At 68.8% G+C, this 55984-nt stretch carries 53 protein-coding genes and 1 pseudogene (2 of these 54 only partly in view); 25 read left to right on the top strand and 29 right to left on the bottom strand.

Annotated elements, in window-relative coordinates; translation table 11 throughout:
* Positions 1–655, top strand: the 3' portion of a protein-coding gene (locus tag ASF45_RS24075; protein WP_056669986.1) for an ion channel. The gene continues 8 nt to the left of window position 1, outside the view; only the last 655 of its 663 coding nucleotides appear in the window; its start codon lies off the left edge, out of view; it ends in the stop codon at positions 653–655.
* 3 nt (positions 656–658) lie between these two features.
* Here the strand turns inward: ASF45_RS24075 and trxC are convergent, their stop codons facing one another.
* Complete coding sequence (gene trxC / locus ASF45_RS24070; RefSeq protein WP_056669111.1) at positions 659–1105, bottom strand: thioredoxin TrxC; 447 nt, start codon at positions 1103–1105, stop codon at positions 659–661.
* An 85-nt stretch (positions 1106–1190) separates the two neighbouring features.
* Positions 1191–1781 carry a nuclear transport factor 2 family protein gene (locus tag ASF45_RS24065; protein ID WP_082551247.1) on the bottom strand — a complete coding sequence of 197 codons (591 nt, stop codon included), beginning with the start codon at positions 1779–1781 and terminating at the stop codon, positions 1191–1193.
* Between the two features lie 469 nt (positions 1782–2250).
* Between ASF45_RS24065 and ASF45_RS24060 the strand changes: the two genes are divergently transcribed.
* Entirely contained in the window at positions 2251–3123 is an 873-nt protein-coding gene (locus ASF45_RS24060; protein WP_063887774.1) for a helix-turn-helix domain-containing protein, read from the top strand.
* Positions 3124–3217: 94 nt separating this feature from the next.
* Here ASF45_RS24060 and ASF45_RS24055 read toward each other — a convergent pair whose 3' ends face one another.
* Positions 3218–3874, bottom strand: a complete 657-nt coding sequence (locus ASF45_RS24055) for a hydrolase (protein WP_056669105.1) — start codon at positions 3872–3874, stop codon at positions 3218–3220.
* Positions 3875–4465: 591 nt separating this feature from the next.
* Here ASF45_RS24055 and ASF45_RS34780 point away from each other — a divergent pair.
* On the top strand, positions 4466–5206 hold the full coding sequence (locus ASF45_RS34780; RefSeq protein ID WP_082551246.1) for an SDR family NAD(P)-dependent oxidoreductase: 741 nt from the start codon (positions 4466–4468) through the stop codon (positions 5204–5206).
* Between the two features lie 231 nt (positions 5207–5437).
* Here ASF45_RS34780 and ASF45_RS24050 read toward each other — a convergent pair whose 3' ends face one another.
* From ASF45_RS24050 to ASF45_RS23970, 17 genes and pseudogenes are all read right to left on the bottom strand, one after another.
* Positions 5438–6418, bottom strand: a complete 981-nt coding sequence (locus tag ASF45_RS24050) for a tripartite tricarboxylate transporter substrate binding protein (protein WP_056669102.1) — start codon at positions 6416–6418, stop codon at positions 5438–5440.
* A gap of 108 nt (positions 6419–6526) precedes the next feature.
* Entirely contained in the window at positions 6527–7570 is a 1044-nt protein-coding gene (locus ASF45_RS24045) for an NADP-dependent oxidoreductase (RefSeq protein ID WP_056669980.1), read from the bottom strand.
* Positions 7571–7615: 45 nt separating this feature from the next.
* Complete coding sequence (locus ASF45_RS24040) at positions 7616–8629, bottom strand: LacI family DNA-binding transcriptional regulator (RefSeq protein WP_056669099.1); 1014 nt, start codon at positions 8627–8629, stop codon at positions 7616–7618.
* The gene (locus ASF45_RS24035) at positions 8626–9597 is read right to left on the bottom strand and encodes a D-glycerate dehydrogenase (protein ID WP_056669096.1); all 972 of its coding nucleotides are present in this window, start codon (positions 9595–9597) and stop codon (positions 8626–8628) included. Before ASF45_RS24035 ends, ASF45_RS24040 begins: the two co-directional genes overlap by 4 nt.
* Complete coding sequence (locus ASF45_RS24030; protein WP_056669092.1) at positions 9594–10547, bottom strand: sugar kinase; 954 nt, start codon at positions 10545–10547, stop codon at positions 9594–9596. Before ASF45_RS24030 ends, ASF45_RS24035 begins: the two co-directional genes overlap by 4 nt.
* Entirely contained in the window at positions 10544–11257 is a 714-nt protein-coding gene (locus ASF45_RS24025; protein ID WP_056669977.1) for an amino acid ABC transporter ATP-binding protein, read from the bottom strand. The genes ASF45_RS24030 and ASF45_RS24025 overlap by 4 nt, the downstream gene beginning before the upstream one ends.
* A gap of 357 nt (positions 11258–11614) precedes the next feature.
* The gene (locus tag ASF45_RS24020; RefSeq protein WP_056669089.1) at positions 11615–12391 is read right to left on the bottom strand and encodes a transporter substrate-binding domain-containing protein; all 777 of its coding nucleotides are present in this window, start codon (positions 12389–12391) and stop codon (positions 11615–11617) included.
* Positions 12392–12419: 28 nt separating this feature from the next.
* Entirely contained in the window at positions 12420–13073 is a 654-nt protein-coding gene (locus ASF45_RS24015; RefSeq protein WP_056669086.1) for an amino acid ABC transporter permease, read from the bottom strand.
* 91 nt (positions 13074–13164) lie between these two features.
* Positions 13165–13836, bottom strand: a complete 672-nt coding sequence (locus ASF45_RS24010; protein WP_056669083.1) for an amino acid ABC transporter permease — start codon at positions 13834–13836, stop codon at positions 13165–13167.
* A gap of 43 nt (positions 13837–13879) precedes the next feature.
* The gene (locus ASF45_RS24005) at positions 13880–15064 is read right to left on the bottom strand and encodes a GGDEF domain-containing protein (protein ID WP_056669080.1); all 1185 of its coding nucleotides are present in this window, start codon (positions 15062–15064) and stop codon (positions 13880–13882) included.
* A 4-nt stretch (positions 15065–15068) separates the two neighbouring features.
* On the bottom strand, positions 15069–16841 hold the full coding sequence (locus ASF45_RS36970) for a methyl-accepting chemotaxis protein (RefSeq protein ID WP_304440571.1): 1773 nt from the start codon (positions 16839–16841) through the stop codon (positions 15069–15071).
* 367 nt (positions 16842–17208) lie between these two features.
* Positions 17209–17916, bottom strand: coding sequence for an SOS response-associated peptidase (locus ASF45_RS23995; RefSeq protein ID WP_056669076.1), 708 nt, complete (start codon positions 17914–17916; stop codon positions 17209–17211).
* 42 nt (positions 17917–17958) lie between these two features.
* A pseudogene (locus tag ASF45_RS23990) lies at positions 17959–18927 on the bottom strand (Bug family tripartite tricarboxylate transporter substrate binding protein).
* 26 nt (positions 18928–18953) lie between these two features.
* A complete protein-coding gene (locus ASF45_RS23985) occupies positions 18954–19937 on the bottom strand; it encodes a tripartite tricarboxylate transporter substrate binding protein (protein ID WP_056669074.1) in 984 nt (327 codons plus the stop codon).
* 42 nt (positions 19938–19979) lie between these two features.
* Entirely contained in the window at positions 19980–21020 is a 1041-nt protein-coding gene (locus ASF45_RS23980; protein ID WP_056669071.1) for a hydroxyacid dehydrogenase, read from the bottom strand.
* Positions 21017–21694, bottom strand: coding sequence for an RraA family protein (locus tag ASF45_RS23975; RefSeq protein ID WP_056669068.1), 678 nt, complete (start codon positions 21692–21694; stop codon positions 21017–21019). Before ASF45_RS23975 ends, ASF45_RS23980 begins: the two co-directional genes overlap by 4 nt.
* Positions 21691–22908, bottom strand: coding sequence for an alpha-hydroxy acid oxidase (locus tag ASF45_RS23970; RefSeq protein WP_056669066.1), 1218 nt, complete (start codon positions 22906–22908; stop codon positions 21691–21693). The genes ASF45_RS23975 and ASF45_RS23970 overlap by 4 nt, the downstream gene beginning before the upstream one ends.
* Positions 22909–22992: 84 nt before the next feature.
* On the opposite strand from ASF45_RS23970, the gene ASF45_RS23965 reads away from it, so the two are divergent.
* The 8 genes from ASF45_RS23965 to ASF45_RS23930 all read left to right on the top strand — a co-directional run bounded on the left by ASF45_RS23965 (position 22993) and on the right by ASF45_RS23930 (position 33519).
* Positions 22993–23895, top strand: a complete 903-nt coding sequence (locus ASF45_RS23965) for a LysR family transcriptional regulator (RefSeq protein WP_056669063.1) — start codon at positions 22993–22995, stop codon at positions 23893–23895.
* Between the two features lie 129 nt (positions 23896–24024).
* Entirely contained in the window at positions 24025–25197 is a 1173-nt protein-coding gene (locus tag ASF45_RS23960; RefSeq protein WP_056669974.1) for an ROK family protein, read from the top strand.
* Positions 25194–26717, top strand: a complete 1524-nt coding sequence (locus tag ASF45_RS23955) for a sugar ABC transporter ATP-binding protein (RefSeq protein WP_056669060.1) — start codon at positions 25194–25196, stop codon at positions 26715–26717. Before ASF45_RS23960 ends, ASF45_RS23955 begins: the two co-directional genes overlap by 4 nt.
* On the top strand, positions 26704–27684 hold the full coding sequence (locus ASF45_RS23950) for an ABC transporter permease (protein WP_056669057.1): 981 nt from the start codon (positions 26704–26706) through the stop codon (positions 27682–27684). Before ASF45_RS23955 ends, ASF45_RS23950 begins: the two co-directional genes overlap by 14 nt.
* 35 nt (positions 27685–27719) lie before the next feature.
* A complete protein-coding gene (locus ASF45_RS23945; RefSeq protein WP_056669054.1) occupies positions 27720–28673 on the top strand; it encodes a substrate-binding domain-containing protein in 954 nt (317 codons plus the stop codon).
* A 1-nt stretch (position 28674) separates the two neighbouring features.
* Entirely contained in the window at positions 28675–29730 is a 1056-nt protein-coding gene (locus tag ASF45_RS23940; protein ID WP_056669051.1) for a sugar phosphate isomerase/epimerase, read from the top strand.
* Positions 29727–30872: a Gfo/Idh/MocA family protein gene (locus ASF45_RS23935; RefSeq protein ID WP_235581019.1), complete on the top strand. Its 1146-nt coding sequence runs from the start codon at positions 29727–29729 to the stop codon at positions 30870–30872. The genes ASF45_RS23940 and ASF45_RS23935 overlap by 4 nt, the downstream gene beginning before the upstream one ends.
* 64 nt (positions 30873–30936) lie before the next feature.
* A complete protein-coding gene (locus ASF45_RS23930) occupies positions 30937–33519 on the top strand; it encodes a GAF domain-containing hybrid sensor histidine kinase/response regulator (RefSeq protein ID WP_082551245.1) in 2583 nt (860 codons plus the stop codon).
* 3 nt (positions 33520–33522) lie between these two features.
* Here ASF45_RS23930 and ASF45_RS23925 read toward each other — a convergent pair whose 3' ends face one another.
* A complete protein-coding gene (locus tag ASF45_RS23925; RefSeq protein ID WP_063887773.1) occupies positions 33523–34110 on the bottom strand; it encodes a CBS domain-containing protein in 588 nt (195 codons plus the stop codon).
* A gap of 235 nt (positions 34111–34345) precedes the next feature.
* Between ASF45_RS23925 and ASF45_RS23920 the strand changes: the two genes are divergently transcribed.
* On the top strand, positions 34346–35788 hold the full coding sequence (locus ASF45_RS23920; RefSeq protein WP_056669042.1) for an alpha/beta hydrolase: 1443 nt from the start codon (positions 34346–34348) through the stop codon (positions 35786–35788).
* Between the two features lie 3 nt (positions 35789–35791).
* On the opposite strand, the gene arfB is transcribed toward ASF45_RS23920, so the two are convergent.
* Together arfB and ASF45_RS23910 are read right to left on the bottom strand one after the other, a co-directional pair.
* Positions 35792–36199: an alternative ribosome rescue aminoacyl-tRNA hydrolase ArfB gene (gene arfB / locus ASF45_RS23915; protein WP_056669041.1), complete on the bottom strand. Its 408-nt coding sequence runs from the start codon at positions 36197–36199 to the stop codon at positions 35792–35794.
* A complete protein-coding gene (locus tag ASF45_RS23910) occupies positions 36196–39048 on the bottom strand; it encodes an aconitate hydratase (RefSeq protein WP_056669038.1) in 2853 nt (950 codons plus the stop codon). The genes arfB and ASF45_RS23910 overlap by 4 nt, the downstream gene beginning before the upstream one ends.
* A 227-nt stretch (positions 39049–39275) precedes the next feature.
* On the opposite strand from ASF45_RS23910, the gene ASF45_RS23905 reads away from it, so the two are divergent.
* The 8 genes from ASF45_RS23905 to ASF45_RS23870 all read left to right on the top strand — a co-directional run bounded on the left by ASF45_RS23905 (position 39276) and on the right by ASF45_RS23870 (position 47089).
* Positions 39276–39812, top strand: a complete 537-nt coding sequence (locus ASF45_RS23905; RefSeq protein ID WP_082551244.1) for a GspH/FimT family pseudopilin — start codon at positions 39276–39278, stop codon at positions 39810–39812.
* On the top strand, positions 39803–40453 hold the full coding sequence (gene pilV / locus ASF45_RS23900; protein ID WP_056669032.1) for a type IV pilus modification protein PilV: 651 nt from the start codon (positions 39803–39805) through the stop codon (positions 40451–40453). The genes ASF45_RS23905 and pilV overlap by 10 nt, the downstream gene beginning before the upstream one ends.
* Positions 40450–41247, top strand: coding sequence for a PilW family protein (locus ASF45_RS23895; RefSeq protein WP_063887772.1), 798 nt, complete (start codon positions 40450–40452; stop codon positions 41245–41247). The genes pilV and ASF45_RS23895 overlap by 4 nt, the downstream gene beginning before the upstream one ends.
* The gene (locus tag ASF45_RS23890; protein WP_063887771.1) at positions 41244–42002 is read left to right on the top strand and encodes a PilX N-terminal domain-containing pilus assembly protein; all 759 of its coding nucleotides are present in this window, start codon (positions 41244–41246) and stop codon (positions 42000–42002) included. The genes ASF45_RS23895 and ASF45_RS23890 overlap by 4 nt, the downstream gene beginning before the upstream one ends.
* A gap of 11 nt (positions 42003–42013) precedes the next feature.
* Positions 42014–45478, top strand: coding sequence for a pilus assembly protein (locus tag ASF45_RS23885; protein WP_056669023.1), 3465 nt, complete (start codon positions 42014–42016; stop codon positions 45476–45478).
* Positions 45475–45918: a type IV pilin protein gene (locus ASF45_RS23880; protein ID WP_056669019.1), complete on the top strand. Its 444-nt coding sequence runs from the start codon at positions 45475–45477 to the stop codon at positions 45916–45918. The genes ASF45_RS23885 and ASF45_RS23880 overlap by 4 nt, the downstream gene beginning before the upstream one ends.
* A 65-nt stretch (positions 45919–45983) precedes the next feature.
* Positions 45984–46757, top strand: coding sequence for a DUF429 domain-containing protein (locus ASF45_RS23875; RefSeq protein WP_235581018.1), 774 nt, complete (start codon positions 45984–45986; stop codon positions 46755–46757).
* Positions 46758–46846: 89 nt separating this feature from the next.
* Positions 46847–47089, top strand: a complete 243-nt coding sequence (locus ASF45_RS23870) for a hypothetical protein (protein ID WP_056669016.1) — start codon at positions 46847–46849, stop codon at positions 47087–47089.
* A gap of 24 nt (positions 47090–47113) precedes the next feature.
* Here ASF45_RS23870 and ASF45_RS23865 read toward each other — a convergent pair whose 3' ends face one another.
* From ASF45_RS23865 to ASF45_RS23855, 3 genes are all read right to left on the bottom strand, one after another.
* Positions 47114–47941 carry a MinD/ParA family protein gene (locus ASF45_RS23865; RefSeq protein ID WP_056669013.1) on the bottom strand — a complete coding sequence of 276 codons (828 nt, stop codon included), beginning with the start codon at positions 47939–47941 and terminating at the stop codon, positions 47114–47116.
* 10 nt (positions 47942–47951) lie between these two features.
* On the bottom strand, positions 47952–48722 hold the full coding sequence (locus ASF45_RS23860) for a GGDEF domain-containing protein (protein ID WP_156473166.1): 771 nt from the start codon (positions 48720–48722) through the stop codon (positions 47952–47954).
* Positions 48723–48828: 106 nt separating this feature from the next.
* Positions 48829–50538, bottom strand: coding sequence for a SulP family inorganic anion transporter (locus tag ASF45_RS23855; RefSeq protein ID WP_056669963.1), 1710 nt, complete (start codon positions 50536–50538; stop codon positions 48829–48831).
* A gap of 62 nt (positions 50539–50600) precedes the next feature.
* On the opposite strand from ASF45_RS23855, the gene ASF45_RS23850 reads away from it, so the two are divergent.
* Complete coding sequence (locus ASF45_RS23850; RefSeq protein WP_082551243.1) at positions 50601–51092, top strand: thermonuclease family protein; 492 nt, start codon at positions 50601–50603, stop codon at positions 51090–51092.
* Positions 51093–51096: 4 nt separating this feature from the next.
* Here the strand turns inward: ASF45_RS23850 and ASF45_RS23845 are convergent, their stop codons facing one another.
* The 3 genes from ASF45_RS23845 to gpmA all read right to left on the bottom strand — a co-directional run bounded on the left by ASF45_RS23845 (position 51097) and on the right by gpmA (position 54210).
* Positions 51097–51846 carry a HesA/MoeB/ThiF family protein gene (locus ASF45_RS23845; RefSeq protein ID WP_056669010.1) on the bottom strand — a complete coding sequence of 250 codons (750 nt, stop codon included), beginning with the start codon at positions 51844–51846 and terminating at the stop codon, positions 51097–51099.
* Between the two features lie 67 nt (positions 51847–51913).
* A complete protein-coding gene (locus ASF45_RS23840) occupies positions 51914–53350 on the bottom strand; it encodes a S41 family peptidase (protein WP_056669007.1) in 1437 nt (478 codons plus the stop codon).
* Positions 53351–53463: 113 nt separating this feature from the next.
* Positions 53464–54210, bottom strand: a complete 747-nt coding sequence (gene gpmA / locus ASF45_RS23835; RefSeq protein WP_056669004.1) for a 2,3-diphosphoglycerate-dependent phosphoglycerate mutase — start codon at positions 54208–54210, stop codon at positions 53464–53466.
* Between the two features lie 124 nt (positions 54211–54334).
* Here gpmA and ASF45_RS23830 point away from each other — a divergent pair, with 124 nt between their 5' ends.
* The 4 genes from ASF45_RS23830 to ASF45_RS23815 all read left to right on the top strand — a co-directional run.
* On the top strand, positions 54335–54745 hold the full coding sequence (locus ASF45_RS23830) for a rhodanese-like domain-containing protein (protein WP_056669001.1): 411 nt from the start codon (positions 54335–54337) through the stop codon (positions 54743–54745).
* Entirely contained in the window at positions 54745–55005 is a 261-nt protein-coding gene (grxC, locus tag ASF45_RS23825) for a glutaredoxin 3 (protein ID WP_056668998.1), read from the top strand. Before ASF45_RS23830 ends, grxC begins: the two co-directional genes overlap by 1 nt.
* Before the next feature lie 87 nt (positions 55006–55092).
* Positions 55093–55566 (top strand): protein-export chaperone SecB, encoded by a 474-nt coding sequence (gene secB, locus ASF45_RS23820; RefSeq protein WP_056668994.1) that lies wholly within the window; start codon positions 55093–55095, stop codon positions 55564–55566.
* Positions 55567–55571: 5 nt separating this feature from the next.
* A protein-coding gene (locus ASF45_RS23815; RefSeq protein ID WP_056668992.1) for an NAD(P)H-dependent glycerol-3-phosphate dehydrogenase crosses the window boundary here: on the top strand, positions 55572–55984 show its 5' portion. 580 nt of this gene lie beyond the right edge of the window; 413 of the gene's 993 nt are visible here — the first part of the coding sequence; the start codon lies at positions 55572–55574; its stop codon lies beyond the right edge, outside the window.

Below are 55984 nucleotides of genomic sequence, written 5' to 3'. Positions count from 1 at the left end.
CCTGCGATTCCTTGCCCTGACCCGGCGCCACCCCTCCGCCATCCTGCTGCTCGTGCAGCTGGCCGGCCTTGTGCTCTATCCGCTGCTGGAAGGCACACGGGCTGGCCCGCTGGCGCTGGGCACGCTCGGCATCCTCGTGCTGATCGTCACCACGCACATGGTGCGCAGCACGCCGGGGCTGACCTGGCTCAGCGTGGGCATCGCGCTGCCGGCCATTGCGCTGCTGGTGCTGCAGGCGGCCTTCGACATGCACTGGCTGCTGCCCTGGTCGGCGGCACTGGAGGCGGTGTTCTATTTCTACGCCGCGGGCAGCCTGATCGCCTACATGCTGGGCGACCTGCGCGCCACCACCGACGAACTGTTCGCCGCGGGCGCCACCTTCACGCTGCTGGCCTGGGCCTTCGCCCATGTGTTCGTGGTGCTGCAGGCGCTGCAACCCGCAAGCTTCCTGGCGGCCGTCGATGCGCAGGCGCCGCGCAGCTGGACGGAGCTGCTGTTCCTGAGCTTCGCGCTGCTGTCGTCCACCGGCATCGGTGACGTGATCCCGGTGCGGCCCGTGGCCCGCGCCATGGCCAGCCTGGAGATGTTCGCGGGCGTGATCTACCTGGCGGCCGTGGTGTCGCGGCTGATCGGGCTCACACTGCAGAAGCGCTGAACGTCAGCCTACGCGGGCCAGCTGCGCCTGCGTCCAGCGCACGATGTCGGCCGCGCCCATCGCGCCGGCCTGGCGCGCGATCTCGCGGCCGCCGCGGAACAGCGCCAGCGTCGGGATGCTGCGGATGTTGAAGCGCGCGCCCAGCGCCTGTTCGGCTTCGGTGTCCAGCTTGGCCAGTTGCACATGCGGCTGCAGCTGGGCGGCGGCCTGCTCGAAGGCCGGCGCCATCTGCCGGCAGGGCCCGCACCAGGGCGCCCAGAAGTCCACCAGCACCGGGATGTCGCTGCGGCCGATGTGGCGGTCGAAGCTGGCGCCGTCCAGCGCCACCGAATGGCCGGTGAACAGCGGCTGGTGGCACTTGCCGCAGTCCGGCGCCTTGGCCAGGTCGGCCAAGGCGACGCGGTTGGTGGTGTGGCAGTGCGGGCAGACGAGGTGCAGCGGCGTGGTCATGGATTCAGCTGCGGGGCGGCCGGGCGGATTTCAAGCCGCGCATGCCACCGGGGCGGGCGAAGTGGCTATGGCGCCGTGGCACGCCTCAGACTTGGAATTCCGGGCCGTTGGCGTCGGTCTTGATGGTCCACGTGCCGCCCGAACTGAAGGAGCGCGAAGAGGCAAACGTGTCTTCCATGAAGAGGAAGTAGACGATCTTGCCGTTCTTGACCTTTGCATGGACCGAGAACGGCGACGTGAACGACTTTCCCCGCGCGTTGGAGCGGTAGGTGAACGAGCCGAATACCGCGACGTTCTCGCCAGCGCCGAATAGATCAAAGATTTTGAAGTCCTCGATCGTCCAGAGCTTGGCCACGCCAGTGAACGTGGTGATGTAGGCCTGACGTCCCTTCTGCGTGCCAGTCCACGGCAGGACCTTCTTCAATTCTGGATTGTCGAAGTTGAGCGAGATATAGGTGGCGTCTTCCGCCACGAGGCGGTTTGTCGCTGCTTCAATCTTCTCCGGCGCCGTGTTCTGTAAAAACTCCGCGACGATCCGCGTGGCAGCGGTGCTGCTGGCAGCGGGTGCAGCCTCGGCATGATCACCCAAAACCACGGCTGCAGCGCCAGCGGCACCCGCGGCGATAAAGTTGCGGCGGTCAGCCGGATTCGAATCGTATTGATTGGGGACAGTCATCGTTCCACCTCTTGAATAATGGGCATCAGCTAAGTCGGAGCGCGTCCATAGGGCGGGCAGACGCCGGTTGCCGCCCGAACGTGCGTTCCAAGTCCCGACGGCCAACGTCGCTTCCCAAAATTCTTCCTGGGAACCAGGAACAAGTCACTGTCTGCATTTGCCCAGTACAGTCGGTTTTCGCCCATTCCAGCGCAGTGCCTGGGCATGCTTCAGAGCGTCCGATGGGTGATATGGAGGGGTTGGCACAGTGCATGCGTACCAGCCTTCTGCGTCATTCCGCGGGCCACGTCACAATGGATGAAGTGCGAAAGAACATGGCCGGTGCCGCGGTCCAAGCACCGACCCGCGCAGGCGGCAGAACCCATGAGAGATCTGGAACATGTCTTTCGCCTGGTTCGGCCAGCCCGACCATTCACCCAGTCCGTCGTCTCGGCTCATTCGACATTCCTGACCGAACAGTTCATCCACAATGCAGACCTCTGTAGATCTACCGGAAAATGTTCTGAATTTGAGCAGCGCATCGAGAACATGGCATGGCGCGACAGTCATTCACGCAAAATTCATTTGTTCAGGCAGGGTGATGTATGAAGTTCCCCATCACGAGGAATCCCGGCTAGGGTTGATTCTCGAAGAGGTCGGTGCCCATCGTTCGGAACCTCGACTGGATCGAGGCGTTCCCTGTCCTGTCGACTACAAACCTCTGCAGCTCAACTTCGTTCCTGCAGGAATGAGCATCTGGGGATACAGTGGCGACATTCGATTCGCCAGAGATGTCAGGCTGTGTTTCGACGTCAGCAAGCTGCGCGAGCAGTGTCATTTGCCGTCCGGCGGAAATCTGACCGACGGTCCAGTACTTCGTTTCACCGACGAGCGACTCGCGACGGTGATGAAATTGCTGTCCGATGTCGTAGAGGATCCCGACCCCTCTGTGCAACTTTACGGCGATGCCCTGGTCACGGCCCTGGCGACACGGCTGCTCAGCCGGGCCAAGCACGCACCCAAGCGAGAATCGAAGCTGTCGCCGCTTCAGTTGAGAGACGCCATTTCGTTTCTGGAAGCGAATATGCCGCATCGCGTTGAACTGGCCACCTTGGCCTCGCTTGCGGGTTTATCCCCGTCGTACTACAGTCGCGCCTTCAAGGCGACGACTGGATTGGCGCCATACCAGTGGCAACTGCAAACGAGAATTCAGCAAGCCCAAGCGCTATTGCTTTTCAGAACGATGTCGCTCGAGGACATCGCGGAGGCCACGGGTTTTGCCGATGCCGTGCATTTCGCGCGGATATTCAAGAAGATTACCGGTGTCACGCCGTCATCATGGCGTAAGGACCGCGCCTCGTAAAAATTTCTCTATTCGGCGTTGCGCGGCAGGGAAGACATCAGCCGGCCTCCAGACACCCAAGCAAGGGCCTGGGGTCTTCCGTCGTGGGGCTTCGTCAGACCCCCTTGGCGACGGTTTTCCCGGCCGAGTTGAGGAGTTGAATTTCCCATGCCAGTGCGATGCCGCTGCTGCCGCCGTGCTCCAGCAGCACTTGAGACAGCGCTTGCGCAGTGACTTCCCGGGCCCAGTCGCGTTGCCATTCGCACAGCACCGCCAACCACGTCATGGGCACCGCGCCCGCTTGGACGAGCCGCCGAATGGCCATGTCGTGCGACTCGGCGGACACGCCGCCGGATGCATCGGTCACGACGAAAACTTCATAGCCCTCGCCTAGCGCCTGGATTGCCGGCATGGCAAGGCACACCTCACTCCAGAGCGCAGCAAGGATGAGTTGCTTGCGCCCGGATTTCTGAACAATGTCTGTGACCGCGGGGTCTTCCCAGGTATTGATGAACGTCCGGTTGATGGGCTTCTGATCCGGGTACACATCTTGGAGCCCTTTGTGCAAATAGCCTCCCCGCTCTTCCAATACGGTCGTGAGAATCGTCGGGACGTCGAATGCCTTTGCGCCCTTGGCCAGACCGATGACGTTGTTCACGATCATCGTTGGTTCATGGCTGTGCAGATTCGCGAACTGAAATGGCTGGTGGTCGATCAGCACAACGATGCTGTCTTCGGGGCGGAGAAGTGCCGTGAGGCCGGATTTGGTCATTCCATGTTCCTTGGTCAGGCGGGCGCGATGCAATTGGCTGGAAAGACCTGGTCGCGCGCCATCCCAGGCCTGCCCTCGCACCGGGGAACCGACCGTCGGTGCCCATGGAATGGTGCCAATGACCGCGCTGACATGCACTGTCTGACTTTGCACGAACAAGTCGGATATTGACCATTCCTCCGGTTTCGAGTGCACCAACCACGCGCGCACATTGCGTTCGGCGTGCTGTCTGGGTGCGTACAGCGCACGCCGAAGACAATTTCAGTCTGGACATGGCAGGATCAGACAGTGCGTTTCGTCAGCTGTCCGAAGATACTGGGGTCGATCTTCGCGCTCGCATGTCGACGGTTTTCATGCGATGTGAATCGTCGTGCCAAACGGGCCCGGCTGCATATTCCCGACGAAGTCCTTGAAAAATATGCCCTGTTCGAATGGCCGCATGTCGAGCGCAGTTTGGATGCTGAAGTTCGGTGTCGCCTGGCGCGGATTTTCACACCGGGTACCTGTGATGTACGGGTGCGGGACTGGATTTTTTAGTGGCCGGGGATCGCCTGGAGCAATTCCCCCGAATTGCCGAACCTGAGGACGGATATGATCAATCTCAACGGAAAATTTGCTCTCGTCACCGGAGGCTCTCGCGGCATCGGCGCCGCCATCGCGCAGGCGCTCGCACAAAATGGCGCAGATGTCGCTTTCACATACCGTAACTCCCCCGACAAGGCCCAATTGGTCATCAAGGTGATCGAAGGGCTGGGCCGCCGTGCCTTTTCCATTCAAGCCGACAATACGGATCCGGAAGCAATCGCACGTGCAGTTCGCGAAGCTGCTGGGCATCTGGGAGGCATTGATATTCTCGTTAACAGCGCGGCAATCGGCCACAACGGAAAGATTGCCGACCTCGACTTGAATGAGTACCAGGCTTTGATGGATACGAACGTGCGCGCACCTGTTCTGTTCGCAAGGGCCGTGATTCCGCACCTCAAGGCAGGCGGCCGCATCGTTTCGATTGGGTCTGGCTTGGCCGAGCGTGTGCCGTTCCCTGGCCTCACTGCCTACGCCATGACCAAGGCCGCGCTGGTGGCATTCACGCGCGGGCTGTCACGTGAACTTGGTCCCCAGGGAATTACCGTGAATATCGTTCACCCGGGTGCTACGGATACGGATGCGAATCCCGCGAGCGGCCCGGCGGCAGAGTTCCAGAAAGGAATGACTTCACTGGGACGCTTTGGTGAACCAAAGGAAATCGCCAACGCCGTCGCATTTCTTGCAAGTCCTGCCGCCAGCCTGATCACCGGCGCCTCGGTGCTCGTTGACGCTGGCGCTCTCGCTTGAAAAACACAAGCGGAAGTCGCCAGTTCCAGGGCACCTGACAAGGTTTTGCGATGCCGCTCGCTTTGTTGGCCTCCAGCAAAGCAGCCTCACCCGACAACATGCGACAACCCATTCCTAGGGGGGACCTTTGCCGAACGCGCAAGGCATGCGGCGTCGACGGTTTGAGTGAGGGCGCACAAACTGCTGATGCAGGCCGCAACTGTGTTGCTCGGCGCATCGTGGTGCGGGCTGTTACTGCGGTACCAGCCCCGACGCCTTCACCAGTTCGGCGTGCAGCCGGCTTTCGTCCGAGATGGTCCTGGCGAACTGTTCGGGCGTGGTCGGCGCCACGTCCATGCCGGCCTCGCGCAGCTGGGCCTTGACCTCCTCGTTGGCCAGGATGCCGTGGATCTGCTGGTTCAGCTGCTCGATCAGCGGGCGCGGCGTGCGGGCCGGGGCCAGCATGCCGATCCAGGTCTGGAACACCATGTTGTCGATGCCGGCCTCGCGCATGGTGGGCACGTCGGCGATCAGGGGGGAGCGCTGCTCGCTCATGATGGCCAGCGCCGTGAGCTTGCCGGCCTTGATGTGGGGCAGGGCCTCGGGCAGCGGTGCGAACAGCATGTCCACGTTGCCGCCCAAGAGGTCGTTGATGGCCAGCGCGCCGCCCTTGTAGGGGATGTGCACCATGCGCACCTTCATGCGCGTCTCGAACATCAGCGCGGCCAGGTGCTGCGGGCTGCCGTCGCCCGACGAAGCGTAGTTCACGGCCTCGGGTTTGGCCCGGGCCGCGGCCAGCACTGCCCCTGCGTTGGCGAACTTCTGCCGGTCCTTGACCACCAGCACCATGGCCTGGTTGGCCAGCTTGGTGATGGGCGCGAAGTCGGCCTCGGCGTCGTAGGGCATCTCCTTGAAGATGTGCTTGTTGGTCGTCAGGAACGAGGCCGGCGAGGCCATCAGCGTGTAGCCGTCGGGGGCGGCCTTGGCCACCAGCGGCAGGCCGATGCGGCCCGAGGCGCCGGCCCGGTTGTCCACCACGTAGGGCTGGCCGTTCAGCGCAGCCAGCTTCTGGCCGACCAGGCGCGCGATCATGTCCACGCCACCGCCGGCCGGCAGCGCCACCATGAGCTTGACGGGGTGGTCGGGGTACTTGCCCTGGGCGGCCGCCGGCAGGGCGGCGGCCAGCAGGCCGAACGTGCAGGCCAGCAGGGACAGGCGGCGGGTGATGGTCATGGCGGCAACTCCAGGGTGGGCAATGGGCGCATCCTAGGATTCGCCTGCATTGCCGTCCATCACAGCATCAGCAACGTTGCATGCGAAAAATTCGCATGGTTGCCGGGTTCATTCCGCCGCGACCTGCAGCACCAGCTTGCCGAAGTTGCCGCCCGCGAACAGCTTGTTGAGCGTCTCGGGGAACTGGTCCAGGCCCTGCACCACGTCTTCCTTGCTCTGCATGCGGCCGTCCTTGAGGTAGCCGGCCAGTTCGGCAACCGCCTGCGGGAAGCGGTCGGCGTAGTCGAACACCACCATGCCCTCCATGCGCGCGCGGTTGACGAGCAGGCTCAGGTAGTTGCGCGGGCCGGCACCCGGCATGCTGTTCGCGTTGTTGTACTGGCTGATGGCGCCGCAGACGATCACGCGGGCCTTGCGCGCGAGTTTGGCCAGCACCTGGTCGAGGATGTCGCCGCCCACGTTGTCGAAGTACACGTCCACGCCGTTCGGACAGTGCTGCTTGAGGCCTTCGCGCACGGCGCCGGGCCCGGCCTTGTAGTCGATGCAGGCGTCGAAGCCGAGCTCCTTCACCACCCAGTCGCACTTGGCGGGGCCGCCCGCGATGCCGACCGCGCGGCAGCCCTTGATCTTCGCCAGCTGCCCCACGGTCTGGCCGACCGCGCCGGCCGCGGCGGAGACCACCACGGTCTGGCCGGGCTGCGGCTGGCCGATGTCCAGCAGGCCGAAGTAGCCCGTCATGCCCGGCATGCCCAGTACGTTGAGCCACTGGCCCACGGTGCCCAGGCGCAGGTCGATCTTGACGAGGCCGGCGCGCTGGAGGGCGTCTTGCGGGATCAGCGCGTACTCCTGCACGCCCAGCGTGCCGTAGACCGTGTCGCCGACCGCGAAGGCCGGGTTCTGCGAGGCGATCACGCGGCCGACGCCGCCGGCGCGCATGACCTCGCCGATGGCCACCGGCGGGATATAGCTTTTCGCGTCGTTGAGCCAGCCGCGCATGGCCGGGTCCAGCGACAGCGAGAGCGTCTGCACCAGCACGCCCCCCTGGTCCGGCTCGGCCACGGGTTCGGTCGTGAAGTTCCAGTGCTCGCGCGTGGCGGTGGTTTCGGGGCGTTTGGCCAGGCGGACCTGGTGGTTGGCGAGGGTGGCGGTCATGCGCATGTCTCCGGTGTTGGAATGGCGCGGCATGCTAGCGCGGCTTTACCCCGGCGCGGACGATCCGCGCACCACCAGCTGTCCCTCAAGCAACACCCGCCGCGCCGGGCCGGTGTGGCCCTGCAGCCGCTCGATCAGGCAATGCGCCGCGCCTTCGCCGATGGCGTCGGTCGGCTGGGCGATGCAGGTCAGGCCGGGCCCGATCAGCGAAGCCCAGTCCGGATCGTCGAAGCCCGCGAAGCCCAGCTCGCTGCCGAACTGCCAGCCCAACTGGCGCACGGCATGGGCCACGCGCAGCGTGACCACGGCGTTACCCGCCACCACGGCCGGGCGACGCTTCCTGCCGGCGCGCTGGCGCAGCGCGACCAGGGCCGCCACGAGCGCGGCCTCGTCGCCCTCGGCGCTTTCGAACACGGTGCCCGCCATGGGGGCCTGCAGGCAGCTGCCGAAGGCGGCCGTGCGCTCGCGCCGCGTGCTGACACCGGCCACGGGCTCGGTCACGTAGAGCAGCTCCTGCCAGTTGCCGGCCTGCAAGTGGCCGCACAGCTGGGCCATGGCGCCGGCGTTGTCCAGTGCCACGAAGTCGGTCTGCATGCCGGCATGGCGCCGGTCGATCAGCACCACCGGCTTGCCCTGGGCGGCCACGGCATCGGGCACGCTGTGGCCGCGGCCCAGCGTGTTGAGGATGAAGCCATCGACCTGGTAGCCGGCCAGCGCCTCGATGGCCTCGCGTTCGCGGCCCGGCTCGTTGCCCAGGTTGAACAGCATGACCAGGTAGCCGGCCTCGCGGCAGGCGCGCTCGGCGCCGCGCAGCACGGCCACGGAGTAGGGGTTCGCGATGTCGGCCACGACCAGGCCGATCAGGCGCGAGCGGCCACGGCTCAGCGCCTGGGCCACGGGGCTGGGCGCGTAGCCGAGCTGGTCGATGGCGGCCTGCACGCGCGCGGCGATGTCCGGGCTCAGCAGGCGCTCGCGGTGGTTGAAGAAGCGCGAGACCGTGGCCTTGGAGACGCCGGCGGTGGCGGCCACGTCCGAGATGGTCGGACGGGCAGCGCTCATGCCGCGCTGGTGTCGTAGGCTGCCGTGGGCTGCTCGCCGGCCAGCACCTGCAGCAGGTTGGTCACGGCCAGCGCGGCCATGGCATGGCGGGTCTCGGCCGTGGCCGAGCCGATGTGCGGCAAAGGCGTCACACGCGGGTGCGTGCGCAGCGGCGAGTCGGCCGGCAGCGGCTCCTTGGCGAACACGTCCAGCCCCGCCGCACGCAGCGGGCCATGGTCCAGCGCGTGCAGCAGCGCGGCCTCGTCCACGGTGGCGCCACGGCCGCCGTTGACGAAGATGCTGCCGGGCTTCATCTGCGCGAACAGCTCGGCGTTGAGCATGCCGCGCGTGGTGTCCGACAACGGCAGCATGGCGACCACGAAGTCGGCGCGCGGCAGCAGTTCGGCCAGCGGCGTGTGCGTGGCCTTGCCCACGAGTTCGGGCGCTTGCACGGCCAGGTCGACCGGCCGGCGTGCGTGGTAGAGCACCTGCATGTTGAAGCCCAGCGCGGCACGGCGTGCGATGGCTTGGCCGATGCGGCCGAAGCCCAAGAGGCCCAGCGTCTTGTGGTGCACGTCCCAGCCGTACAGCTCCTCACCCACGCTCCTGGTCCAACGGCCCTCGCGCACCAGGTTGGCCAGTTCGACCATGCGCCGGCTGGTGGCCATGAGCAGGCCGAAAACGGTGTCGGCCACGGTCTCGTCGAGCACGCCGGGTGTGTGGCACAGCGTGATGCCGCGCTGGTGCAAGGCGGCCAGCGGGTAGTTGTCCACGCCGACCGAGACACTGGAGACCACGCGCAGACGCGGCGCTTGGTCCAGCAGCGCCGGCGTGATGGGGTAGCTCGCACCGATCAGGCCCTCGGCCTGCGGCAGCGCAGCCTCGAAAGCGGCCGGGTCGGCCTTGGGGTTGGCGACGGTGACCTGGTGCTGGGCCTGCAGCCGTGCCAGCTGGTCGGGCGGCAGGTTGCCGAAGACGACGACGTTCACAGCGCGGCCTCCTGCAGCTGCGCGCGCGTGGGCAAGCCCTCGGTGTCGCCGATCACCTGCACGCAGCGCGCCCCGATCCACGCGCCGCGGCGCACGGCTTCGGGCACGCTCAGGCCTTCGAGCAGGGCGCTGACCACACCGGCCGCGAAGCCGTCGCCCGCGCCCACGGTGTCGACGACCTTCTCCACCGCGAAGCCCGGCACACGACCGGTGCCCGCGACATCGCTGTCGTAGTAGGCGCCGTCGGCGCCGAGCTTGACGACGACGAGCCGGGCACCCTGGGCGCGGTAGAAGGCGGCCACGCGTTCGGGCGCGGTCTCGCCGGTCAGGATCTCGCCTTCCTCGATGCCGGGCAGCACCCAGTCGGCGCGCGCGGCGAGGCCGTTGATGGCTTGCACCATGGCGTCGCGGCTCGGCCACAGCGTGGGCCGCAGGTTGGTGTCGAATGAAATCGTGCGGCCGGCGGCGCGCGCGATCTCCATGCTGCGCACGGCTGTGGGCAGCGTGCTGGCCGAGATCGCCGGGAACACGCCCGTGGCATGCAGGTGGCGCGCGCTGCGCAGCCAGGCCTCGTCGATGTCGGCGGGCGTCATCTGGCTCGCGGCCGAGCCCTTGCGGTGGTACTCGACCGGCGGGTCGCTGCCATCCGTCACGCGGCCCTTGAACTGGAAGCCCGTTTTCTGCGCCGCGTCGCAGACCACGTGGCCGCAGTCGATGCCCTCGGCCTGCATGCTGCGCAGCAGGTAGCGGCCCATGCTGTCGGTGCCCAGGCGGCTGGCCCAGCCGACCTGGAAGCCCAGGCGCGCCAGGCCGATGGCGAAATTGGTCTCGGCACCGGCCGTGCGCTTCAGGAAGCCCGTGCAGTCCTCCAGTGGGCCGGGCTGGTCGGCGACCAGCAGCATCATGGCTTCGCCGAACACGGCGACGTCGAAGGCGGTGGGAGTGGTCATAGGATCTGCCCGAGGAACTGGCGGGTCTTTTCGTGCTGGGGATTGTCGAAGAATGCGGCGGGCGCGCCCTGTTCGACGATCTTGCCTTCGGCCATGAAGATCACGCGGTCGGCCACGCTGCGTGCGAAGCCCATCTCGTGCGTGACGCACAGCATGGTCATGCCGTCTTCGGCCAGCGTGATCATGGTGTCCAGCACCTCCTTGACCATCTCGGGATCGAGGGCAGAGGTCGGCTCGTCGAACAGCATGATCTTGGGCGCCATGCACAGCGCACGCGCGATGGCCACGCGCTGCTGCTGGCCGCCCGAGAGCTGGGCCGGGTACTTCTTCGCCTGCTCGGGGATGCGCACGCGCGTGAGGTACTGCATGGCCACCTCTTCGGCCTGGGCTTGCGTCATGCCGCGCGAGCGCATCGGCGCCAGCGTGCAGTTCTCCAGGATGGTCAGGTGCGGGAACAGGTTGAACTGCTGGAACACCATGCCGACCTCGGCCCGCACGCGGTCTACGTTCTTGCCGCCCGCGGTCAGCTCGATGCCGTCCACGGTGATCTTGCCCTGCTGCACGGTCTCGAGCCGGTTGATGCAGCGGATCAGCGTGGACTTGCCCGAGCCCGAGGGGCCGCAGACCACGATGCGCTCGCCGGCGCGCACCGACAGGTCGATGCCGGTCAGCACCTGGAACTGGCCGTACCACTTGTTGACGCCGGCCATCTCGATGATGGGGGCGCCGAGGGTGTGTTGCTGCTTGGTGTTCACGTTGGGTGGTCTGGTTGGTGGGGCGAGAGGCTTGTGTGGGGTGCGTGGGCCGAGGCCACCGGGTGGCCTCTTCCGCTCATGTCCCCCGCCTTCGGCTCCTCCTTTACTTCGCTGCAGAGGCCACCCGATGCCCTCGGCCCTGGACACGTTGCGTCGCACTGGCTCATACGACGCGCCGCTGCCAGACCGCGACGATGGTGTGCTCCACGCAGCGAAATAAAGGAGGAGCCGCGGGCCGCCTGCGGCCCTCGGCGGGGGACATTCGCGGAGTGGAGTACACCGTCGGCGCGGTCCCGCACCACCCTAGTCAGCTCAAAGCGCCGGGAAATCCGTCCCCAGCCACTTCTGGTACAGCTTGTTCAGCTCGCCGTTCTTCTTGTTGCGCTCGACGAACTCGTCCAGCGTCTTCTTGAGTTCGGCCTGGCCCGGCCGCATGGCCACGCCCATGACCTGCTGGCGCAGGTTGAACTTGTTCTCGTAGGTGCCGGCCGGTGCGCGCTTGGCGATCTGCGCGGCCACCGTGGTCGAGCAGCCGATGGCGTCGACCTGGCCGGACATCAGCGCCTGCATGGCCGAGGCGTCGTCGTCGAAGCGGCGGATCTCGGTGCCCTCGGGCGCGATGGCTGTGAGCGCCACGTCCTGCGTGCTGGCGCGGGCCACGCCCACACGCTTGCCCTTGAGGTCGGCGGCTTCCTTGAGCTGCACCTTGGTCGCGCCGTACAGCACGATGGTGGCGGCCGCGTAGGGCGTGGAGAAGTCGACCTGCTTGGCGCGTTCGGGCGTGATGGCCAGCGAGGCCACCAGCACGTCGACCTTGTTGGTCAAGAGGAAGGGGATGCGGTTGGGGCCGGTGACGGGCACGATGTTGGCCTTCACGCCCAGGTCCTTGGCCAAGAGCTTGGCGACATCGGCGTCGTAGCCGTCGGGCTGGTTCTGCGCGTTGGTCGTGCCGTAGGGCGGGAAGTCCACCAGCATGCCGATGGTGATCTCGCCCTTCTTCTTGAGGTCGGCCACGGTCTGGGCCATGGCGGGCAGGGCGATGGTGCTGGCGAGGGCCAGCGCGAGGACGGTGCGGCGGGTGGTGGTCATGCGGAGTCTCCGGGGTTGAAGAGGCGGATCAACGGGCAAGCGCTGCAGCGCGGCGCTTCTCCATGCGCGCGGCCAGCAGCGACAGCGGCCAGCAGATCACGAAGTAGACGGCCGCCACGGTGGTGAACACGTGCAGCGGCTGGAAGGTGGCGTTGTTGATGATCTGGCCCGCGCGCGTGACCTCGGCGAAGCCGATGATGGCCGCCAGCGAGGTGCCCTTGATCACCTGCACCAGGTAACCCACGGTGGGCGGCAGCGCGATCTTGAAGGCCTGCGGCAGGATCACGAAGCGCATGCGGTCCACATAGGAGAGGTTCAATGCCAGCGACGCTTCGCGCTGGCCGCCCGGCACGGCCTGGATGCAGCCGCGCCAGATCTCGGCCAGGAAGGCGGCCGTGTTCAGCGTGAGCGCGATGCCGGCCGCCACCCAGGGGTTGATGTCCAGGCCCAGCACCGGGAAACCGAAGAAGATCAGGAACAGCTGCAGCAGCAGCGGCGTGCCCTGGAAGACCTGGATGAAGCTTGTGGCAGCGAACTGCGCGCCGCGGTGCTCGCTGGTGCGCGCCAGCGCGACCAAGAGGCCCAGGACGACACCGCCGACGAAGGCGATGGCGGACAGCGCCAGCGTCCACTTCGCCGCCTCGACGATGAACAGGAATTCGGACCAGCCGAAGGTACGCATTTCAGTGCCGCCCGGCCGCCCGAAGGCACTGAAGCGCCCCCTTGGGGGGCAGCGATACGCGAAGCGATGAGCGTGGGGGCATTTTCTTGGCTTACCTCTTGTCCGGGTAGTTGAGAAACTGGCGGTGCACGAGCTTGAACAGCCCGGCGAACATCAGCGCCAGCCCCAGGTAGATGGCGGTCACCACGATGTAGATCTCGAAGCTGCGGAAGGTCTGCGACTGCAGCGTGGCGGCCACCGACGTCAGGTCATCCGCCGAGATCACCGAGACCACGGCCGAGGTCAGCATGAGCAGGATGAACTGGCTGGTCAGGGCGGGGTAGATGGCCTTGAGCGCGGGCTTGAGGATCACGAAGCGGAAGATCTCCCAGCCCTTGAGGTTGAGCGCGCGGCCGGCCTCGATCTGGCCCTTGGGGATGGACTCGATGCCGGCGCGGATGATCTCGGTGGCGTAGGCGCCCAGGTTCACGACCATGGCCGTCAGCGCGGCCTGGTAGGGCGACCAGCGCAGCCCGAACACGGGCAGCGCGAAAAAGAAGAAGAACAGCTGGACCAGGAAGGGCGTGTTGCGGATCAGCTCGATGTAGGCCTGGATCACGATCCGAAGCCAGGCCGGCCCGCTGGTCTTGCCCCAGGCGCCCAGCACGGCCACGAGCAGGCCCAGCACCGTGGCCGTGAGCGAGAGCTGCACGGTGATCCACGTGCCCTTGAGCAGCAGCGGCCAGGCGGCGAAGACGGCGTCGAACTGGAATTGGTAGTTCACGGGCCGGATTGTGAAACCGGTTTCAGATCCTGGCGATGAGGGTTTACACGGAGATCGCGGAGCCGCCGACTTCGACCCGGTTGCGGCCGTTGGCCTTGGCGGCGTAGAGCGCGGCGTCGGCGCGCGCGATCACCGTCTCCACGGAGTTGTCGACCGCGGACCATTGCGCCAGGCCGATGCTGACGGTGAAGGCGGGCAGGGCCTGGTCGTCGACCTGCACCGCGTGCGTGAGCAGGCGCTGGCCGGCCTGCAGCGCTTCGGCCAGCGTCGTCTCCGGCATCACGATCACGAACTCCTCGCCGCCGTAACGCGCCACCACGTCGTTGGGGCGCACCAGGGCCGACATGCGGCGGCACAGGTGCACCAGCACGCGGTCGCCCACGGGATGGCCGTGGCTGTCGTTGATCTTCTTGAAGTGGTCCACGTCCAGCATGGCCACGCTGAAGGGCTGGCCCGTGCGCGCGCTGTGGGCGCGCTCGCGTTCCAGGCTGTCCATCAGGGCCTGGCGGTTCAGGCCGCCTGTCAACGGGTCGTGGATGGCTTGGTCCTCGATGCGTGCACGCACGTGGTCGGAGGCCGTGGTGGCGTAGCCGATCACGAGCATGAGGTTGCAGATCGTGAAGCTGCCCGTGTAGACGATCTGCACCACGCCCTGCGTGAGCAGGCCGGTGCTGCCCTGCGGGAGCCAGGCGGCGTGCAGGGCCCGGATGCCGTAGACGGCGGCCAGGATCAGCAACCAGGTGATGGTCAGGGAGACGCCGATGGAGCGGCCGAAGCGCTCGACCCGCGGGTTGCGCAGCAGCACCACCGCATGGTGGGCGCTCAGGCAGGCGCACAGGCCGGCCACGACCACGGTGCGCACGCGAAAGCTCGGCTCGACGAAGATGAACCAGCTCACCAGCGCGGTGGCGACCGTCCAGGCCAGCAGCCATGGTGCCCAGCGGATGCGCTGGCCCAAGTGCCGGTGCGTACCGGCCAGCCACACGATGTAGGCCAGCATCAACGCGCCGTTGCCCAGCGTCACCGTGGCCAGGTTGGAGGTCCAGTCGCGCAGGCCCAGCAACACCATGGCGCTGAAGATCAGCCAGCCACCTGCGACCCAGGTCCGTAGCCCGGGTACGGGCAGCGGTGTGGCGCGTGCCAGCAGCGACAGCACAAGGGCCATCAGGCCACTCGTGATGCCGCCGATCAGGATGGTGGTGCGTGGATCCAGCGCGTAGGTGGACATGGCATCAATCGAGTCGGAACGCCGCCACCGCGTGACGCAGCCGCTCGGCCTGGTCGTGCAGGCTCTGCGCGGCGGCCGTGCTCTGTTCGACCAGCGCGGCGTTCTGCTGGGTCATCTGGTCGAGCTGCGTGACCGTGCCGTTGACCTCGGCGATCTCCTGGCTCTGGCTGCGTGCGGCGGTGCTGATCTCGCCGACGATGTCGCTCACGCGCTGCACGCTGGCCACGATGTCCTGCATGGTGGTGCCGGTGGTCTGCACCAGTGTGCTGCCAGCGCCGACCCGCTCCACGCTGCTGCCGATGAGTTCCTTGATCTCGCGGGCCGCCTGGCTGCTGCGCTGCGCCAGGCTGCGCACCTCGCTGGCCACCACCGCGAAGCCGCGGCCCTGCTCGCCCGCGCGGGCCGCCTCCACGGCGGCATTGAGCGCCAGGATGTTGGTCTGGAACGCGATGCCGTCGATCACGCCGATGATGTCCGCGATGCGGCTGCTGCTGTGCTGGATCTGGTCCATGGTGGACACCAGTTCGCCCACCACGCTGCCGCCGCGCTGCGCCACCGCCGCGGCGCTGCCGGCCAGCTGGTCGGCGTGCTGCGCGGAGTCGGCCGACTGGCGCACCGCGGCCGTCAGCGTGTCGATGCTCGAAGCGGAGGCCTGCAGCTTGCCCGCGGTCTGTTCGGTGCGGTGGCTGAGGTCCTGGTTGCCGGTGGCGATCTCCGAGCTCGCGGTGCTGATGTGGTCGGCGCTGGAGCGGATCTCGCGCAGCATGTGCTGCAGCTTGTCGACGAAGCCGTTGAAGCCTGCCGCGATGCCGGCCAGCTCCTGCGCGCCGCGCTCGGGCAGGCGGCGCGTGAGATCGCCTTCACCCGAACTGACATCGACCATGGCCTGCTGCAGCGCACGCAGCGGCCGCAGGCTGGCGGACAGCACCGTGCCGATCACCAGCACGGCCACCACCGCGATGAGCACGCTGCTGATGGAGGATGTCCACACCATGCGCACCATGGCGGCCAGCGCTTCGCCGCGGTCCAGCGCGACGGCCAGGATCCAGGGCGTGCCCGGGATCTGCGCCAGCTGCACCAGGCGGTGCTGGTCGGCGATGTCCATCGGCTCCAGGTCGGCAGCGGCCACCAGGCGCGCCACGCGTTCGGCGGTCAGCTGCGGGGCGATGTCGGTCGCCAGCTTGCCGATCAGCTTCAGGTCCTCGTGCACCACCAGCCGGCCCTGCGCATCGAGCACGAAGCCGCGGGTGTTGGGCATGGGCCGGATCGAGGCCACGTTGGCGATCACGCTGTCCATGAACACGTCGCCGGCCACCACGCCCGTGACTTTGCCGCCTTCGCGCACGGCCATGGCCACGGTCAGCACGGCCTTGCCGTTGCCCGAGTCCAGGTAGGGCTGGGTGATGATGGGGGCGTCACTGGCCACGGCCTGCAGGTACCAGGGCCGGGTGGTCGGGTCGTAGCCGGCCGGCAGCGGCTCGTCGCGCGAGAACTGGGCGCGCTTGTCGGGAAAGCCGATGTAGGCGATGTCCAGCCGCGCTGCCACGGCCGCCTGGCGCAGCCCCAGCATGGGGTCGGTGGTCCCGGGCAGGGGCGCCATGGCGCGCATCACCTGCAGGCGGTTGTCCACCCACAGGGCAATGCTCTCGGCATGCGCGCGTGCCACCGCCCGCGCGCTCGACGCCAGCGTCTGCAGCGCGTTGCTGCGGGCGATCCAGATGTTGGCCGCGGCCTGCACCCCCAGGCCCAGCAGCACGAGGCCGCCGGTGTACAGCATCAACCGCATCCGCAATGTCATCGACCGCTTTGCCATGTCGCGCCTCCCGCAAGTGCATCGGTTCGAAAGCCTGTGCGGGAACCTCGCGCCTGCCGGCCGCCGACGGCCGATGGCTGCCCCGGCGCCGGCTTCGCGACCGCAGCCGTGCCCCCGGCATGCGCCGCCTGGCGATGCCTTGGTACACAACATGGAAGTGATGAAACGGCGTGTTTTTTGGCGTCTGGTTCGTTCACACGACGATCAGACTAAGACCGGTTGTGCACCGTGTGCGGTGCGCCGGTCCCGTCTGTCGCCCAGGCGGTGCGGGTCGTCAGCCGGTGGCCACCGCGCGCGGGCCTGGCCAGGCCGGTGCCGCCGACCGGCGGTGCTACAGCCGCGGGGGCACCTTCTCGGCCTTGCGCTCCAGTGGGTTCGCCCTGAGCCAGGGGGCGGGGTACTGCCGCATGAACACGTGGGCCTTGTCGACGCGTGCGTTCAACCAGGCGTCGTACGCGCCTTCGTTGAGGATCACCGGCATGCGTTTCTCGCTGCCCTGCGGCTGGTAGCGGCGCAGCAGGGCGTGGTTGTCGGCGTTGACGGTGAGCAGCGTGTAGCTGGTGAGGGTGTCGCCGTCGGGCCCGGTCCACAGTGCCCACAGGCCGGCGACGCCCATGGGCTGGCCGTCGACGCGGCTGATGCGGGTGGGGACGGCCTTGCCGTTGCGCCAGTCGTCTTCGAAGAACGCCGCCATCGGCACGATGCAGCGCTGGCCCTGCAGCCAGGCGTCGCGGAAGGCCTGGGCCGTGGCCGCGGTCTCTGCTCGCGCGTTGACGAGCTTGGTGGCGCGCAGCTTGCCGTCGGACGCCGACTTGACCCAATGCGGCACCAGGCCCCACTGCGCGGGCACCAGCGCGCGCGCCGGGGCGGGGCCGGTGGCGCCATCGGCGACCGTCGCCACGGCGGTGGATTCCGAGCGGATGCACCAGCCCGGCTTGCGCGGCCACATGTCGCGCAGGCCGGGCGCATCGGGCGGCGGCACCGCGAAGGCGTCCTCGTAGTCCTGCGCCCGCGGCAGGGATTCGTAGTGCGTGCTCATGCGCGATGGTATCGGCGCCATCGCCTCATCGCGGCCGCGGCCTCACTCCGCCTTCGCGCCCGAGATCCGCACCTGCTCGGCCGCCGCCGGCATCTGGGCGACGACGAACTTCCAGAATTAGTCCACGCCCATGGGCTGGACCGGCAGCGATCCCTGGTCGAGGAACTGCTTCTGCACCTCGGGGTTGCGCAAGGCCGTGGCGAGCGCGGCGTTGAGCTTGTCCAGCGCCGGGCGCGGCGTGCCGGCGGGGGCGACCAGGCCGTACCACGAGTCCGTGTAGAAGCCCTTGACGCCGGCCTCCTCGAAGGTCGGCACGTCGGGCAGCGCAGGCAGGCGCTGGCGCGCGGCCACGGCCAGCGGACGCAGCTTGCCGGAGTGGATGAAGGACATCGCGCCCGTGGTCAGCACGAAGTCCACGCGGCCGGCCATCAGGTCGGTCATGGCCGGGGCCGTTCCCTTGAACGGGATGTGCGTGACGTCCACGCCCGCGATGCGCTTGAAGTTGGCACCGGCCAGGTGCTGGCTGGAGCCGATGCCGCCCGAGCCGTAGTTCAGCTTGCCGGGCTCGGCCTTGGCGGCCTTGAGCAGGTCGGCGACCGAGCGGAACGGCGAGTTCGTCGGCACCAGCAGCACGCTGGGGGAGGTGGTGATCATGCCGACCGGCGCGAAGTCCTTGATCGGGTCGTGGTTGAGCTTGGCGTACAGCGCCGAGTTCAGGCCGTGCGAGGTGGCTGTGGCCAGCATGATGGTGCTGCCGTCTGGCCGGGCGCGGGCTGCGGCGTCGGTGCCGATGTTGCCGCCCGCGCCGCCGCGGTTGTCGATCACGATGGACTGGCCCAGGGCCTCGGCCATGCGCACCGCCGTGAGCCGCGCGACGTTGTCGGAGGGGCCGCCGGCCGGCCAGCCCACGATCATGGTGATGGGGCCGGGTGGCAGTGCGCCCTGGGCGGTGGCGACCAGGGGCAGGGCGAGGGCGAGGGCCGTGAAGCCGCGGCGGGTGAGGGCGTGCATGGTGTTGGCTGTAGAGCGGAGGGAATTCAAGGCTTGTCCTGCCAGGGCATCTCGCCCCAGAGCTTGCGGAAGCCCGCTTCGGTGCGTTCGAGTTCGGCCGCGTAGGCCGTGGGCGCCAGATAGCGCAGCGGTGCGTACATGGCCTCGGCCTGCTGCTTGAAGGCCGGGTCGGCGGCGATGGCGGCCACGGCGTCGACGAGCTTCTTGCGCACGGCCTCGGGCAGACCCTTGGGCGCGGCCAGGCCGCGCAGCGAGGCCAGCTCGATGTCGATGCCCTGCTCCTTGAAGGTCGGCACCTGCGGCGCCAGCGTCGTGCGCGCGGCCGACATCTGGCCCAGCAGCCGGATCGGCGTGCCGCCCTTCTGGTAGGCCAGCACCTCGCCGACGTTGATGGCGCCGATGACGATCTGCTGGCCCGTGGCGGCGGCACGCACCTCGCCCGCACCCTTGTAGGGCACGTGGGTGAGCTTGGTGCCCGTGGCGCGCTCGAACAGCAGCATGGCCAGGTGGTCGTCCGAGCCGGTGCCGGTGGTGCCCACGGTCACGGCGCCCGGGTTGGCCTTGGCGAACGCGGCCAGGCCGGCCAGCGTGGTGATGGCGTTGCTGTCGTGGATGGCGAAGCCGCCCGGGTCGTCCACGAGGTTGCCCAGCAGGTCGTACTGGCTCCAGTGGAAGGCGCTCTTGCGCTCGATCGGGATGGTCAGCACGTTGGGCGTGTTGATGAAGCCGATGGTGTAGCCGTCGGGCTTGGCGCGCGCGAGTTCGCCGAAGCCGATGCCACCGCCCGCGCCCGGGCGGTTCAGCACCACCACGTTGCCCCCGATCTGCTTCTCCAGGTGGCGGGCCAGCAGGCGCGCCACCAGGTCGGTGCCGCCGCCGGGGCCGTAGGCCACGATGAGTTCGATGGGCTTGGCGGGGTAGGGGGCCTCGGGCTGCGCCGCAGCAGGCAAGGCGAAGGCGGTGGCGGCGAGGCCGGCGCACAGCGCGCGGCGGGTCCAGGGTGTGCTCATGGGATGTCTCCGTTGTGGTGCCCGTGGCGGGCTTGTTCGAACTCAGTGGCCGAGTGCGGCCGCGATGCGTGCGCTGGCCTGCGGCCAGACCTCGGGGTTGACCAGGCGCGCGGGCAACTGGCCGTCGGCGAGCAACTGCACGATCTGCGTGGCCGCCAGCGTGGCGTTGTTGCGCCGCGCCTCGTGCGTGACGCCGGCCGTGTGGAAGGTGGCGACCACGTTGGGCAATTGCAGCAGCGGGTGTTCGGCTGGCGGCGGCTCCTGGTCCCAGACGTCCAGGCCGGCACCGCCCAGGTGGCCGCTGGCCAGTGCGGCGTGCAGGGCGGCTTCGTCGTGGATGCCGCCGCGCGCGGTGCTCACGAAGATGCTGCCGGGCCGCATCGCGGCGAAGGCCTCGACATCCATCAGGCCCAGCGTGCTGGCATCGCGCGGGCAGTGCAACGAGACGATGTCGGCGCGGCGCAGCAGTTCGTCCAGCGCCACGGCCTCGGCGCCGCGGGCGGCCATCTGCGTGGCGTCCAGGGCCGGGTCCACGCCCAGCACCTGCATGCCGAAGGCGCGGCCCAGCGCCGCGACGCGGCGGCCAGCCTCGCCCACGCCGACCACGCCCAGCGTGCGGCCGCGCAGTTCGTGGCCCATGAGGTCTTCGCGGCTGAAGCCGCGCGCCGTGCCGTGCAGCAGCCGGTCCGATGCGGGGATGCGGCGCAGGACCGCCAGCATCAGGCCGAGCGCCATCTCGGCGACCGAATCGGCGTTGCCGCCGGCCTGGTTCAGCACCAGCACGCCGGCGCGCGTGCAGGCCGCGACGTCCACCGTGTCGTAGCCCGAGCCGCTGGTCGACACGGCCAGCAGCTGCGGGCAGCGCGCCAACAGGGGCTCGCCCACGAACCAGTGGCGTGGCAGTTCGTCCTTGGCGGCCGTGGTCTGCAGCACCTGGGCGCTAGCCAGCGCATCCCAGGCCTGGTCGTCGGCGCCCTCGCGCCGGCAGGTGCGCAGTGCGATGCCGGGCGCGGCCGAGACGATGCGGTCGAAGGCCGGGTCCAGCCAGAAGTCGAAGCGCACGACGCGCTTGGTACTGCTCACAGCGCCCCCTTTTCGCGCAGCGTGCGCATGACCCAGCTGCGGTCGGCCCGGCCTTCGGCGATGGCCTGCAGCGCCTCGGCCTCGACGCGCTCGATGGCCTCCACGCGGGCGGCGATGTCTTCGGCCTCTTCGGGCGGCACGGCCAGGAGGCCATCGCCATCGCCGACCACGATGTCGCCGGGCCGCACCACCATGCCGTCGATGCTGACCGGCACGTGCAGCTCGCCCGGGCCGTCCTTGTAGGGGCCGCGGTGCGAGACGCCGCGCGCATAGACCGGCAGGCTGTGTCGGGCGATGGTGTCGCTGTCGCGGATCAGCCCGTCGATCACGATGCCGGCCGCGCCGCGCGCGATCAGCAGCGCCAGCATGATCTCGCCGATGATGGCGTTGGGGCCCACGCCGCCGGCGTCCACCACGAGCACGTCGCCCGGCGCGCAGGTGTCGATGGCGTGGTGCACGAGCAGGTTGTCGCCGGGCCGGGTGCGCACCGTCAGCGCGCGGCCGGCGAAGCCGCCGTTGCGCTGGTGGAAGGGCTTGAGCGCCGAAGTCCCCGTGGTGCGGCTCATCGCGTCGCTGATGTTGGCGACCTGGAAGCCCCGGTAGCGCGCGAGCAGCGCGTCGCTGACGGCCGGTGCCGGCCGCGCATGGATGTGGAAACCCTGGATCTTGCTCATGGGTGGTTCTCGGTGGAAGAAAAGTAGTCGGCCGGGTCCGCGACCGGCCGGATGCAGGCGGCGGTGATCTGGTCCAGCCGGGTCAGGCCCAGCATGGCCATGTCGCGCGAGATCTCCTCGCGCAGCAGCGCGATGCCGTGGGCCACGCCAGCCTGGCCGGCGACCGTGGCCGCGTAGTTGAAGGGCCGGCCCACGAACACGCAGCGCGCACCCAGGGCGAGCGCCTTGACGGCATCCGTGCCGCGGCGCACGCCGCTGTCCAGCATCACGGGCAGGGCGGGCACGGCGCGCACGATGGCGGCCAGCACGCGCAACGGCGCCACCGCGCCGTCGAGCTGGCGGCCGCCGTGGTTGGAGACGATCAGGCCGTCGGCACCGTGTTCGCGCGCCAGCACGGCGTCCTCGGGCGTCAGGATGCCCTTGACCACGAGCTGGCCGGGCCAGCGCTGGCGGATGGCGGCCAGGTGCGGCCAGGCCAGGTGGGCGCGGTCGGAGAAGTCGCGCAGCACGCTGGGCGAGAGGATGGGCGCGCCGCGCGTGGCGTAGTTGTTCTCGAAGTGCGGCATGCCGTGGCGCAGCAGCGTCTTCAAAAACGTGCCCAGCAGCCAGCGCGGGTGGCTGATGCCCTGCCAGGCCAGCGCCAGGCTGGGCTTGAGCGGCGTGGAAAAGCCCGCGCGCACGTTGTTCTCGCGGTTGGCCGCCACCGGCGTGTCCACCGTGATGACCAGGGTCTGCACGCCGGCCGCCTGCACGCGGTCCAGCAGGCCGGCGATCTGCGCCATCTCGCCGGGCAGGTAGGCCTGGAACCAGGTCTGCGGCGCGGCCGCCATGACCTCTTCGAGCCGGATCAGCGAGGAGCCGCTCATGATGGCCGGCACGTTGGCCTCCTGCGCGGCACTGGCCAGCACCACGTCGCCGCGGTACGCCGACAGCGCGGAGATGCCCATGGGCGCCAGGCCGATCGGCGCGGCGTAGCGGCGGCCGAACAGCTCGAAACCCAGGTCGCGCTGGGCCACGCCGGCCAGCACGCGCGGGCGGAACGCCAGGTCGGCGAAGGCACGGCGGTTCTCGGCCAGCGCGCGGTTGTCTTCCACGGCGCCGCTGATGTAGGCATAGATCGGCCGCGGCAGGTGGCGCCGGGCCAGTGGCTCGAAGTCGTCCAGGGACAGCGTCTGGCGGCAGGCCCGGGGCAAGGAGGGGGAGGAAGCGGGCATGGGGCGGCCATGGTGCCCAGGGCCATGTTCAAAGAAAAGCGAAAAAAAGCGGTTCTGTCATTTCGCTTTTTGGAAAATCAGGCCATGACGCTCAAGCAACTCGAAGCCTTCTACTGGGCCGCCACCTGCCTCAATTTTTCGGTGGCGGCCGAGCGCGTGCACCTGTCGGTGTCCTCGTTGTCCAAACGCATCGCTGAATTGGAAGCCTCGCTGGGCACCCTGCTGTTCGACCGCAGCGGCCGCGCGGCCGAGCTCACGCCGCAGGGCGAGCAACTGCTGCCGCGCGTGCGTGCGCTGCTGCACGACGCCGCGCAGCTGCAGCAGTCGGCCGGCCGCAGCGTGGGCCTGCAGGGGCGCTGCCGCATCGGCTTCGGCGAACTGAGCGGGCTGACCTGGCTGCCCAAGCTGGTGCAGAAGGTGGCCGAACTGCACCCGGCCCTGCAGCTGGAGCCGCATGCCGACATCGGCCAGGTGCTGGAGCAGCGCATCGTCGATGGCGAGCTGGACTGCGTGGTGATCGCCGGCCCCTCCTCGCGCAGCAGCCTGGCCTTCGAGCAGGTCGCGCAGGTGCGCTTCGTCTGGGTTGCCAGTGCCGCCTTTCTCGCGCGCGCCGGCACCGACCAGCCGCAGCGGCTGGTGCGCGAGCAACTGCTGATCGCGCTGCCCGTGGGCTCGGGCGCCACGCGCACGCTGGACGAGTGGCTGGGCCGCCAGGCCTTGAGCATCGAGCGCCGGCTCAGCTGCAACAGCTGGGGCGCCGTGGTCGGCATGGTGGCCGAGGGCCTGGGCTTCACCTACATGCCACAGGGTTGGGCCGAGGCGCTGCAGGCCCGCGGCGTGCTGACCATCCTGTCCGGCGGCGGTGCGCTGGTGCCGCTGACCTACACCGTGCAATGGCGGCGCGACGATGCACGGCCGCTGATCACCGAGATGCGCGAGATCATCAAGTGCGTGATCGACTTCCCGGCGCCGCGTTGTCTGGTCTGACTTTGGTTGAAATTTGGCTGAACTTGGGTCTTGTGAAGCCAAAGCAGGGACCCTAGCATCCGCCGCATTGCCTTAGGACAGCAGGAGACAAGCGGCGTGACGCCCTGGCAAGCCACCACTGCGGACGAAATGCGCGTGCTCGACGCGGCCTTCTGGTCGCCCGGCAGTTCGCGCCATGCGCTGGCCGCGCCGCTGGGCTTCTCCAGCAGCAAGGGCAAGGCGCTCGTCGCCGGCCTGATCGACCAGGGCCTGCTGGAAGAGGCGGGCCCCCAGGCCTCCCGGGGCGGCCGCCCGGCCGAGACGCTGCGGCTGCACCACGGCCTGGGCTTGCTGCTGGGCGTGGACATCGGCGTGACCAGCCTGACCGTGGCCGTGCTGCGCCCCGACCTCACGCTGCTGGCCCAGCACAGCGAGGACATCGACGTGCGCCGCCAGGGCCCCGGCGTGGTGCTGGCACGCGCTGCTGCGCTGATGCGCGAACTGCTGGCACGCAGCGGCGGCAAGGCCGAGCAGGTGCTGGGCATCGGCGTGGGCGTGCCGGGCCCGGTCAACTTCGAGGCCGGCCAGCTCGTGAGCCCGCCGCTGATGCCCGACTGGGACCAGTTCTCCATCCGCGACTTCTTGCGCGACGACTACCGCGCGCCCGTGTTCGTGGACAACGACGTGAACCTCATGGCGCTGGGCGAGCTGTGGCGCTTGAAGCGCGCGCTGCCCAACTTCATCGTCGTCAAGATCGGCACCGGCATCGGCTGCGGCATCGTCTGCCATGGCAGCGTGTACCGCGGCGCCACGGGCTCGGCCGGCGACGTGGGCCACATCAGCGTGGACCACGAGGGCCCGCGCTGCCACTGCGGCAACCGCGGCTGCGTGGAGGCCATGGCCGCAGGGCCGGCCATCGTGCGCATGGCGACCGAGGCGGCCGAAGCTGGCGAGAGCCCGGTGCTGGCCGCGGCGCTGGCCGCGCGCGGCAGCCTGGCCGCCGAGGACGTGGGCACGGCCAGCCGTGCCGGCGACGCCGCGGCCAACCGCATCCTGCAGCACGCCGGCCACCTGGTCGGGCAGATGCTGGCGGCCGTCGTGAACTTCTTCAATCCCTCGCATGTGCTGCTGGGCGGCGGCATCACGCAGGTGGGGCCGCTGTTCCTGGCGGCCGTGCGGCAAAGCGTCTACCAGCGCTCGCTGGCGCTGTCGACGCGGCAGCTGGAGGTGCAGTACGCGCCGCTGGGCGCGCAAGGTGGGGTGATCGGGGCGGGGGCGCTCGCAATGGGCGAGACCTTGCGTGTCAAAGGAGTCGCGCCATGACCCAGAGCGTCGGCGTCGAATTCGACGCCATCCGCAAGTCCTTCGGCCCGGTGGAGGTGTTGCACGGCATCTCGTTCAGTCTGCCACCTGGCCGCGTGGTCGGCCTGCTCGGCGAGAACGGCGCCGGCAAGTCCACGCTCATGAAGATCCTGTCCGGCTACGAGGCGCCCACCTCGGGCACGTTGCGCGTGAACGGCCAGGATTGCGCGTTCAAGGGCCCACGCGATGCCGAGGCGCTGGGCATCGTGCTGATCCACCAGGAGTTCAACCTGGCGGACGACCTCACGGTGGCGCAGAACATCTTCCTGGGCCACGAGAAGAAGCGCGGCCTGTTTCTGGACGACGCGGCGATGAACAGCGCCACCAGCGCCGCGCTGGCCCAGGTGGGCCTGTCGGTGCCGCCGGACCGGCGCGTGCGCGACCTCATCGTGGCCGAGAAACAGCTCGTGGAGATCGCCAAGGCCGTGGCCCGCCGCGCGCGCCTCTTGGTCATGGACGAGCCCACGGCGACGCTGACGGCGGCCGAGACCGAGCGGCTGTTCGCACTGATCGCGCAGCTGCGCGCCGACGGCGTGACCGTGGTCTACATCTCGCACAAGCTGGACGAGGTCGAGCGCGTGACCGACGAGGTGGTGGTGATGCGCGACGGCCAGTTCGTCACGCAGCAGAGCACGCAGGGCCTCACGCGCCACGCGATGGCCAGGCTGATGGTGGGCCGCGAGATCGCCGACCTGTACCCGCCGCGCGACGCGCGGCCGACCGAGGGTGCAACGGCCTTGCGGCTGGCGGGCTTCGGCGTGCCTGGCTGGGCCGAGGGCTGGGACTTCGAGGTCCGCCCCGGCGAGATCCTGGGCTTCGCCGGCCTGGTCGGCGCCGGCCGCACGGAATTGTTCGAAGGCCTGCTGGGCCTGCGCCCGGCGCGTGGCAAGGTCTGGCTGCACGGCCAGGCGCTGCCGGGCGACGGCGGTTTCAAGAACCCGCGCGCGGCGGCCGATGCGGGCCTCACCTACCTCAGCGAAGACCGCAAGGGCCGCGGCCTGCACGTGCACATGGGCCTGCGCGAGAACCTCACGCTGATGGCGCTGCAACGCTACGCCAAGCCGTGGTTGAACCCGGCCGCCGAGCACGCTGCACTGGAGCAGGCGCAGCGCGACTTCGGCATCCGCACCGGCGCGCTGGACGTGCCCGCCTCGGCGCTGTCGGGCGGCAACCAGCAGAAGCTGGCGCTGGCGCGCGTGCTGCACCCGAACCCGCGCATCGTCGTGCTGGACGAACCCACGCGCGGCGTGGACGTGGGCGCCAAGCGCGAGATCTACGAACTCGTGCAGCGCCTGGCGCGCCAGGGCCTGGCCGTGCTCGTGGTCTCGTCCGAACTCATGGAGCTGATCGGCCTGGCGCACCGCGTGGCCGTGGTGCGCGCCGGTCGATTGGTCGCCACGCTCGATGCCGACGGCCTGACCGAAGAAATCTTGATCGCCCATGCCACCGGCGTGGCGGAGAAAACGCATGTCCCAGCCTGAACCGACCAAACGCTCCGCATTCAAACTGCACGGCTGGGGCCCGGTGCTGGGCCTGGTGCTGCTGTGCATCGCCGGCACCTTGCTCAACAGCGACTTCGCGACGCCCGACAACGCCATGAACCTGCTCACGCGCACGGCCTTCATCGGCATCATCGCGGTCGGCATGTGCTTCGTGATCATCTCGGGCGGCATCGACCTGTCTGTGGGTTCCATGGCCGCGCTGATCGCGGGCTGCGTGATCCTGTTCATCAACGCCATGGGTCCGCTCACGGGCTCGCCGCTGCTGGCCGTGGTGCTGGGGGCCGGGCTGTCCATCGTGCTCGGTGCGGCCTTCGGCCTCGCGCACGGGCTGCTCATCACCAAGGGCCGCATCGAGCCCTTCATCGTGACGCTCGGAACGCTGGGCATTTTCCGCGCCTACCTGACCTGGGCCGCGGACGGCGGCGCGATCACGCTGGACAACGAGCTGTCGGACCTCTACGCGCCGGTCTACTACGGCAGCCTGCTGGGCATCCCGGTGCCGGTCTGGATCTTCCTGCTGGTCGCGCTGGCCGGCGGCGTCATCCTGAACCGCACGGCCTACGGCCGCTACGTGCAGGCCATCGGCTCCAACGAGCAGGTCGCGCGCTACGCCGCCGTGGCGGTGGACCGCGTGAAGATCCAGACCTACATGCTGCTGGGCATCTGCGTGGGCATCGCCACCTTGCTCTATGTGCCGCGGCTGGGCTCGGCCTCGCCGACCACGGGCCTGCTCTGGGAACTCGAGGCCATCGCCGCCGTGATCGTGGGCGGCACCGCGCTCAAGGGCGGCGCGGGCAGCATCACGGGCACCGTGGTCGGCGCCGTGCTGCTTTCGGTCATCAGCAACATCCTGAACCTGACCAGCATCATCAGCGTGTACCTCAACGCTGCGGTGCAGGGTTTCGTGATCATCGTCGTCGCGTTCCTGCAGCGCGGGAAACGGTGAGTTTTTGTGCCTTCAACCAACCAGGAGACTTCCGCATGATTTCCAGACGCCTGACCCTCACGGCCATCGCCGCCGCCAGCTTCGCCCTGCCGGCCCTGGCCGCCGATCCGGTGCACGTGGGCGTGTCCATCCCAGCCGCCACGCACAGCTTCATGGGCGGCATCAACTACTGGGCCAACCAGGCCAAGAAGGACCTGGAGAAGCAGCACAAGGGCCTGAAGATCACGATCCGCACGGCGGCCAACGCGCCGGAGCAGGCCAACCAGCTGCAGGACCTGTCCTCGGTCTCCAAGATCAATGCGCTGGTCGTGTTCCCGTTCGAATCGGCCGCGCTGACCAAGCCGGTCGCCCAGGTCAAGGCCAAGGGCGCCTACGTCACGGTGGTCGACCGCGGCCTCACCGACACCAGCGCGCAGGACGCCTACGTGGCCGGCGACAACACCGCCTTCGGCAAGATCCCGGCCGAGTACATCGCCAAGAAGCTGGGCGGCAAGGGCAATGTGGTCGCGCTGCGCGGCATCGCTACCACGCTGGACAACGAGCGCATGGACGCCTTCAACGCGGTGCTCAAGAACCATCCGGACATCAAGCTGCTGGACGCCAAGTACGCCAACTGGAACCGCGACGACGCCTTCAAGGTCACGCAGGACTACCTCACGCGCTTCAAGCAGATCGACGCGATCTGGGCCGCCGACGACGACATGGCCGTGGGCGTGCTCAAGGCCATCGACCAGGCCAAGCGCGACGACATCAAGATCGTATTCGGTGGCGCCGGTGCCAAGGGCATGGTCAAGACCATCCTGGATGGCAAGGACAAGCGCATCGATGCGGACGTGAGCTACTCGCCCAAGTTCATCTACGACGCGATCAAGCTCACGGCCGAGGCGCGTTTGAAGGGCGAGAAGCTGCCGGCGACGACCATCATCCCGTCGGTGCTGATCACCAAGGACAACGCCAAGGACTTCTACCACCCGGACAGCCCCTTCTGACATGCGCACGCTGAAAGGTCCCGCCATCTTCCTCGCCCAGTTCCTGGGCGATGCACCGCCGTTCGACACGCTGGACCACCTGGGCGCCTGGGCCAGGAGCCTGGGCTACGAGGGTGTGCAGCTGCCGACGGCGCCGCACATCGTCGATCTGGAGAAGGCGGCGACCAGCCAGACCTATTGCGACGAGGTCACGGGGACCTTGCAAGCGCACGGCCTGGCGATCACCGAGCTGTCCACGCACCTGCAGGGCCAGCTCGTGGCCGTGCACCCGGCCTACGACGCCTTGTTCGACGGCTTTGCGCCCGAGGCGGTGCGCGGCAAACCGGCCGCGCGCACCGAATGGGCGATCGCCCAGATGCACCTGGCCGCGCAGGCCAGCGAGCGGCTGGGCCTCACGGCCACGGCCACTTTCTCGGGCGCGCTGGCCTGGCCCTACCTCTACCCCTGGCCGCAGCGGCCGGCCGGGCTCGTGGAAGAGGCCTTCGGCGAACTCGCGCGGCGCTGGCGGCCCATCCTGGACAAGCTGGATGCGCACGGCGTGGATGCGGCCTTCGAACTGCACCCGGGCGAGGACCTGCACGACGGCGTGACGTTCGAGCGCTTCCTGGCGTCGGTCGGCAACCATGTGCGCGCCAACATCCTGTACGACCCCAGCCACTTCGTGCTGCAGCAGCTCGACTACCTGGCCTTCATCGACATCTACCACGCGCGCATCAAGGCCTTCCATGTCAAGGACGCCGAGTTCCGGCCCGATGGCCGGCAGGGCGTCTACGGTGGATACAGCGGCTGGGTCGACCGGGCCGGGCGCTTCCGCTCGCTGGGCGACGGGCAGGTGGACTTCGGTGCGATCTTCTCGAAGATGGCCCAGTACGACTTCGCCGGCTGGGCCGTGCTGGAGTGGGAGTGCGCGCTCAAGCACCCGGAGGATGGCGCGCGCGAGGGTGCGGACTTCATTCGCCGCCACATCATCCGCGTGGCCGACCGGGCCTTCGACGATTTCGCCGGCAGCGGCGTGGACCGCGCCGCCGTGCGCGGCCTGATGGGACTGGACAGATGACACGACGTTTGCGATTGGCCATGTTGGGCGGCGGCGAGGGCGCCTTCATCGGTGCCGTGCACCGCATCGCCGCGCGGCTGGACGACTGTTACGAACTCGTCGCCGCCGCGCTGTCGTCCGACCCGGCGCGCGCCGCCGCCAGCGCCGCCGCCATCCACCTGCCGCCCGAGCGCAGCTACGCCGACTGGCGCGAACTGGTCCGCGCCGAGGCCGCGCGGCCCGATGGCGCCGAGGTCGTGGCCATCGTCACGCCCAACCACCTGCACGCGCCCATGGCCACGGCCGCGCTGCAGGCCGGGCTGCATGTCATCTGCGACAAGCCGCTCGCCGTGTCGCTGGCCGAGGGCGAGGAACTCGCGCGGCTGGCGCGCCAGCACGACCGCGTGTTCGCGCTCACGCATGCCTACGCCGGTTATCCCATGGTGCGCCACGCGCGCCAGCTCGTTGCCAGCGGTGCGCTGGGCAGCATCCGCCTGGTGCAGGCCGAGTACCAGCAGGACTGGCTGACCCGCGCCGAGGAGCACGCCGGCAACAAGCAGGCGGCCTGGCGCAACGATCCGGCCCAGGCCGGCCCGGCCGGCTGCCTGGGCGACATCGGCACCCACGCCTACCAGCTGGCGTGCTTCGTGACCGGCATGGTGCCCAGCCAGCTTGCGGCTGAACTGACCAGCTTCGTGCCGGGCCGCCTGCTGGACGACCATGTGCAGATGATGCTGCGCTACGCCAACGGCGCGCGTGGCCTGCTCTGGGCCAGCCAGGTCGCGGCCGGCTGCGAGAACGCCCTGCGCCTGCGCGTGTTCGGCACCGAAGCGTCGCTTGCCTTCGACCAGGAGCAGCCCAACGAACTCTGGTTCACGCCCGTTGGCGGCGCGGCCCAGCGGCTCACGCGCGGCCGTGTGGACAGCGCCGCTGCCCTGCAGGCCACGCGCGTGCCGGCGGGGCACCCGGAGGGCTACCTGGAAGCCTTCGCCCAGGTCTACCGCGATGCGGCCGAGCTGATCCGCGCGCGCGGAGAAGGCCGCCCGGCCGACGCGCAGGCGCTGCAGCTCACGACGGTGCAAGACGGCGTGGCCGGCCACCGTTTCATCGAGGCCGTGCTGCGCAGCAGCGCTGCCGGCGCACGCTGGGTGCCGCTGGCCTGAAGCCCCGCCAGGCAGGGCGGCGCGCGGAGCTACACTGCGCGCCGCCGCACTCTGGGGTAGGCCCATGACCCGAACTCTCGCCACGCCCGAACTCCCCGACCCGGGCGCCGGTCATGCGCAGATGCTCGATGAACTGTTCGAGTTGACCAAGCGTGTCGCCGATCCGGCCGAGGTCATGCGCCTGACGGCGCGCCTGCTGGGGCAGCACCTGCACGCCAGCCGCTGCGCCTATGCCCATGTGGATGCCGACCAGGACCACTTCGACCTGTTCGGCGACTACAACGACGGCGTGCCCAGCATCGTCGGGCGCTACGCCTTCTCCGATTTCGGCATGCAGGTGCGTGACCTGATGCGCGCCGATCTGCCCTACATCAACCACGATGTCGACAGCGATCCGCGTACCGCGGGTACCGATCTGTCGGCCTACCGTGCCACGCGCATTCAGGCCGTGATCTGCGTGCCTCTGCACCGCGACGGCCGCTTCGTCGCCGGCATGGCCGTGCACCAGGACCGGCCGCGGGTCTGGCGCGACGAGGAGATTGCACTGATGCTCACGGTGGTGGCGCGCTGCTGGGAGTCGCTGGAACGCCTGCGCACCGAGCGCGCGCTGCGCGACGCCAACCAGCGCCTGAGCCTGGCCCTGGCCGCCGGCGAGCTGGGCGACTGGAGCTGGGATGCCGGCACCGACCGCATGACCCTGAGCGCTGCGGCCGCACGCCTGTACGGGCTGGAGCCGGGCAGCAGCTGGACACGCAGTGCCATGCGCCGGCTGCTGCACCGCGACGACCGCGAGCCCGCGCGGCTGGCCGCAGCCCATGCCGCCGCGCAGCGCGGGCTGTACGACATCGAGTACCGCGTGCCGCGTCCCGAGGGCCTGCGGTGGGTCTCCGTGCAGGGCAAACCCACCTACGGCGCCGACGGCCGGCTGGCCGGCATGATCGGCGTGGTGCGCGACATCACCGCGCGCCGCCTGGCCGAGGAACGCGCCCGCAACGAGGCGCAGACGCTGGAGCTGCTGAACCAGACCGGCGCTGCGCTGGCCGGCGAACTGGAGATCGATGCGCTGCTGCAGCGCGTCACCGATGCCGCCACGCAACTGACCGGCGCGCGCTTCGGCGCCTTCTTCTACAACGGCACCGACGACCAGGGTGAGGCCTACCTGCTCTACGCCCTGTCGGGCGCGCCGCGCGAGGCCTTCGAGAAGCTGGGCCACCCCCGGCCGACCACCTTGTTCGGTCCCACCTTCCGCGGCGGCGCGCCGATCCGCTGCGACGACATCCTGGTCGACCCGCGCTATGGCCAGTGGCGGCCGCACCATGGCATGCCGGCCGGCCATCTGCCGGTGCGCAGCTACCTGGCCGTGGCCGTGACCTCGCGCACCGGCCAGGTGTTCGGCGGCCTGTTCTTCGGCCATCCGGAGCCGGGCCGGTTCGACGCGCGCGCGGAGCGGCTGGCCGTGGGCATCGCCGCACAGGCCGGCATCGCCATCGACAACGCGCGGCTGTACGCCGACGTGCAGCGCGCCAGCGCACTCAAGGACGAGTTCCTGGCCACGCTCTCGCACGAGCTGCGCACGCCGCTGTCGGCGATCCTGGGCTGGGTGCACCTCCTGCGCAGGCGCTACCCCGATGCGGCTGGCGACCTGGCCAAGGGCATTGCCGTGATCGAGCGCAATGCGCGGGCGCAGAGCCAGCTCGTGGACGACCTGCTGGACATGAGCCGCATCGTCTCCGGCAAGCTGCAGCTGGATTTGCAGCCGGTGGCGCCGCTGGGCTGCATCGAGGCCGCCATCGAAACCGTGCGGCCGGCGGCCGAGGCCGCTGGCGTGCGCATCGAGACCCGGCTCGACCCGGGGGCCGGCGTGGTGTCGGCCGACGCGGTGCGCTTGCAGCAGGTGGTCTGGAACCTCGTGGCCAATGCCGTCAAGTTCACGCCGCGCGGTGGCCTGGTCTCGGTGCAGCTGGTGGCCGAGGGCGAGGCGCTGCGCATCGTGGTGCAGGACAGCGGCATCGGCATCGCACCCGCGTTCCTGCCGCACATCTTCGACCGCTTCCGCCAGGCCGATGGCTCCATCACGCGGCGTTTCGGTGGCCTGGGCCTGGGCCTGGCCATCGTGCGCCAGCTCGTGGAGCTGCATGGCGGCAGCGTGCAGGCCAGCAGCGCTGGCGAGGGGCAGGGCAGCTGCTTCGTCGTGCGGCTGCCACTGCAGGCGGCCGGCCAGTTGCCGGCGCTGCAGGTCTTCGCGCCGCTGCCGCCGGCCAGTACCGAGCTGGCCGGCTTGTGCGTGCTGGTGGTCGACGACGAGGCCGATGCGCGCGAACTGCTGCAGCGCATGCTGGCCGATGCAGGCGCCCAGGTGCTGGTGGCCGACAGTGCCCAGGCTGTGCTGCAGGCCATCGCGCGCGAGCGGCCGCAGGTTCTGGTTTCCGACATCGGCATGCCGCTGGTGGACGGCTATGAACTGCTGCGCCGTGTGCGGGCCCTGGGCCCGGCGCAGGGTGGGAACCTGCCGGCCATTGCGTTGACGGCCTTTGCGCGCGCCGAGGACCGCGTGCGCGCGCTCAAGGCGGGCTTTCGTGCCCATGTGGCCAAGCCGGTGGAGCCGGCCGAACTCGTGGCCACCATCGCCAGCGCCGCCGGGCGCTGAAGCTCAGGCGCCGAGCGCGGCCTCGATCTGCGCGAAGGTCTGGGCGCGTTCGTAGGTCTCCACCGGCGCGCCGAGCTGGCGCTCGATCTGCGTGGCGGAGAACATGCCGCGGATGGCCAGGGGTTGGTCGGGCAGTTGCTCGCTGACCAGCAGGTGCTTGCGGCCCAGGCGCTGCAGCGTGGCCACCAGGTCGCCCACATTGGCATGCAGCACGTCGGCGTGCCGCAGCACTTGCAGGCTGGCGAGCGGGTGCATGAGGTCGGACACGCTGAGGTCGGACACCGTGCCCTTGCCCAGGTGGCGCATTTGCAGGGGGCGCTCGCCCAGCGTGTCCTGGGTGCTGATGATGCCCAGCAGGTGATCGCGCTCGGTCACGAACAGCAGGCGCACGCCGTAGGTGATCATGGCTTCGTTGGCGGCAAACAGCGTGGCCTCGGGCGCGATGCCGACCGGCTGGGTCTGCGTGAAGTCGGTCATGACCTCCACGGCCGGCGACTCCAGCGTGACCGGTTTTCCCGGTGCCGGCCGCGCCAGCAACGCGCGCGCCGCAAGAGGTTGGGTGCCGAGAGGCTTGAAGCTCATGCCGGTCATGGTGCGGTCCTTTGCAAGGCGGGTGGAGCGTGCCAGCGCCCTCTGCATCCGCGGGTCCGCTCCGTCGGCCCGCTTCGCCATATGGTGGGATGTGGCGCTGCCGGACCAGTATGCGACGCGGGCCAGGGAGCGTCAAACCACCTGTCTCGGCGTTTTTGCTGACACGGCTGCAGCGCGGGCAGGCGTAGGCTGCGCCGGCGCATTCCGCGCCAACGACATGACGAGGAGACACCCGATGCAATCCACGCGACCGATGTTCCTGAGCCTGCTCGCGGCCGCAGCCCTGGCCGCCTGCGGCGGTGGCGGCGACGACAACACCCCCGAGGAGACCCGCCTGCAGGACAGCCGCAACAGCTTCGTGCCGGCCGAGCCCAGTGCCACGACCTTTGCCGCCCTGGCGGCCGACAGCGGGGATACGGTGGACAACGCCACCACCAGCCGCTGGGCCGGCGTGCTGAACGGTGCGGCCTACCGCATCGAGGTGCCGGCCAACTGGAACGGCCGGCTCGTGATGTACGCCCACGGCTACGCTGGCGAGGGCAACCAGCTCGGGGTCAGCAACCCTTCCATCCGCCGCCACCTGATCCAGAACGGGTATGCCTGGGCTGCATCCAGCTACAGCAAGAACTTCTACGACGTGCGCGTGGGCGTGGAGGACACGAACGCGCTGGCGCTGGCCTTCAACCGCATCGCCAGCACCAACGGCCGCAACTTGGCGGCGCCCACGCGGCTGTACATCACCGGCCATTCCATGGGCGGCCATGTCACCGCGGCCGCCATCGAGGAGGAAGCGATGGAGGACGCCAACAACAAGGTGCGCTACCACGGTGCCGTGCCCATGTGCGGCGTGATGGGCGACACCGAACTGTTCGACTATTTCGCCGGGGCCCAGGTGGCCGCGCAGGCGCTGGCAGGCGTGCCCAACAACCCGTTCACGGGCTGGGCGACGGTGCGCGACCAGGTGACGAGCACGCTCTTCACCAGCTTCCCGGGCACCCCCACGGCGACCGGTGCGAAGTTCATGTCGGTGGTGGAAAACCTCACCGGCGGCGACCGGCCGCTGTTCGAACTGGGCGTGGCTTACGGCGGCTCGTTCAGCCCGGTCTGGGGCGTGTTTGGCGGTGACGGCACGGTGAACGGCATCCTGAACAAAAGCGTGCTGGACACCAACCGCTTCACCTACACCATCACGGGCGATCCTGCGGGCTCCACGGCGCTGAACGCCGCCGCCCAGAAGCTGACGGCGGTGGCAGACGCCAACCGGGAGCGCCGCGACGGCCTGCGCTGGATTCCCAAGGCGAACGGCGAGATCGGCATCCCTGTCGTGTCGCTGCACACCCTGGGCGACCTGTACGTGCCGTTCAGCATGCAGCAGATCTACAAGCGCCGCGTGGTCGCCGAGGGCAACGACCGCTGGCTGGTGCAGCGCGCGATCCGCGGCATCTCGCATTGCGACTTCACGGTGGCCGAGCAGGTGGAGGCCTTCGACGCCATGGTGCAGTGGGAGCAGGGCGGTCCCAAGCCGGCCGGCGACGACGTGCTGACCGCGGCGACCGTCGCTGCGCCGGGCTATGGCTGCACCTTCACGCGCGACCAGCTGGGCCCGGACGACGGCAACACCACCCGGCAGCTGCGCGGTGTGGTGGCGCAGGCGGGCGCAGGCTGCGTGGCGCCGTAGCCCTCAGTCCAGGCCGGCGCGTCCGCGTCCGGCCTTGATCTCCGAGCGGCGGCTCTTGCCTTCCAGCCGCCGCTGCCTGGACCCGAAGGTGGGTTGGGTCGCCTTGCGCACGCGCGGCGGCCGCGCCACGCTCTGCACGAGTTCGTGCAGGCGCGAGAACGCGTCGAGCCGGTTCATCTCCTGCGTGCGGTGCTGCTGGGCCTTGAGCACCAGCACGCCGGCCTGCGTGATGCGGCTGTCGCGCAGCGCCAGCAGGCGCTCCTTCACATCCTCGGGCAGCGACGAGGCCGGGATGTCGAAGCGCAGGTGGATTGCGCTGGACACCTTGTTGACGTTCTGGCCGCCCGCGCCCTGGGCGCGGATGGCCGTGACTTCCACTTCCGCTTCGTCGATGACCAACGCAGCGGTCATTCCAGCAACTGGCGCAGCACGTAGGGCAGGATGCCGCCGTGTCGGTAGTAGTCGACCTCGATGGGGGTGTCGATGCGCAGCGTCAGATCGGTCTGGTGCGTGCTGCCGTCGGGACGCGTGATCTTCAGCCGGGCATCGCTGCGCGGCGCCAGGTCGGCCTGCGGCACGATCTCGATCTGCTCGTCGCCCTTCAGCCCCAGCGACTCCCAGCTCTCGCCGTGCTTGAACTGCAGCGGCAGCACGCCCATGCCGACCAGGTTGCTGCGGTGGATGCGCTCGAAGCTCTTGGCCACCACGGCCTTGATGCCCAGCAGCTGCGTGCCCTTGGCCGCCCAGTCGCGGCTGGAGCCGGTGCCGTACTCCTCGCCCGCGAAGATCACGGTGGGCGTGCCGGCGGCGATGTACTGCATGGCGGCGTCGTAGATCGGCAGCTTGTCGCCGCCCGGTTGCATCAGCGTCAGCCCGCCTTCCTCGCGCGACCCGTCGGCGCCGGCCGGGATCATGAGGTTCTTGATGCGCACGTTGGCGAACGTGCCGCGCATCATCACATCGTGGTTGCCGCGGCGCGCGCCATAGCTGTTGAAGTCGGCCTTCTGCACTCCGTTCTCCTGCAGCCACAGGCCAGCCGGTGCGCTCGCCTTGATCGAGCCGGCAGGTGAGATGTGGTCGGTGGTGATGGAGTCGCCGAACAGCGCCATGATGCGTGCGCCACGCACGGCCACGGCTTCGTCACTGGCTGGCGGCTCGAGCGCGAAGTCGGCAAAGAACGGCGGCTCGGCGATGTAGGTGCTGGCCGGCCAGGTGTAGGTGGCACCGGCCACGCCCTTGATCTTCTCCCACAGCTTGCCGGGCTCGGTCTTGACCTTGGCGTAGTTCTCGCGGAAGGCCTTGCCCTTCATCGCGTACTTGAGCAGCGCGTGGATCTCTTCGCTGCTCGGCCAGATGTCGCCCAGGTACACATCCTTGCCGCCCTTGCCCTTGCCGACGGGCTCGGTCATGAGGTCGCGCGTCACCGTGCCAGCGATCGCGTAGGCCACCACCAGCGGCGGGCTGGCCAGGAAGTTGGCCTTGAGGTTGGGGTGGATGCGGGCCTCGAAGTTGCGGTTGCCCGAGAGCACGGCCGCGCAGACCAGGTCGTTCTTGGTGATGACCTCGTTGAGCTCGGGCGTGAGGTCGCCCGCATTGCCGATGCAGGTGGTGCAGCCATAGCCGGCGAGCGCGAAGCCGAGCTTGGCCAGGTAGGGCAAGAGGCCGGTCTCGGTCAGGTACTCGGTGACGATGCGCGAGCCCGGCGCGAGCGAGGTCTTGATGTGCGGCTGCACCTTGAGGCCGGCTTCCACGGCCTTCTTGGCCAAGAGGCCCGCGGCCAGCAGCACGCTGGGGTTGGAGGTGTTGGTGCAGCTCGTGATGGCGGCGATCAGCACGTCGCCGTTGCCGATGGTGATCTCGGGCGTTTTCTTCGCCGGTGCCGACGCCTCGGCCTGGGCCGCCGCCAGCGTGGGCTTGTTGCCCTCCATCTCCATCACCGGGCGGTCCGCGCCGCTGGGCGTGGGCGGATTCTGGGGCACCTTGTCCAGCTTGGGTTCGTCGTTGGTGCGCACCTGGTGGCGCGTGCCCAGCACCGCGGCCGGTTGGTTGAAGCCGTTCTCGGCCGACGGTTTGGAGAACAGGCTCTTGAACTGGCTGGCCACCTGGCCCAGCTCGATGCGGTCCTGCGGACGCTTGGGGCCGGCCAGGCTGGGCGTCACGTCGCCCAGGTCGAGCTTGACCACCTGCGAATAGTCGATTTCGCCGGCCAGCGGCACGCCGAACAGGCCCTGGGCGCGGAAATAGGCCTCGAAGGCTTCGATCTCGGCCTTGGTGCGGCCCGTGCCCTGGAAGTACTCGATGGTTTTTTCGTCCACCGGGAAGAAGCCCATGGTGGCGCCGTACTCGGGGGCCATGTTGCCGATGGTGGCGCGGTCGGGCAGGGCCAGCGTGCGCGTGCCTTCGCCGAAGAACTCGACGAACTTGCCCACCACCTTGTGGCGGCGCAATATCTCGGTCACGGTCAGCACCAGGTCGGTGGCCGTGACGCCCTCGCGCAGCCGGCCGGTGAGCTCGAAGCCCACCACGTCCGGCGTCAGGAAGTAGACAGGCTGGCCCAGCATGGCGGCCTCGGCCTCGATGCCGCCCACGCCCCAGGCCACCACGCCGATGCCGTTGATCATGGTGGTGTGGCTGTCGGTGCCGACCAGGGAGTCGGGGTAGTAGACGTCCTCCTTGGTCTTGTGCACGCCGCGGGCCAGGTACTCCAGGTTGACCTGGTGCACGATGCCGAAGCCGGGCGGCACCACGCCGAAGGTCTTGAAGGCCTGCATGCCCCACTTCATGAACTCGTAGCGCTCGCGGTTGCGCTGGAATTCGAGCTTCATGTTGAGGTCGAGCGCGTTCTTCTGGCCGTAGTAGTCGATCATGATGGAGTGGTCGACCACGAGGTCGACCGGCACCAGCGGCTCGATGCGGCCGACCGGCTTGTTCAGCCGGGCGGCCACGCTGCGCATGGCGGCCAGGTCGGCCAGCAGCGGCACGCCGGTGAAGTCCTGCAGCACGACGCGCGAGACCACGAAGGGGATCTCGTCGGTGCGGGCGGCGTTGGCGCCCCAGTTGGCGAGCTGGTGCACGTGCTCTTCGGCGACGCGCTTGCCGTCGCAGTTGCGCAACACGGATTCGAGCACGATGCGCAGCGACACTGGCAGGCGCTGGATCTGCGGGAATTCCTTGGCCAGGGCCGGCAGCGAATAGAACTGCCCGGTCTTGCCGGATGCCGTGGTGAACTTCTTGCGGGTGCGCGCGAATGCGTGGGCCATGCCGGATGCTCCGTTTTATCTGGGTGGTGGGGCGGCGCCGCGGCTGCGGCGGGTGCCGGAGCATCCTACTCCGGGCTTGTAACAGCCGCGTCTGTGTGAACTATTTGGCATACGGACGAGGAGGCCGTTGGAGGTACAACCGCTCATCGCGCGCCGGGGGCCGCCTGACGCGGCCGGCGGGCGACACGCTTGTTTCGGTGGGTCGGGCGTTTAGCATTCGCACAGTCATGATTCGCCCATTCCGTGGCCATTCCCTTCTTCCTGCGGCCCGCGGCTTCACCATGCTCGAGCTCATGGTGGTCGTGGCGATCCTTGCCATCCTGGCAGCCTTGGCCGGACCCAGCATGGTGCCGGTGATCGAGCGCTGGCGGGTGCGGCAGGCGGCGGAGGAGATGACGGCGACCATTGCCTACGCACGGTCGGAAGCCGTCAAGCAAGGCGGCAATGTGTCGGTGGCGCGCAGCACGCCTGGAACCGCGCAGTGCGCCCTGCCCACCAGCGTGGCGGATTGGCGTTGCGGCTGGACGGTGTTCGATGGCACCAATGTGTTGCGTGTCTCGCCGCCCACCAATGGCGTCAGCGTCACGAACGCGAACGCCTCCGGGGCATCGTTCGCGCTCACGCGCTGGGGCGAGTTGACGGCGGGCGGTTCGCTGGTCTTCGTGGTCGCTTCCACGCGCAGCGGCTCCACCGTGAAGTCGGCCGTCTGTCTGGGCGGCGGTGGCCGCATCCGTACCAAGGCGGGAGCCAGCACATGCGACTGATGTTCCGGCGCCAGCGTGGCGTGACGCTGCTGGAATCCATGATCGCCATCGTGCTGGTGGCGCTCGGCGTGCTGGGCATCCTCGGTGTGCAGTTGCGCACACTGTCCGACACGCAGACGGCGGTGCGCCGGGCCCAGGCGATCCGACTGATCGAGGACCTGAGCGAACGCATGAAAGCCAACCCGGCTGCGCTGACGACGGCCGTGCTGACCAACTACACGGCTGGCTGGGGCGCCATCAGCGCCACGCCGCCGAACTGTGCGACGTCCACCGGCTGTGCGCCGACCGACATGGCGCTGGCCGACATCGCGCAGTGGAAGGCCAATGTGGCGGCGACCATGCCGCTCGGCGATGCTGCCGTGTTTGCCGTGGCTCCCAGTACGGCTTCCAATGTGCGCACGCAGCTGGGCGTCATGATCAGCTGGCGCGAGAACGAGCGGGAAGGTGCCGACGCGGCCGAGACCCAGGCCTACAAGGCGCCGTTCGCACAGCCCACCGTGAGTACCGGCGCGGCCTCCGGCACCACCACCGTGAGCTGCCCGGACAACCGGACCTGCCACCTGCAGTACCTGCAGCCCACGCTGCGCTGCATGCCTTACACGGCAGGGGATGCCGCCAATCCCGCGCTGTACTGCCCATGACACGTTCCAGACAGTCCGGGGTCACGCTGCTCGAGTTGCTGGTCGGTCTGGCGATCGGGCTCATGACCATCGCCGTGGCCTTGGGCGCGCTGCTGGTGTCGCGCAGTGTGTCCGGCACGGTCAGCGATGCCAGCCAGCTGCAGCAACAAGGGGCCTACGCGCTGCGCGTGATCGGCCAGCAGTTGCGCCAGGCCGGCTCCATCCGTCTGAACATGGCGTTCGGCGCGGCATCGGGGGCGGCGGCCGATCCGTCCCAGCGGGTGGCGTTCGAAACCTCGTTCGACCGCGCGAACGGCGCGCTGAAGGCCGACACCAGCTCGCCGCTGCAAGCCGGCTACCAGAACTACACCGAGTCCGTGAATGGCAGTGCAACGGAGCAGTCGCTGCTAGCCGACTGTCTGGGCAAGCGCTCTTCCACGGCCGTGGTCCAGAGCAATTTCCAGCTGGACAGTGCGACGGGCAATCTGCGCTGCGTGGGCTCCGACGGTTCGGTGGAGACCTTGATCGGCAATGTGGCGGACTTCCAGGTGCGCTATGTGCTGCAGACGATCAATGCGGCCGGTGCCAACATGCGGCGGGTCGCATCGGGCTCGATGACGGCAGCGGACTGGCCATTGGTCGTAGCCGTGGATGTCTGCCTGGAGATCTTCGGCGAGGAGAACATCGATACCGCCGGTGCGACCTACCGCAACTGCAGCTGGGTGAGCGGGCAGGCCGAGGCGGCCATGGGCAACCGCATGCGCATCGTGTTGCGCAACACCTTCCAGATGCGCAGCCAGGGGGCGGTGCGGTGACGCCGGCAACTGTCGCAACTGCCGCGACTGCCTGCGGTAGCCGTGCGCGCCAGCGCGGCATCTCGCTGCTGGTCGTCATGATCGTGGTGCTGCTGTCCTCGCTGCTGGCCCTGTGGGCCTTCCGCACCTCGCTCGTGAACGAAACCATCGTCGGCAACGACGCGGACTACCAGCGCGCCTTCGAAGCCGCCCAGGCCATGGTCCAGGATGCGGAGCTGGACATCCAGGGTGCGCGCGCTGACGGCACGGCCTGCGTCGCCAGTGCGACCGACGTCAAGGTATGCCGGATGGGCGACACCGTGGCCTATCCGGTGGAGATTGCGGATTTCCAGCGCATGGTGACGAGCTTGAAGTCGGCGGATGCCGCCGCTCCGTCGTGCCGCAATGGCATCTGCCTCATGCGCACCGGTGCCCAGGACTTCTGGACCACCCAGGCCTTGATCCAGCCATGGCTGGTCGACAACGTCGGCGCGCGCTATGGCGAGTACACGGGGGCCTTGCCAGCCACCGTCGGCAATCCGCTGCTCAGTGAACGTGGCTCGACGCAGGGCGCCGAGCGGGGCGCCTGGTACTGGGTCGAGGTGATGCAGTACACCGAATCGCAGTCGAGCGTGATCACCAATGCAGACCAAATCCTGGCGCTGAATCTCGACCCGCGCGTGGTCTACCGCATCACTGCCGTGGCGCGCGGTCTCAAGCCGCGCACGCAGGTCGTGCTGCAATCGACCTTTGTACGGCAGAAGCTCAGAAACTGAAGGAGGCCACGATGCGCGAACAACTCTGGGCCAGGCGCACGCTGGTGAGCGTGCTGATCGCGGCCATCGGCATGCCGCCGGCGGCATGGGCCGACCAGCTGGCGCTGGTGCAGTATCCGGCCGGTGGTGCCGTACGCCAGCCGGCACCGAACGTCATACTGACGCTCGACGATTCGGGCAGCATGGGCTACTACACGGGTGGCGGCACGACACAGAACGAAACGCGCACCACCTCGCGCATGTACGCGCTCAAGACGGCACTGCGCACCCTGTTCGATGCCAGTGCGCAGAACATCCCGGATGGCTCGATCCGGCTGGCCTGGAACACCATGAACAACTGCCGCAGCATCCCGTCGAATTCGGGCGGTTGCGGCAACCTGAACCGCATGCGCGTGCTGGACGCGACTCACCGTGCCAACTTCCTGAACTGGGTCGGCACGCCGGGCGTGAAGACCTCGGTCAACCTGACGGCTTCCGGCTCCACGCCGACGCACCACGCCTACATCGCCGCCGGGGACTACCTGGCCAACGGATCGACCACCAACGCCGAGAGTCCCTGGGCCAATGTGCCGGGCACGACGCTGGGCAACCCGGTGCTGTCCTGCCGCCGCTCCTACAACGTACTGATGACCGACGGCGGCTGGAACTTCTCGTTTGCATCCCACGGCACGGACGTCGCCCGGCCCTCCGGCACCACAGCGCCCAACGTCGATGGCACCAACCGAACACTGCCCGACGGGACGCTGTACGACGTGACCAGTGCCAACACCCGCATCTACCGGGACAGCTGGGGCCGGACGATCAGCGGCTACCCGGTCAGCACGCTGGCCGACCTGGCGTTCTATTACTGGGCCACGGACCTGGCGCCGGGGCTGACCAACAACCTGAGGAAGCTGACCGAGCGCAGCGGCACGGAGACCTTCTCGGGCTACGCGTTGCCAGAGTACTGGAACCCCAGGAACAATCCGGCGACCTGGCAGCACATGACGACCTACACCATCGGCTTTGGCGACGCGGCCGAATGGCGGACGGCGTTGACCTATGCCGGGTATCCGCAGTGGGACCTGAGCACCAACGACAACTTTGGCGGCTCGCTGCCCGACATGATCGCCGGCATCGGCGCCCGGACGGCCTGGCCCAATCCCTTCAAGGGGCCGAACGGCAGTGTGTCCACGTTGTCGCTGGAGGAGAGCAACAACCTCAACCTCGACGCCGCGAGCACCAACGAAGATGCCCGCAAGACCGAGCTCTGGCACATGGCGATCAACAGCCGTGGCAAGTTCATCGCCAGCACCTCGGCCGAAAGCCTGGTCGCGGCCTTCCGCGAGATCTTCAGCAAGATCATCGCGGACAACAGCACGCCGGTTTCCAGCTTCGCCAGCGCCTCGGGTTCGATCTCGCGCAGTGCGACCACGCAGTACACCTCGGGCTATCTGGCCGAGGACTGGCGCGGGTACGTGCTCGCGGACACCTTGTCGCAGGACCCGACAACGGGCGTCGTGAGCACCGCGCCCGATGCCGGCTGGGGGACACAGAACACGACGCCGGCCAACGTCACGACCGCCAACAAGCTCGATGCGCTGGCGGCGGCAGACATTCCCAACCGCCTGATCCTGACCTGGAGCGAGTCCGGCGCGCGTGGTACCTCGTTCCAGTGGACGCAGGACGCGACGTCGACGCCGGTGCTGAGCGGGCTCAGCACGGCGCAGAAGAATCTGCTCAAGGTCGAAGGGGCTGGCACGGTGTCCGATGCCGCGGCCGAACAGCGCCTGAAGTTCATCCGTGGGGACCTGACCCAGGACGGCAAGACCTACGAGAGCACGCCCTTCCGGTTGCGCAAGTCGCGCCAGGGCGACATCGTCAACTCTGCGCTCTGGTACGTGGCCGATCCGGTCAGCAACTACGCGTTCGACAGCTACGCCGCGTTCGCGAAGACCTATGCCAAGCGGCTGCCCATGGTCTACGTGGGGGGCAACGACGGCATGCTGCACGGCTTCTCCGGTGTGGACGGCAGCGAGAAGATCGCCTATGTGCCCAAGGGGGTGATTGCGAACCTGCCCGAACTTACACGCCCGAGCTACTCGCACCGCTACTACGTGGACGGCTCGCCGTTCAGCGGCGACGTGAACGTGGGCACGACCGCCACGCCGGACTGGCGCACCATGCTGGTCGGCACGCTCGGGGCGGGGGGCAAGGGCTATTTCGTGCTCGATGTGACGAATCCTGGCAGTTCCCAGACCGGCAGCAGCTTGGCCAATGACTTCGTGAAGACCAAAGCCGCGACGCTGGTGGTGATGGACAAGACCTCGGTGGCCGGCGCGACCACCGAGGATGCGGACATCGGCCACATCTTCGCGCCGCCGGTGGTGGACGACACCAACGCACTGAAGAGCACGCAGATCGCACGCATGAACAACGGACGCTGGGCCGTGGTCATGGGCAATGGCTACAACAGCACGAACGAGCGGCCGGCGCTGCTGATCCAGTACCTGGATGGCGGCAAGGAGTTGCTCAAGATCGTCGCGAGCGCCGCGACGGGGACCGGCAACGGCCTGTCGGCACCGCGCCTCGTGGATCTGGACGGCAATGGCACGGTCGATCTCGTGTATGCCGGCGACCTGCGTGGCAACCTGTGGAAGTTCGACGTGACCAAGGCCGCGCAGACCGACTGGCGGGTGGACTTCTCGGGCCAGCCGCTCTACACGGCGTCCTACACGAGCGGCAATGTCAGCTCGGTGCAGCCCATCACGGCGCCCCCTATCGTGCGCGCCAACGAGCGCAATGTCATCGGTCTCATGGTGGCGTTCGGCACGGGCCGCAACCTGACCGAAGGCGACCGCACCGACACCTCGGTGCAGAGCATCTACTCGGTGCTGGACAGCACCCGCTACAAGATCGAGTCCACCAAGGTGGTGGTTGACGACAGCGGCGGGGCGGCCACGCCGGTCGGCAGCGGCGTGAGCAGCCTGGTGCAGCAGACCGTGGGCACGTCCGTCACCGGCTCCGGTGTCAGCACCTCACGCACCTTCTGGACGATCAGCCAGAACGCCGTTGCCTACACCGGCACGGGGGCCAAGAAGGGCTGGTACCTGAATCTGCCGGCCAGTGGCGAACGCGTGCTGGCACAGATGGGCTTCTACGACAGCAGCAACATCATCGAGTTGATTTCCGAGGTGCCCGCATCGGGTGGCAGCACGACGGGCGAATCGTGCGAGCCAGCCTCCACCGCGGTGCAGAAGTACCGCACGCTGCTCAACATCATGGATGGCCTGCGGCCCTCGGTGCAGGTCATGGACACCAACGGCGATGGCCTCTACACCGCGGCCGACGGCTACACCTCCCGCATGACGGCGTCCAGTGCCGAAAACCGTGTGACGGCCGGCAACAAGGAAATCCGTGTCGGCAACGACCGGACCGACAAGCTGGCGCGCCTGCCCGAAATCCCGCTGCGCCCGAACTGGCGCCAACTGCAATGACCCAGATACGCTTGCGCCGCGCCGCGCGTGGCTTCACGCTGATCGAGATGATGATCACGGTGGCCATCGCCGGCATCCTGGTGGCCGTCGCCCTGCCGAACTACACCGAGTACGTGCGCCGTGGTGCTCGCGCCGAGGCGCGGGCCGCCTTGTTGCAGGCGGCGCAGTGGATGGAACGGTCAGCCACGGCCTCGGGCCGCTACCCGTTGACAGCCGCGTTTCCCGTTGCGATGGGCCGCATACAGTCTGGGCGCTACACCATCACGCTGGCATCGCCGGCGAGCGCAGGCGTCACCACAGACGAAGGCCGGACGTTCACACTGACTGCAACGCCCGCGGGTGCCCAGGCTGGCGACAAATGCGGCAACTTCACGCTGACCCACACGGGTGTGCGGGGTGTATCGGGCACCGAGAGCGTGCAGAACTGCTGGAGCCGCTGACCGTTTCCCCGCCAACGCTGCTCGGCTGCGACTTCAGCAGCAGCCCCACGCGCCGCAAACCCATCGTGCTGGCGCTCGGCCACCTGGATGGCCGCACCGTCCGGCTGGACCGCTTCGAACGCTTCACCACGCTGGCGGACTTCGGCGCCTGGCTGGCCCGGCCTGCCGACTGGGTCGGCGGCTTCGACCTGCCGTTCGGCCTGCCGCGCGAACTGGTGCTGGCGCTGGACTGGCCGACCGACTGGGCCGCCTGCATGGCGCACTACGCCAGCCTCACGCGGCCGCAGCTGCGCGCCCTGTTCCAGGCCTTCTGCGCAGCCCGCCCGGTGGGCGGCAAGTTCGCCCACCGCGCGACCGACGGCCCGGCAGGGGCGAGTCCGTCGATGAAGTGGGTCAACCCACCTGTCGCCTGGATGCTGCATGCCGGCGTTCCGCTGCTGCGCGCGGCCGGCGTGCACCTTCCCGGACTGGCCGATGGCGACCGGCGGCGCGTGGCGCTCGAGGCCTACCCGGGCCTGCTTGCGCGCGAAACCTTGGGCGGCCGTCGTAGCTACAAGAGCGACGATCCGCTGCGCCAGACACTGGCCCGGCGCCAGGCGCGCGCCGACCTGCTGGCCGTGCTGTGCGAGGGCGCGGGCGCGCCCCGCCTGGGCCTGCGCCTGGTGCTGCCGCCGGCAGCGCGGGCGACCATGCTGGACGACGGCAGTGGCGACCTGCTCGACGCCACGCTGTGCCTGGTGCAGGCCGCATGGGCGCAGGCCAGGCATGCAGCCGGCGACACCCGCTTCGGCATGCCGGCCGGCTGCGATCCGCTGGAGGGCTGGATCCTGACCGCGTAGCCTCCATCATCTGGTTGAAGAGTGCGCGTTTCATGTTGCCGATTCGTTGGCGTCTTGCAAAAATGTAGTTTCTTGCGAGGAGTGCCTGAATGACCGATACCGATCCGAACCGGGGCTTGCGTGGTTTTGCGCGCAAATGCATTGCCGTGGCGCGGGCTGTCGGTTTCGTTCCGCAGGCACGGCCGCCAGCGCATCTGGCACCGTGCCCGCATTGCGGCGAGCAGGCCGATCATGCCGGCAGGCGCTGCGAACATTGCGGCGAGGTCATGACGCCGCAGTCCAAATGGGACACCTCGCACGCGCCGCTGGAGCCGCGCGGCTGGCGCAAGTAACGCCGCGTTGCCGCCGCAGCAGCTTCAGTTGGCGGCGCCGTCGGCGCGGGAGATCACCGTCTCGTCGAGCTTGCGCGCCAGTTCGGTGACGGCCATGGCGGCGGGGCAGCCGGGGGCGCTGACCATCAGCAACTGACGCCGCATCACGGCCTCGCGGACCGTCGGGTCGGCCGGGATGTCGCCCAGGTGGATCAGGCGCACGGAGCGGCCGGTGGCACTGGTCACGAAACGGTCGAGCACCTGCTGCAGTTGCGAGGTGATGGCCCGGCCATCGCCGGGGCGGGCGGTCTGGTTGATGACCATGCGCACATGCTGGCGCTTGTGCTGGGTGGCCAGCACCTTGATGGCGGCATAGGCGTCGGTCAGCGAGGTCGGCTCGGGCGTGGCCACGACCATGACTTCGGAGGCCAGGGACACCGCGAACAGGACCACGTCGGAGATGCCGGCACCGGTGTCGAGCAACAGCACGTCGTAGTTGGGCATCACGCTGCGGATCACGCCCAGGAACTCGTCGCGCACTTCGGGCGTGAGCCGCGAGTACTCGACCATGCCCGAGCCAGCCAGCAGCACCGAAAAGCCGCCCGGCGCCTTGACGATGGCCTCGGCGATGGTGGCCTTGCCCGTGAACACGTCGTGCAGCGTGATCTTGGGGTGCAGGTTGAGCACCACATCGAGATTGGCCAGGCCGAGGTCGGCGTCCAGCACCAGCACGCGCTGGCCGCGCCGGGCGAGTGCGGCCGCCAGGTTGGCCGACACAAAGGTCTTGCCCACGCCGCCCTTGCCGCTGGTGACGGCCAGAACCCTGGCGCCGAGCGCCGGCGGCACGGACTTGGGGGGGGAGGGATCGCTCATCGTGTTCCTCTTACACAGCGCCACCAGGGGCGACGCCAGAACTCATGTCGATCCAGGCAGGATCTGCGGCGGCCAGATGGCCGAACAGCAAGTGTTTTTCCTCCGCGCTGACGGTGCTGTCGGGTTGCTCCTCCAGGCACAGCCGGTTGCGCCCACCGGTCTTGGCCACGTAGAGCTGCTGGTCTGCACGGTCGATCCAGAGTTCGGTGGTGGAGCGGATCCACTGCAGCGCGAACGCACCGCCGATGCTGACCGTCACGCGCAGGTCCACGCTGGGCGACACCCGGATCGGCGTGGCCTCGATGGTGCGGCAGATGCGCTCGGCCACCACCTGGCCGAAGGCCGGCTGGCAGCTGGGAAGCACCACGGCGAACTCTTCCCCGCCGTAGCGCGCGGCGGTGTCCATGGGGCGGATGCAGCCGGCCAGGGCCTGGGCCACGGCCTGCAGCACCTGGTCGCCGGCCATGTGGCCGTAGTTGTCGTTGACCGATTTGAAGTGGTCGATGTCCAGCATCAGCAGCAGCGCTGCCTCGCCCGAACGGGCGACGCGGTCGATCTCGGCCTCCAGCACCTGCTCGAGCTGGCGCCGGTTGGACAGGCCGGTCAGCGCGTCTTTCAGCGAGAGTTCGTTGAGGCCATCGATCACCGCCTGCAGATAGGTGGTGGCATCGCCATCGGCTGGCGGCAGCTCGACCGTGCCGGCGCGGGCCAACTGTGCGCGCGCCGCATCCAGGCGCAACTCGTGCAGGTCGACCAGGTTGGACGGGGCCGGATGGATCACAGATGGGTGGGGGGTTGAACCGGGCCAGTTTACCAGCGCGGTCCGGCTGCGGCGCTGTCACGCGGCGCTGCCGAACGCCGGAAAAACAGGCGGATCGACCCGTGTTTCAGGCCGGCTTTTGCATGCTCGGGTGCTGCAGCGCCGCCAGCGCTTCGGCGTCGGTGCGGTACAGGCGCAGCAACGGATCGGGCGTGCTGCCTGCCGCGGGCAGTTGGCCGGCACGCAACAGCACGCGCTCGACCGGCAGCTTCATGCCGGCGATGTGCAGGCAGATGCCGCGCTCGCGCAGCCCCTTGCGCAGCTGGCCGAACATCTCCACGCCGGTGGCGTCGATGTGGTTGATGGACAGCGCGAACACGCAGACGTGGCGCACGTCCGGGTGCGCGGCCAGGTGTTCCAGCACGGCGCGCTCGAAGGCGTTGGCCGAGGCGAAATCCAGCCCGCCATCCATGCGCAGCGCGCACAACCGGGGCGCCAGCGGCGGCAGGTGCCAGAGGTGGCGGTCGCGCAGGCTGCCGTCCGGGTGCAGGCCGATCTCGATGATGCGTGGGTGCAGCCGCTGGTACAGGAAGTGCGACAGGCTCATGAGCAGGCCGGCGATGACGCCCCAGTACAGCGCTGGTGCCGACAGCACCGTCACGCCAAAGGTCACGCCGGCCGTGACGGCCTCCACGCGCGACACCCGCCACAGCTGCACGAACGCTGCCGGCTTGACCAAGCCCATCACGGCCGCGACGACGATGGCCGCCAGCACCGCCTGCGGCACCGGGTGCAACAGCGGCGTGAACCAGACCAGGGCCGCCAGCACCACCACCACCGAGGCGATGGTGGCCCAGCCGGTGCGGGCGCCGGCGTAGAGGTTGAGCGCCGAGCGCGAGAACGAGGAACTGGTGGGAAACGCCCCGGACAGGCCGGACGCCAGCTTGGCCAGGCCCTGGCCGATCAGGTCCTGGTCCTGGTCCCAGCGCTGGCCGCCCTTCTGGCTGTCGACCTTGGCACTGGAGGCGGTCTCCAGGAAGCTGATCAGCGTGATCACCAGGGCCGGCACCAGCAAGCGACTGAAGTCCTGCCAGCCCGGCCACTGCGGCAGGTACAGCTGCGGCATGCCGGCCGGCAACGTACCCACCACTGCGCCGCCCGTGGCCTCGAAGCCGATGGCCCAGCTGATGGCCGCGGCGGCCAGCACCACCAGCACCACAGCCGGCAGCTTGGGCGACAGCCGACGCGACAGCACCAGCAGCACCAGCGAACCGATGCCGAACAAGGCCGCACCCGGGTTGACCTGCTGCGCCAGCTGCGCGGCATGCCAGTCGGCCGGCAGGCCCAGCAGGTCGCGCAGCTGCGACAGGAGGATCAGCACGGCGGCGGCCTGGGTGAAGCCCATGAGCACCGGCGCGCTGACCACGTTGAGCAGCCAGCCGAAGCGCGCCAGGCCCAGCACCACCTGCAGCAGGCCTGACAGTAGCGCCAGCCAGACCGCCAGGTTCACCCATTGCGGGCTGCCAGGCTCGGCCATGCCGGACAAGGAGGCAGCGATCAGCAGGCAGCTCAGCGCCGTGGGGCCGACCGACAGCCGGGTGGAGGCCGAGAACAGCACCGCGATCAGCGCCGGCAGCAGCGAGGCGTAGATGCCCGTCACCAGCGGCATGCCGGCCAGCGCGGCATAGGCCACGCCCTGGGGAATGACCATCATGCCGACCGTCAGGCCGGCCATGGCCTCGCCCTGCAGCGTGGAACGGCCGGGCCTGGGCCAGGCGAGGAACGGGAAGAAGCGGCGCCAGGGCCGGCGAGCGGGAGGGTGCGGGGCTTCGGGCATCATGCAGGGGCCCGGCGTGCTGCGGGCGGCGCATTCTCCCATCGTCTGTCTCCTCGCCTGTCGTGTTCCGTTCTCTCGCCGCCCTGTGCTGGACGCTTGCAAGCCTGTTGTGCGCACCGGCGCATGCCGCCGATGCATGGTGGGGCGTGGTCAGTTACGTCAGCGACGGCGACACGCTGTGGGTGCGGCCGGCCGATGGCGGCGCGCCGCGCAAGGTCCGCGTGCATGGCATCGATGCCCCGGAGCTGTGCCAGGCCCATGGCGCCGAGGCGCGGTCCGCGCTGCAGCGTGAGCTGCTCGGCCTTGCGGTGCGCGTGCAGCCGCTGCGCCACGACGACTACGGACGGCTGCTGGCGCGCCTGTGGCATGCGGACGAGGACGTGGCGGCCCGCATGGTGCGCACGGGCCATGCCTGGTCGTACCGCTACCGGAACAGCCCCGGACCCTACGCCGAGGAAGAACGCGAAGCACGCGCTGCCCGCCGCGGCCTGTTTGCCGATGCCGGGGCGCAGCGTCCCTACGCGTTCCGCCGCGCGCACGGCCCGTGCGGGTGAGTCCTCAGCGGCTGGCGCACACCGGGCAATGCGCTTGCCTGGGCACGCGCAGCGTGGTCCATTCCAGCTGGCGTGCATCGAGCATGAGCAGGCGCCCGGCCAGCGAAGGGCCGGCACCGCTGAGCAGCTTCAGCGCCTCCACCGCTTGCAGGCTGCCGATCACGCCGACCAGGGGCGCCAGCACGCCCATGGTGGCGCAGCGTGCTTCCTCGGGGGCGCTGTCGGGCGGGAACACGCAGGCATAGCAGGGCGAGGCTGCGTCGCGCGTGTCGAACACCGCCAGCTGCGCGTCCAAGCGGATTGCCGCGCCCGAGACCAGCGGCCGGCCGTGCCGCACGCAGGCCGCGTTGACGGCCTGGCGTGTGGCGAAGTTGTCGCAGCAGTCCAGCACCACGTCGGCCTCGCGCACCAGGCGGTCCAGCAGCGCCGCGTCGGCGCGCTGCGCCACGGCCTCGACCGCCACCTCGGGATTCAGCGCCGCGATGGCCGCGCGCGCCGAGTCGGCCTTGGGCTGGCCCAGCCGCGCCATGTTGTGGGCGATCTGGCGCTGCAGGTTGGTCAGGTCGACCTGGTCGTCGTCGACCAGCGTGATGCGGCCGACCCCGGCGCTGCCCAGGTACAGCGCCACCGGCGAGCCCAGCCCGCCGGCGCCCACCACCAGCGCATGGGCATCGAGCAGGCGCTGCTGGCCTTCGATGCCGATCTCGTCGAGCAGGATGTGGCGCGAGTAGCGCAGGAGCTGGTCGTCGGTCATGTCCGGATTGTGGCGGCAGCAAAGAAAAAGCCCCGCGACGCGGGGCTTGGGCCGGCAGTGGCGGGGATCAGTTTTCCTTCTTCTCCGCCGGGCGCTCGACCAAGGTCTTGCTGACCAGCACCGGGCCGCCCTTGAGCTGGTTCACGGCCTGGGCCAGCTGGAAGTCCTTGTCCGAGCCGAACTCGGGCGGGCGGCGTTCGGACACCGGCTTCTTGGCTTCCTCTTCCAGCCGCTTGCGGGCTTCCTCGCGGGCCTTCTCGCGGCCCGGATCCTTGACCTCGGGGCCCTGGCCGCTGTTCAGGTGCTTCTCCAGGTCGGCCTCGCGCGTGCGCAGGGCGGCGAACGGGCTGCCTTCCTCGGTCTCGTCGACCATCACGTCGGGCACGATGCCCTTGGCCTGGATCGAGTTGCCGCTTGGCGTGTAGTAGCGCGCCGTGGTGAGCTTCAGGCCCGTGTCCGGACCCAGCGGGCGCACGGTCTGCACCGAGCCCTTGCCGAAGGTCTGGCTGCCCATGATGGTGGCGCGCTTGTGGTCCTGCAGTGCACCGGCCACGATCTCGCTGGCCGAGGCCGAGCCCTCGTTGACCAGCACCACGATGGGCACGGTCTTGAGCGCAGCCGGCAGCCGCTTGAGCGGATCGGAGCCGCCGCGGCGCAGGTAGTACTCGGGCGCGGCCTTGTAGGTGAACTTGCTGTCGGCCAACTGGCCGTTGGTCGACACCACGGTCACGCCTTCGGGCAGGAAGGCCGCGGAGACAGCCACCGCCGCGTCGAGCAGGCCGCCCGGATCGTTGCGCAGGTCCAGCACCAGGCCCTTGAGGTTGGGCTCCTGCTTGTAGATTTCCTCGAGCTTGCGCGCGAAGTCGTCCACCGTGCGGTCCTGGAACTGGCTCAGGCGGACCCAGGCGTAGCCTGGTTCCACGACCTTGCCCTTGACCGACTGGGTACGGATCTCCTCGCGCGTGATCGAGACCGGGAAGGTGCGGCTCTCGTCCTTGCGGAAGATGGTCAGGTCGACCTTGGTGTTGGGCTCGCCGCGCATGCGCTTGACGGCGTCGTTGAGCGACAGGCCCTTGACGGCCGTGTCGTCGATCTTGGTGATCAGGTCACCGGGCTTGAGGCCGGCGCGGAAGGCTGGCGAGCCTTCGATCGGCGAGACCACCTTGACCAAGCCGTCTTCCTGCGTGATCTCGATGCCCACGCCGACGAAGCGGCCGGTGGTCCCTTCGCGGAATTCCTTGAAGGTCTTCTTGTCGAAGTACTGCGAGTGCGGATCCAGGCTGGCCACCATGCCCGAGATGGCGTCGCTGATCAGCTTCTTCTCGTCGACCGGCTCGACGTAGTCGGTCTTGATCATGCCGAACACGGCGGCCATCTGCTGGAGTTCTTCCAGCGGCAGGGGTGCCATGGCACCGCGCGCCACGGTCTGCAGCGACACGGTGGTCATCGCCCCTGCCAGGGCACCGGCTGCCACCCAGCCTGCGATCTTCAGTTTCTGACCCATAGCGAGCAATCCCCAGACAGGTTCCGACAAATAAGCGATTGGAATGCCGGATCGCGGGCCGGTTCCGCATGAACAGCGGAGAATTTTCGGCCTTTACAGGCCGTTCACTGAAATCAGGCCTTCTTGCCCTGTGCCGCCACCGCGGCGGCAGCGCGCGCCGCGGCTTCGGCATCGCCCAGATAGTAGTGGCGGATCGGCTTCAGACCTGCGTCCAGCTCGTAAACCAGCGGAATTCCGTTGGGAATGTTCAGGCCCACGATGTCGGCGTCGGAGATGCCGTCCAGGTACTTGACCAGCGCCCGGATAGAGTTGCCGTGCGCGGCCACCACCACCTTGCGGCCCGACTGGATGGCGGGCGCCATGGCTTCGTTCCAGAACGGCAGCACACGCGCCACGGTGTCCTTCAGGCACTCCGTCAGCGGAATCTGCTCAGGCGCGAGCTTGGCGTAGCGCAGGTCGCCGCGCTCGCTGCGCGGGTCGGTGGCTTCCAGCGCCGGCGGCGGCGTGTCGTAGCTGCGGCGCCAGACCAGCACCTGCTCGTCGCCGTATTGCTTGGCCGTTTCGGCCTTGTTCAGACCCTGCAGCGCGCCGTAGTGGCGCTCGTTCAGGCGCCAGCTGTGCACCACGGGCAGCCAGGTGCGGTCCATCTCGTCCAGCGTGTGCCACAGCGTGCGCGTGGCGCGCTTGAGCACGCTGGTGTAGGCCACGTCGAATTCATAGCCTTCGGCGCGCAGCAGGCGGCCGGCGTTCTTGGCCTGTTCGACGCCGGTTTCCGTCAGGTCGACGTCGGTCCAGCCGGTGAATCGGTTCTCGAGGTTCCAGGTCGATTCGCCGTGGCGGATCAGGACGAGTTTGTGCATGGTGGTGAAGGTTCGGAGAGCGAGAGGGAATTGGGTCGGCGCACGCAGCGTACCGAAACCGGGCATTTTAGAATCGTCGACCCGCAGGCCAGATCGGCCGCGGTCCCAACGAGGAAGCCTCTGCATGAATTTCGTGATCGACAACTGGATGTTGTTCGCCGTGGCGCTGGTGTCCGCCAGCCTGCTGCTGTGGCCCATGGTCTCCGGTGCCGCCGGTGCCTCGGCACTGACGCCGGCCGGTGCCGTGCAACTGATCAACCGTGAAAAGGCGGTGGTGGTCGACGTCAGCGAGGAGGCGGAGTTCGCCACGGGCCATGTCGTCGGTGCGAAGAACGTGCCCTTCGGCCAGCTCGACGCCAAGTTGTCGAACGTGGTCAAGAACAAGGGCGTGCCGCTGTTGCTGGTCTGCCCGACCGGCGCGCGCGCCAACCGCGCCGTGGCGGCCGCCAAGAAGCTGGGCTACGAGAAGGCCCAGGCCGTGGCCGGCGGCATGAAGGGCTGGCGCGACGCCGGCCTGCCGGTGGAGAAGGCCTGATGCAGGCCGTGCGCATGTACACCACAGCGGTGTGCCCCTACTGCATCCGCGCCAAGCAGGTGCTCAAGGCCAAGGGCGTGGCGCAGATCGAGGAGATCCGCGTCGACACCGATCCGGCCGAGCGCAGCAAGATGATGGAATTGACCGGCCGGCGCACCGTGCCGCAGATCTTCATCGGCGACACCCATGTGGGCGGCTGCGACGACCTGATCGCGCTGGACAGCCGCGGCGGCCTGGTGCCGCTGCTGCAGGGAAGCTGACACGGCGCTCGGCCATAATGATCGGCTGACTGCCGCCCGCCGCGCAAGCATCCCCGGCGGGCTTTTTTTGACACCCGAAAGACCTCCATGGCCGAGACCCAAGCCCAAGCTCCCGTGTTCCAGATCCAGCGCATCTACCTGAAGGAAGCCTCGCTGGAGCAGCCCAATTCGCCGGCCATCCTGCTGCAGCAGGAGCAACCCCAGGTCGACATCCAGCTGGGCGTGGACGGCAACAACGTGGCCGATGGCATCTACGAAGTGACGGTCACCGCCACCGTGCACACGCGCGTGGGCGGCGACAAGACGGTGTTCCTGGTCGAAGCCAAGCAGGCTGGCATCTTCGAGATCCGCAACCTGCCGCAGGACCAGATGGGCGCCATCATGGGCATCGCCTGCCCGCAGATCGTCTACCCCTACCTGCGCGGCAACGTGGCCGACCTGGTCCAGCGCGCCGGCTTCCCGCCCGTGCACCTGGCCGAGATCAACTTCCAGGCCATGTACGAGCAGCAGCAGGCCCAGCAGGCCACCGCCGCCAACGGCGCAGCCCCGGTCATCCAGTAAAGCCGATGAAGATCGCCGTGCTGGGCGCGGGCGCCTGGGGCACGGCGCTGGCCGTGCACGCCAGCCGGCTCCCGGGGCGCAGCGTGCACCTGTGGGCGCGCGACGCCACGCAGGTGGCGCAGATGCGCGCGCAGCGCCGCAACACCCGCTACCTGTCCGACACACCGCTGCCGGCGCCGTTGCTGCTGGCCGACGGGCCGCTGGCGCCGCTGTGCGCGAACCAGGACCTGCTCGTCATCGCCACGCCCATGGCCGCGCTGCGCGCCATGCTGTCCGAGCTCGCGCCGCTGGGTCGGCCGCTGGCCTGGCTCTGCAAGGGCTTCGAGGCCGGCGGCGCCGGTCTGCTCGGCCATGAGATCCACCATGCCGTGGTCGGCGAGGCGCCGTTCGGGGTGCTGAGCGGCCCCAGCTTCGCGCA

The sequence above is a fragment of the Pseudorhodoferax sp. Leaf265 genome (assembly GCF_001422365.1).
Lineage (GTDB): Bacteria > Pseudomonadota > Gammaproteobacteria > Burkholderiales > Burkholderiaceae_C > Pseudorhodoferax.
Note: the sequence above shows the minus strand (reverse complement) of the source record. Positions and strands in the feature narration are given on the sequence as shown.

What these genes read in the sequence shown, in the direction of transcription:
- ASF45_RS23995 (WP_056669076.1), bottom strand. Translation starts at nt 17,916, where the DNA reads ATGAGCACGCACTACGAATCCCTGCCGCGGGCGCAGGACTACGAGGAC.
- ASF45_RS23950 (WP_056669057.1), top strand. Translation starts at nt 26,704, where the DNA reads ATGTCCCAGCCTGAACCGACCAAACGCTCCGCATTCAAACTGCACGGC.
- gpmA (WP_056669004.1), bottom strand. Translation starts at nt 54,210, where the DNA reads ATGCACAAACTCGTCCTGATCCGCCACGGCGAATCGACCTGGAACCTC.
- ASF45_RS36970 (WP_304440571.1), bottom strand. Translation starts at nt 16,841, where the DNA reads ATGCTGTACACCGGCGGCCTCGTGCTGCTGGGCCTGGGGGTGCAGGCC.
- ASF45_RS23910 (WP_056669038.1), bottom strand. Translation starts at nt 39,048, where the DNA reads ATGGCCCACGCATTCGCGCGCACCCGCAAGAAGTTCACCACGGCATCC.
- ASF45_RS23965 (WP_056669063.1), top strand. Translation starts at nt 22,993, where the DNA reads ATGACGCTCAAGCAACTCGAAGCCTTCTACTGGGCCGCCACCTGCCTC.
- ASF45_RS24055 (WP_056669105.1), bottom strand. Translation starts at nt 3,874, where the DNA reads ATGACCAAATCCGGCCTCACGGCACTTCTCCGCCCCGAAGACAGCATC.
- ASF45_RS24015 (WP_056669086.1), bottom strand. Translation starts at nt 13,073, where the DNA reads ATGCGTACCTTCGGCTGGTCCGAATTCCTGTTCATCGTCGAGGCGGCG.
- ASF45_RS24040 (WP_056669099.1), bottom strand. Translation starts at nt 8,629, where the DNA reads ATGAGCGCTGCCCGTCCGACCATCTCGGACGTGGCCGCCACCGCCGGC.
- arfB (WP_056669041.1), bottom strand. Translation starts at nt 36,199, where the DNA reads ATGACCGCTGCGTTGGTCATCGACGAAGCGGAAGTGGAAGTCACGGCC.
- secB (WP_056668994.1), top strand. Translation starts at nt 55,093, where the DNA reads ATGGCCGAGACCCAAGCCCAAGCTCCCGTGTTCCAGATCCAGCGCATC.
- ASF45_RS24060 (WP_063887774.1), top strand. Translation starts at nt 2,251, where the DNA reads ATGCAGACCTCTGTAGATCTACCGGAAAATGTTCTGAATTTGAGCAGC.
- ASF45_RS24045 (WP_056669980.1), bottom strand. Translation starts at nt 7,570, where the DNA reads ATGACCGCCACCCTCGCCAACCACCAGGTCCGCCTGGCCAAACGCCCC.
- ASF45_RS23955 (WP_056669060.1), top strand. Translation starts at nt 25,194, where the DNA reads ATGACCCAGAGCGTCGGCGTCGAATTCGACGCCATCCGCAAGTCCTTC.
- ASF45_RS23935 (WP_235581019.1), top strand. Translation starts at nt 29,727, where the DNA reads ATGACACGACGTTTGCGATTGGCCATGTTGGGCGGCGGCGAGGGCGCC.
- ASF45_RS23925 (WP_063887773.1), bottom strand. Translation starts at nt 34,110, where the DNA reads ATGACCGGCATGAGCTTCAAGCCTCTCGGCACCCAACCTCTTGCGGCG.
- ASF45_RS24025 (WP_056669977.1), bottom strand. Translation starts at nt 11,257, where the DNA reads ATGGCCGGCGTCAACAAGTGGTACGGCCAGTTCCAGGTGCTGACCGGC.
- ASF45_RS23920 (WP_056669042.1), top strand. Translation starts at nt 34,346, where the DNA reads ATGCAATCCACGCGACCGATGTTCCTGAGCCTGCTCGCGGCCGCAGCC.
- ASF45_RS23880 (WP_056669019.1), top strand. Translation starts at nt 45,475, where the DNA reads ATGACCCAGATACGCTTGCGCCGCGCCGCGCGTGGCTTCACGCTGATC.
- trxC (WP_056669111.1), bottom strand. Translation starts at nt 1,105, where the DNA reads ATGACCACGCCGCTGCACCTCGTCTGCCCGCACTGCCACACCACCAAC.
- ASF45_RS23830 (WP_056669001.1), top strand. Translation starts at nt 54,335, where the DNA reads ATGAATTTCGTGATCGACAACTGGATGTTGTTCGCCGTGGCGCTGGTG.
- ASF45_RS23945 (WP_056669054.1), top strand. Translation starts at nt 27,720, where the DNA reads ATGATTTCCAGACGCCTGACCCTCACGGCCATCGCCGCCGCCAGCTTC.
- ASF45_RS23845 (WP_056669010.1), bottom strand. Translation starts at nt 51,846, where the DNA reads ATGACCGACGACCAGCTCCTGCGCTACTCGCGCCACATCCTGCTCGAC.
- ASF45_RS24030 (WP_056669092.1), bottom strand. Translation starts at nt 10,547, where the DNA reads ATGACCACTCCCACCGCCTTCGACGTCGCCGTGTTCGGCGAAGCCATG.
- grxC (WP_056668998.1), top strand. Translation starts at nt 54,745, where the DNA reads ATGCAGGCCGTGCGCATGTACACCACAGCGGTGTGCCCCTACTGCATC.
- ASF45_RS23865 (WP_056669013.1), bottom strand. Translation starts at nt 47,941, where the DNA reads ATGAGCGATCCCTCCCCCCCCAAGTCCGTGCCGCCGGCGCTCGGCGCC.
- ASF45_RS34780 (WP_082551246.1), top strand. Translation starts at nt 4,466, where the DNA reads ATGATCAATCTCAACGGAAAATTTGCTCTCGTCACCGGAGGCTCTCGC.
- ASF45_RS23855 (WP_056669963.1), bottom strand. Translation starts at nt 50,538, where the DNA reads ATGCCCGAAGCCCCGCACCCTCCCGCTCGCCGGCCCTGGCGCCGCTTC.
- ASF45_RS23840 (WP_056669007.1), bottom strand. Translation starts at nt 53,350, where the DNA reads ATGGGTCAGAAACTGAAGATCGCAGGCTGGGTGGCAGCCGGTGCCCTG.
- ASF45_RS23870 (WP_056669016.1), top strand. Translation starts at nt 46,847, where the DNA reads ATGACCGATACCGATCCGAACCGGGGCTTGCGTGGTTTTGCGCGCAAA.
- ASF45_RS24020 (WP_056669089.1), bottom strand. Translation starts at nt 12,391, where the DNA reads ATGACCACCACCCGCCGCACCGTCCTCGCGCTGGCCCTCGCCAGCACC.
- ASF45_RS23975 (WP_056669068.1), bottom strand. Translation starts at nt 21,694, where the DNA reads ATGAGCAAGATCCAGGGTTTCCACATCCATGCGCGGCCGGCACCGGCC.
- ASF45_RS23895 (WP_063887772.1), top strand. Translation starts at nt 40,450, where the DNA reads ATGACACGTTCCAGACAGTCCGGGGTCACGCTGCTCGAGTTGCTGGTC.
- ASF45_RS24065 (WP_082551247.1), bottom strand. Translation starts at nt 1,781, where the DNA reads ATGACTGTCCCCAATCAATACGATTCGAATCCGGCTGACCGCCGCAAC.
- ASF45_RS23940 (WP_056669051.1), top strand. Translation starts at nt 28,675, where the DNA reads ATGCGCACGCTGAAAGGTCCCGCCATCTTCCTCGCCCAGTTCCTGGGC.
- ASF45_RS23930 (WP_082551245.1), top strand. Translation starts at nt 30,937, where the DNA reads ATGACCCGAACTCTCGCCACGCCCGAACTCCCCGACCCGGGCGCCGGT.
- ASF45_RS24050 (WP_056669102.1), bottom strand. Translation starts at nt 6,418, where the DNA reads ATGACCATCACCCGCCGCCTGTCCCTGCTGGCCTGCACGTTCGGCCTG.
- ASF45_RS24005 (WP_056669080.1), bottom strand. Translation starts at nt 15,064, where the DNA reads ATGTCCACCTACGCGCTGGATCCACGCACCACCATCCTGATCGGCGGC.
- ASF45_RS23885 (WP_056669023.1), top strand. Translation starts at nt 42,014, where the DNA reads ATGCGCGAACAACTCTGGGCCAGGCGCACGCTGGTGAGCGTGCTGATC.
- ASF45_RS23985 (WP_056669074.1), bottom strand. Translation starts at nt 19,937, where the DNA reads ATGAGCACACCCTGGACCCGCCGCGCGCTGTGCGCCGGCCTCGCCGCC.
- ASF45_RS23960 (WP_056669974.1), top strand. Translation starts at nt 24,025, where the DNA reads ATGCGCGTGCTCGACGCGGCCTTCTGGTCGCCCGGCAGTTCGCGCCAT.
- pilV (WP_056669032.1), top strand. Translation starts at nt 39,803, where the DNA reads ATGCGACTGATGTTCCGGCGCCAGCGTGGCGTGACGCTGCTGGAATCC.
- ASF45_RS23970 (WP_056669066.1), bottom strand. Translation starts at nt 22,908, where the DNA reads ATGCCCGCTTCCTCCCCCTCCTTGCCCCGGGCCTGCCGCCAGACGCTG.
- ASF45_RS23905 (WP_082551244.1), top strand. Translation starts at nt 39,276, where the DNA reads ATGATTCGCCCATTCCGTGGCCATTCCCTTCTTCCTGCGGCCCGCGGC.